This window comes from Thioalkalivibrio sp. ALgr3 (assembly GCF_000377325.1).
Lineage (GTDB): Bacteria > Pseudomonadota > Gammaproteobacteria > Ectothiorhodospirales > Ectothiorhodospiraceae > Thioalkalivibrio.
Window position 1 is genome coordinate 1 of record NZ_KB897986.1, and the last position, 57,671, is coordinate 57,671.

The following is a 57,671-nucleotide window of genomic DNA, read 5'->3' on the forward strand; positions in this document are numbered from 1 at the left end:
TCGCGCTCGAGTCGCTTTTGCGTGCGAACAAGGCGCGGCGACCGCCGTGCAGTCATTCTGCACAAGGGAGCCGCAACGCCGTGCGCGCGCCCGTTTTTGATCAACAACGGGCGGCCGAGCCCCTGCATTCAATAAATTGTGGGGGTTGGCACCCCAGGTTCCCCGATCCTGCGTTGCGGCACTTGCCGGTAGAACCACTACCGGCTGCGCACCGCGCCTTGTCTCGCGGAACCTGGGGTGCCAACGCGAGCGTGTACATTGATCTGTGTTTCCCTGAGCGGCGAGAATTCAGGTCTGCGTCGCGCCCTCCAGTTCCTCGATGACGGCCTGCAGGGCACGCGAGCGGTAGCGAGCGGCGTGGCGTACCCAGCCGAGGGATCGGACAACCGGGGGCCCTGGCCAGTCGAGCACCGCGAGATCGTCGGTGGCCATGTCGCGCGGCAGAAAACCGATGCCGAGACCCGCGGCGATCATCATGCGGATCACCTCCAGATAGGGACTCTCCTGGGCGGCGGCCGGGTGCAGCTCCGCCGTGGCCAGGGCCTGTTCGATCCGCCGACGGGTGGTGGAATCCACCGGGGGAAGGATGGCCGGCCAGTCCCGCAGGCGCGCGAGGGTGTCGCCGGGCGTTCGGATGGCCTGCGTGCGGGCGATCATGGGCACCAGTTCGTCGGTCCACACGGTCCGGGCCTCGATTCCGTCGGGCAGCGACTCGGGCAGCGTGGCGAGGGCCAGATCGGCGTCGCCGTGCAGCACGGCCTGGATACCCGCCTCGGAATCCATGAATGCCAGCTCGAGTTCGAGTTCCGGGTAGCGCCCGCGCAGCGCGGCCAGCGGGTCGGGCAGGCGGTGCAGCGCGATGTGATGGGAAGTGGCCAGGCGGATGCGACCGCGTACCACGGTGTCCAGATCGGCGATCTGCTGCTCGATCGCACGCAGGCGGGCGAGGATCTCGCGGGCCTCGGGCAGCAGGCGTTCGGCGACTTCGGTCGGGCGGACGCGGCGTCCCTGACGTTCGAACAGGGGGCGTTCCAGGGTGGTCTCGAGTGAGTGGATGCGCTTGCTGATCGCTGGTTGCGTCAGGTGCAGACGTTCGGCTGCCGCGGAGAACGCACCCGTGTCGACCACCGCGACGAAGGCCTGCAGGGACTCGACACTCAGTTGCTCCGGGCGCATGGCTGTCTCTCCGGGGGCCGCGTGCGATAATGGCCGATTCGATGGCGGAATCCGGCTCGTCTGCCGCCGATTGATAACTGTATGGAATGATACGGATAAGAAATCGGATTTGAAAGAATAGAAGAGCGGCCGCAGACTCTGCTTAAACGGTTGTCCTGAAATGACGTCATTGCGCCGCGTGGCCAGTGGCACCGTCATTGCGAGGCCCCGCAGGGGCCGTGGCAACCTCCGTCCGGAACCACCGGGACCGGATACTGGCGCTCTGCCAGCTTTCGGAGGTTGCCGCGTCGCCTTCGGCTCCTCGCAATGACGGTGCGTGTTGGGGCGCTGTGCAAGGGCGGGCCTTTATGGCGCCGGTGGATCGCCGGCGGTGGGGCGCAAGAACGACAGAACGCGGCGCGGCCGCGGGAGTGAGAAATGGCAGGCAAGACCCTGTACGACAAGTTGTGGGAGGCGCATGTGGTACGCGAGGAGCCGGATGGCTCCACGCTGCTCTACATTGATCGCCATCTGGTGCACGAGGTGACCAGCCCGCAGGCCTTCGAGGGTCTGCGCCTGGCCGGGCGCAAGCCGTGGCGCGGGGATTCCGTGCTGGCGGTGCCGGACCACAACGTGCCCACCACCAATCGGGATGCCGGGATCGAGGATCCGGTCTCGCGCACCCAGGTGGAGACGCTGGAGAGCAACGTGTCCGGCTTCGGGCTGAAGTTCTTCCCGATGGCCGACGTGCGCCAGGGCATCGTGCACGTGATCGGGCCGGAGCAGGGCGCGACCCTGCCGGGCATGACCGTGGTCTGTGGCGACTCGCATACTTCCACCCACGGTGCGTTGGGCGCGCTGGCCTTCGGTATCGGCACCTCCGAGGTGGAACACGTGCTGGCCACCCAGTGCCTGTGGCAGAAAAAGACGAAGGCCATGCAGATCCGCGTGGAGGGCGAGCTGCGCCCGGGCGTGACCGCCAAGGATATCGTGCTGGCGATCATCGGCCGTATCGGCACCGCGGGCGGCACCGGCTATGCCATCGAGTTTGCCGGATCGGCGATCCGCAGCCTGTCGGTCGAGGGCCGCATGAGCATCTGCAACATGTCCATCGAGGCCGGGGCCCGCGCGGGCATGGTGGCGGTGGACGAGAAGACCATCGAGTACGTGCGCAACAAGCCGCAGGCGCCGACCGGCGAGATGTTCGAGCGGGCCGCCGAGTACTGGCGCACCCTGGTTTCCGACCCGGATGCCGAGTTCGACGCGGTGGTGGAGCTCGATGCCGCGGAGATTGCCCCGCAGGTCAGCTGGGGCACCTCGCCGGAGATGGTCGCGCCGATCGACGGCCGGGTGCCGGACCCGGCGGCCGAGTCCGATGCCGTGCGCGCCGAGGGCATGCAGCGCGCACTGGCGTACATGGACCTGCAGCCGAACACGCCGATGACCGAGATCCGGCCGGACAAGGTGTTCATCGGCTCCTGCACCAACTCGCGGATCGAGGACCTGCGCGCCGCCGCCGAGGTGGTCAAGGGTCGCAGGAAGGCCGACAACATCAAGCTGGCGATGGTGGTGCCGGGCTCCGGGCTGGTGAAGCAGCAGGCGGAGCAGGAAGGGCTGGACCGCATCTTCCTGGACGCCGGCTTCGAGTGGCGCGAGCCGGGCTGTTCGATGTGCCTGGCGATGAACGCCGACCGGCTGGAGCCGGGCGAGCGCTGCGCCTCGACCTCGAACCGCAACTTCGAGGGCCGTCAGGGGCAGGGCGGGCGTACCCATCTGGTCAGCCCCGCGCTGGCGGCCGCGGCGGCCGTCGCCGGGCATTTCATCGAACCGTCGAAGCTGGAGGGCTGAGCGATGCAGGCCTTTACCGTTCACAAGGGGATCGTCGCGCCGCTGGACCGCTCCAATGTCGATACCGACGCGATCATCCCCAAGCAGTACCTGAAGTCGGTGAAGCGCACCGGCTTCGGCCCCAACGCGTTCGACGACTGGCGCTACCTGGACCCGGGCGAGCCGGGCATGGACCACTCGCAACGCCGGCCGAACCCCGACTTCGTGCTCAACCGGCCGCCGTATGATCAGGCGACCATCCTGCTGGCGCGCAAGAACTTCGGCTGTGGCTCCTCGCGCGAGCACGCAGTGTGGGCGCTGACCGATTTCGGCTTTCGCGCGGTGATCGCGCCGTCGTTCGCCGACATCTTCTTCTCCAACAGCTGCAAGAACGGGCTGCTGCCGGTGGTGCTGGCCGAGGACGAGGTGCAGAACCTGTTCGAGCAGGTGGAGGCGAATCCGGGTGCGCAGGTGGAGGTCAACCTGGAAGAGATGACCGTAACGGCGCCGGAAGGTACGGTGTTTCGTTTCACGCTCGACGAGGACCGGCGCCACCGCCTGCTGAACGGGCTGGACGATATCGCCCTGACGTTGCAGTACGCCGATGACATCCGCGCCTATGAAGAACACCTGCGGCAGGAACGCCCGTGGATGGTGGAATAACGGCCTGGCCGACCGGGCGCCGGGGCCGAACCCGTCTTTGCGAGGCCCCGTAAGGGGCCGTGGCAACCTCCGGAAGCTGGCAGAGCGCCGGCACGTGGATCCGGTGGTTCCGGACGGAGATTGCTTCGTCGCCTGCGGCTCCTCGCAATGACGGTGCCATTGGGGGCGTACAAGTAAAAACTAACAGTTGCTTGGGAGAGGTTTGTGAACCGAATTCTGGTATTGCCCGGTGACGGGATCGGGCCCGAGATCGTGGCCGAGGCGCTGAAGGTGCTGGAACGCGTCGCCGAGATCGGCGGCCTCCAACTGGAGATCGAACAGGGTCTGATCGGGGGCGCCGCGCATGATGCGGCGGGCCACCCCTATCCCGAGGCGACGCGGGAGCAGGCGCGCCGCGCCGATGCGATCCTGCTCGGTGCGGTCGGCGGCCCGCAGTACGAATCCCTGGAACGTGACCTGCGCCCCGAGCGCGGCCTGCTGGGGATCCGTTCCGATCTGGAGCTGTTCGCCAATCTGCGCCCGGCGATCCTCTACCCGCAGCTGGCCGCGGCCTCCACCCTCAAGTCCGAGGTGGTGAGCGGGCTGGATCTGCTGATCGTGCGCGAACTGACCGGCGGGATCTATTTCAGCCAGCCGCGCGGCATCGAGCAGCGCGACGGCGAGCGCTACGGCTTCAATACCGCCGGTTATCGTGAATCCGAGATCGAGCGCATCGCGCGGGTCGGCTTCGAGGCCGCGATGAAGCGCAACAAGCGCCTGTGCTCGGTGGACAAGGCCAACGTGCTGGAGGTCTCCGAGCTCTGGCGCGAGGTGGTCGAGCGCGTCGGGCAGGAGTTCCCCGAGGTCGAGCTGTCGCACATGTACGTGGACAACGCGGCCATGCAGCTGGTGCGCGCCCCCAGGCAGTTCGACGTGATGGTGACCAGCAACATGTTCGGGGACATCCTGTCGGATGCGGCCGCGATGCTGACCGGCTCCATCGGCATGCTGCCCTCGGCCTCGCTGAACAGCGAGGGCGTCGGCCTGTACGAACCGATCCATGGCTCCGCGCCGGACATTGCCGGGCAGGGCAAGGCCAATCCGATGGCGACGGTGCTGTCGATTGCCATGATGCTGCGGCACAGCCTGAACCGCAACGATCTTGCGGAACGCCTGGAAGCTGCGGTGGGGCGGGTGCTCGATCAGGGCCTGCGCACCCCGGACATCCATGGCGACGGCATGCAGCTGGTGTCGACCCAGGGCATGGGCGATGCGCTGGTGGCTGCGCTGGATGACGCCTGACACCCCTTCTCAACGTTACAGGACCCCGACATGAGTGATCGCAAGTTCAACGTGGCCGTCGTCGGCGCCACCGGTGCCGTCGGCGAGACCCTGCTCTCCATCCTGGCCGAGCGCGACCTGCCGCTGGACCGGGTGCATGCCCTGGCCAGTGAACGCTCGGCCGGCAGCACCGTCTCCTACGGGAACCGCGAGCTGATCGTGGAAGACCTCGCGCAGTTCGATTTTTCGCAGGTGGATATCGGGCTGTTCTCGCCGGGAGCGTCGGTGTCGAAGGAATACGCGCCGAAGGCGGCCGCGGCCGGATGCGTGGTGATCGACAACACCTCGCAGTTCCGTTATGACCCCGAGATCCCGCTGGTGATTCCGGAGGTGAATCCGGATGCGGTGGGCGACTACGAGCGCCACGGGATCATCGCCAATCCCAACTGCTCCACCATCCAGATGCTGGTCGCGCTCAAGCCGCTGCACGACGCCGTCGGCGTGGAACGCGTGAACGTGGCCACCTATCAGGCGGTTTCCGGTACCGGCAAGGACGCGATCGAGGAGCTGGCGCACCAGACTGCGGCACTGCTGAACGGTCGCCCGGTGGAATGCAGCGTCTACCCCAAGCAGATCGCGTTCAACGCGCTGCCCCACATTGATGTCTTCCAGGACAACGGCTACACCAAGGAAGAGATGAAGATGGTCTGGGAGACCCGCAAGATCATGGGTGACGAGTCCATCCAGATGAATCCCACGGCGGTGCGCATCCCGGTGTTTTACGGGCATTCTGAAGCGCTGCACATCGAAACCCGCGAGAAGATCTCGGCCGAACGCGCGCGCGAATTGCTGGCGGCCGCACCGGGCATCGAGGTGCTGGATCGCCACGAGGACGGAGGGTACCCGACCGCCGTGACCGAAAGCAGTGGCACCGATGCGGTTTACGTCGGCCGTATCCGCGAGGACATCTCGCATCCCCGCGGGCTGGATATGTGGGTGGTCTCCGATAATGTGCGCAAGGGCGCAGCCTTGAACACGATCCAGATCGCCGAGGTTTTGATCCGCGATTACCTGTGATTAAATCCCACAATATGCCGGGGATCTGGTAGCCTCATTGTTCAAGGGGCCGGGCAACAGCCCGTGTCGGCAGAGACACGGGCGGCCCCGGACAGCAACCACGCACACACAGGGGGACGTTCGTGCGCAAGTTACTATTCGGGCTAATCATTCTTTTGCTGGTCGCGCCGGCCTCTTCCAGCTCCGTGGGGCTGGGCGATCCCCAGATCCGGTCCACGTTGAACCAGGCGCTGGATGTCCGGGTGGCGCTGCGCGGAGGCGCGGCGACCGATGAATCGCTGCAGGTGCGTCAGGCCTCCGAAGAGCGGTACCGCCGTGCGGGACTGGACCGGGGCCGCGTGCCGGGGGACCTACGGGTTGAACTGCGTGGCGAAGGGCAGGATCGCGAAGTCGTCCTGCGCACCCGCGAGCCCGTGCGCGAGCCCTACATCGGGGTCCTTCTCGAAGCCCGCTGGGACGGGGGGCGCAGTTACCGTGAAATCAACCTGCTGCTGGATCCTCCGGGCACGCTTCCGGATGATCGTGCGGGGGCACGCACCACCGCGGCCGCGCCCGATGATGACCGCCGGGCCCCGCAGGATACCTATCGCGTACGCTCCGGTGACACGTTGTATGCGATCGTGCAGCGGGCAGGGCTGAGCGGGGTCAGCAACGAGCAGGCCATGCTCGCATTCCTGCGGGAAAATCCCGATGCCTTTATCGATGGCAACGTCAATGCGCTGCGTGCCGACGCGGAACTGCGCACGCCGGACCGTGCGGCGCTGGAGGCGGTCGACGCCGCCGGGGCGCGTGAAGAAATCCAGCGTCAGACCGAAGACTGGCAGGCGCGTACGCGTCCCGAACCGGAGCCCGAGCCCGAGGTCGCCGAAGACGAGGTGACCGAGGAGACGGATCCGGACGTGGCCGAGGAAGCCGTCGAGGAAGAGGCCAGGGACGAGCCCGAGGAAGATCCCGAAGAAGTCCGTGAAGAGGAAGCCGAACGCGAAGATGACGAAGCCGTGGCGGCCGAAGACGATGCGGACGCAGTGGATGACCGTCTCGAGATCGTCACCGACGTGCTGCCGGAAGGTGAGGAAGCGGCGCTGATCGCCGAATCGCCCGAAGTCGTTCAGGAGGCCCTGATCTCGCAGCGTGCCGAAATGGACGAAATGCAGGAAGAAATCGCACGCATGCGCGAATCCCTGCAGGATCGCGAACAGGTGGCCGAGATCGCGAGCGAGGAACTGGCCACGCTGGAAGCCCAGCTCGCGGAGCTGCAGGACGAGCGGGCGGAACTGCGGGCGCGCATGGAAGAGGCCGAGGCCGAACGTGACGCTCCGCTGCACCAGCGGATCATGAACGACCCGCTGCTCATGATGATGGCCATCGCCCTGGTCGTGCTGCTGGTGCTGGTTCTGCTGGCATTTGCCCGCGGCGGTCGTGGTGGCGGCCCGGGTGGCCCGGGTGGCGACCGCAATGCCCGGGTGGACAACTCCGGCGTGAAGGCGACTCCGGATCCGCGCAGCGGTTACGAGGCCCGCGAGGAGGCGTCCGAGCCGTCCGTTTCGGGCGCCGCAGCCGCGGGCGCCACGGGGGTGGCTGCGGGAGGCGCCGTTGCCGCCTCGGCCGGTGACACCGGTGCGGAACCGCAGGACGAGGCCCCGGCTACTCCGGCGCGCCCGGGCGGCGGGGACGATACGGGCATGAGCCAGGCGGAAGAATCGGTGGGCGAGCCGACCCCGGTGGGTGAAAGCGGGGTGTCGGAAACCGCGGGCATGAGCGCCGACGACGTGCTGGCCGAGGTGGATGTCTGCCTCGCCTACGGCATGAACGATCAGGCCGTCGATACCCTGTCCTCGGCCATCGACGATGAGCCCGGTAATCTCCAGTACCGCCTGAAGCTGGTGGAGGCCTTCTCGGCCCAGGGGCGCGACTCCGACATGCGCCAGGCCGCCGCCAGCCTGCGCGAACGCCTGGGTCCGGAAGACGGCGAGATCCGCGAGAAACTCGCGGAACTGGAAGCCGGATCGGGCGACGCTTCTGCGGCCCCGGGTGCGCCGTCTGCGGATACCGCGGCCAGCGACTCGGCCGACGAACCCGGGGAGTTTGACCTGTCGGGTTTTGCCGAGGAACAGGAGGGCTCGGGTGCGGGCGAGCCGGCGGCGCCGGAAAAGGCGGCCGGTGAGCTCGATTCCGGTATGGATTTCGAGGCCGATACCGGGCTCGACGAAGAGCTGGCCGCTGCCAGTCAGGGTTCGGAAGCCGGGGATGCGGCGGGGGATCTCGACGACCTCGACAATCTGTCCTTTGATATCGAGGAATCGGATCTGCCCTCTGCCGATGACAGTCAGCCTGCCGGCGGCGATGCCGGCAGCGATGTCCCGTCCATGGATCTGGACGAACTGCTGGGCGACGAAGCCGGCGGCGACGAGCCACCGGTTGCGTCCGCCGAAGCAGACGAACCGGCGGCGCTGGATTCCGCAGCTCCGGCGGCCGAAGGCGAAGACGATAACGAGACCCGGCTGAACCTCGCCCAGGCCTATGCGGACATGGGTGATCAGGAAGGCGCGCAGGATCTGATCGACGAGATCATGGCCTCCGGGTCGGATGAAGAGAAAGAGCGGGCCCGGGCGATCCAGGACCAACTGAAAGACGCCTGACGGGGTGGCCGGTCGGCGGGTTCGCCCGCGGTCCGGACCGTACCGGCGAGAGGGGCCTGCGGGCCCCTTTTCGCGTTGGGGAGGTGGTCATGCAACCGGCGATCGGGGCCCTGGGGGCCGTTCTGCTCTTGTCGGGGGCCGTGCTGACGGCATCCCCGGTGGCTGTCTCCGTGACGGTGCCGGCTCTGCTGCTGGCCCCGGGGCTGCGGGCGTTCCCGTGGGAGCGTGCGTTGCGCATGTGGTGGCGCATGAAGTGGTTCTACCTGTCGCTGGCCCTGTTCTTCGGGCTGTGGCCCGTGGATGGAGGCACCGCGGCGGGGCTGCTGGAGGCAGCTACGCGGATCGTGGCGCTGATGCTGGTGGTGCTGGCCGTGGTCTGGCTGACGGATCGGTACGCGCGCACGGAACTGGTGCCGGCCCTGGGCAGCGTGCTGGGCGGTCGGCGGGGTTCAGCGCTGGGGGCCGGACACTCTTTCGCCCGCCGGCTGTTCCTGGCGCTGGAGGCGTTCGAACGCGACCGGGCCGGAATCGAAGCTCGGCGGGGCCGGCTGTCGGGGGACCGCAGGGCGAGGGTGGATGCGGTGCGTGAATGGCTGGTGCAGCGGCTGGACGCGGCCCTGGATCCGGCCCTGGATCCGGCCGAACGGGAACAGCCCGCTCCGGGCTCCCCGATGGCGGTGCGCGAGGATCGCTGGCGGGGAGTGGAGACCGGCTGGATGGCGCTGGTGGGGATGGTCGCACTGGGGTTGCAGTGGGGCGGTTGGGTGACGGGATAAACCGGCACCGAGGAAAGAGGGGAGTACGGGCAGCGGATGGGCGAGACAAGGGAACCGGAGGCGGGCTTGCAGCGCTGGGCGGCCGGGGTCGAATACGACGGTACGCCGTGGCTGGGCTGGCAGCGGCAGAAGGACGGGCCCAGCGTGCAGGAGAAGCTGGAGAAGGCGCTGAGCTTCGTCGCGAATCACCCGCTGGAGCTGACCTGCGCCGGAAGAACCGATGCGGGGGTGCATGCCACGGCTCAGGTGGTGCATTTCGACACCGCGAGCCGGCGTGAGGCCCATGCCTGGATCCTGGGGGGCAACACCAACCTGCCGGATTCGATTGCGATTCGCTGGGCGCAGCCAGTCGCACCGGCGTTCCATGCCCGCTTCGCGGCGCGTTCCCGCCGGTATCGCTACGTGATCGCGAACCGAACCGTGCGGCCGGGTCTGGAGGCGGGCCGCGTGGCCTGGTGGCGGCGGCCGCTGGATGTCGCGCGGATGCAGGAGGCGGCGCGGCATTTTGTCGGCGAGCAGGATTTCACCAGTCTGCGCGCGGCGGCCTGTCAGGCGAAGTCGCCGGTGCGTCGCGTGCACGAAGTGACGGTCCGGCGGCGCGGTGAGTACGTGCTGGTGGACGTGCATGCCAATGCGTTTCTGCATCATATGGTGCGCAACATCGCGGGCGTACTGCTGGCGGTGGGCGACGGCCGCGCGGAGCTGGAGTGGCCCCGTGAGGTGCTGGCGGCGCGGGATCGACGCCAGTCGGGGATCACGGCGCCGGCCGGGGGGCTGTACTTCGTGCAGGTGGAATACCCGCCGGAGTTTGCGCTGCCGGATCAGGAGGCACCGGTTCTGGGACCGGTGCCGGCCAGTGTGTAAGGGTGATCCCGGGCAGGGTATCCGCGGGAATCCGGCGCGTTCTGGTAGGCTTGGCCAATGCGTTATCGGATCAAGATCTGCGGGGTCACGACCCCGGAACAGGCGCGCGCGGCGGCCGAGGCCGGGGCCGATGCCGTGGGCCTGGTGTTTCACCCGGCCAGTCGGCGTTGCGTGGGCGCGGAGCAGGCCGCAGGGATTGCCGCGGCGCTGCCGCCGCTGGTGAGTGCCGTGGGTCTGTTCGTGGATCCGGATCCCCGGCGGGTGGAGGAGGTCCTGGACGTCGTGCCGCTGGACTGCCTGCAGTTTCACGGGAACGAGGAGGCGGCGGACTGTGCGCGGTTCGGCCGGCCGTATCTGAAGGCGGTCGCGATGGCCGGCGATGCGGATCCGCGCCGGGCGATGGACGCGCACCCGCAGGCACGCGGGTTCCTGCTTGACAGCCACGGTGGCGGGCGTACCGGCGGAACCGGTCACCGCTTCGACTGGTCGCGGATTCCGGCCGATCTGCCACGGCCGTGGCTGCTGGCCGGCGGTCTGGATCCCGAGTCGGTACAGACGGCATTGAACGTAACGCGGCCCTGGGGGGTCGACGTGAGTTCCGGGGTGGAGTCCGCACCCGGGATCAAGGAACCGGAACGCATGCGCGCCTTCGTGCGCGCGGTGCGACGCAACGAGGTGACACTGAATGAGTGAAGCGATCGACTGGGGGGCGTTCCCGGATGCCCGCGGGCATTTCGGCGTGTATGGCGGGCGGTTCGTGTCGGAGACCCTGATGGGGGCGCTGGACGAACTGCAGGGCGTGTACGAACGTTACATGAAGGACCCGGCATTTCTGGCCGAGCTGGATCGCGATCTGCGGCAGTTCGTGGGGCGGCCGAATCCGCTCTATCACGCGGAGCGGCTGTCGCGCGAGCTGGGCGGCGCGCAGATCTACCTCAAGCGCGAGGATCTCAACCATACCGGCGCGCACAAGGTGAACAACACCATCGGCCAGGCACTGCTGGCGCGGCATCTCGGCAAGAAGCGCATCATCGCCGAGACCGGGGCCGGGCAGCACGGCGTGGCCACCGCCACCGTCGCGGCTCGCCTGGGCCTGGAGTGCGTAATCTACATGGGCGAGGAAGATACCCGCCGCCAGGCCCCCAACGTCTATCGCATGCGCCTGCTGGGCGCGGAGGTTGTGCCGGTGACCTCCGGGACCCGCACCCTGAAGGATGCCCTCAACGAGGCGATGCGCGACTGGGTCACCAACGTCGACGACACCTTCTACATCATCGGCACGGTCGCCGGTCCGCACCCGTATCCGGCGATGGTCCGCGACTTCCAGGCGGTGATCGGACGCGAGGCTCGCGAGCAGCACGTGGAAGCGACCGGTCGCCTGCCCGACACTCTGGTGGCCTGCGTGGGTGGCGGTTCCAATGCCATCGGACTGTTCCATCCGTTTCTTGCGGATGAGTCCGTGGAGATGGTCGGCGTGGAAGCCGGCGGCGAGGGCGTGGATACCGGGCGCCATTCCGCGCCGCTGGGCGCCGGGCGCCCCGGCGTGCTGCACGGCAACCGCACCTACCTGATGGAAGACGACAACGGCCAGATCATCGGCACGCACTCCATCTCGGCCGGGCTGGACTACCCCGGCGTGGGGCCGGAGCATGCGTGGCTGAAGGACATCGGCCGGGCGAGCTACGTGTCGGTGACCGACGATCAGGCCCTGGCCGGCTTCCATCGACTGACCCGCACCGAGGGCATCATCCCGGCGCTGGAAACCAGCCATGCGATCGCGCACGTGCTCGATCTGGCGCCCACCATGCGCCCGGACCAGAGCATCATCGTCAACCTGTCCGGCCGTGGCGACAAGGATCTCGCCACCGTGGCCGACCGCGAGGGGATTACGCTGTGAGCCGCATCCAGCAACGCTTCGAACAATGCCGTGGGGCCGGGCGCGCAGCCCTGGTGCCCTATATCACCGCCGGCGACCCGGAACCGGGCGCCACGGTCGACCTGATGCATGCGCTGGTGGAGGCCGGCGCGGACCTGGTCGAACTCGGGGTCCCGTTTTCCGACCCGATGGCCGACGGGCCGGTGATCCAGCGCGCGCACGAGCGGGCCCTGCAGCATGGCACCGGGCTGCGCGACGTGCTGGAGATGGTGCGTCAGTTCCGCGAACGCGACGCGGATACCCCGGTGGTGCTGATGGGCTATCTGAACCCGGTCGAGCGCATGGGTTTCGAGACCTTCGCCACCGAGGCCGCGGCGGCCGGGCTGGACGGTCTGCTGACGGTGGACCTGCCGCCGGAGGAATGCGACGAGGTGACCGGGCTGCTCGACCGGGCGGGGATCGATCCGATCTTCCTGGTGGCCCCGACAACCTCCAGCGAACGGATCGGTCACCTGGCGCGTGCGGCACGCGGGTTTGTGTACTACGTTTCGCTCAAGGGCGTGACCGGTTCGCAGAGTCTGGACCCCTCGGCACTGAATGAACGTCTCGACGCGATCCGCCAATACACCGATCTGCCCCTGGGCGTAGGCTTCGGGATCCGCGACGCGGAATCCGCGGCGGCCGTGGCGCGGGTGGCCGACGCGGTAGTGGTTGGCAGTGCGCTGGTCAGTCTGGCGGAGGCCCATCCGGGGGATTCGGCGGGCTTCATCCGGGCGGCGGCGGACAAACTCGGTGAGATGCGTCGCGCGATGGATGCGGCACGCTCCACGAGTGCCGCCGGCTCGGTGTAGAATGCGCGTTTTGCGTCCGTGACGGAGTCGGCATGAGCTGGTTCGAAAAGTTGATGCCCTCGCGCATCCGCACCGACAACGCGAACAAGCGCGGGGTCCCGGAAGGTCTGTGGGTGCGTTGCGAAGGTTGTGATGCCACGCTCTACCGTCCCGAGGTGGAGCGCAATCTGGATGTCTGCCCCAAGTGCGGCCATCACCGGCGCATGCATGCGCGGCGGCGTCTGGAGACCTTCCTCGACGAACAGGGACGCGAGGAGATTGCGGAAAACATCGAATCCTCGGATGTCCTCAAGTTCCGCGATTCCAAGAAATACAAGGACCGCCTCGCAGCCGCGCAGAAATCCACCGGTGAGCGCGACGCCCTGGTGGTGATGGAAGGGCAGCTGCTGGGCCGGCCACTGGTGGCCTCGGCCTTCGATTTTCGTTTCATGGGCGGCTCCATGGGCTCGGCGGTCGGCGAGCGCTTCGTGCGCGGTGCGGATCGGGCGCTGGAGAAACAGATCCCGCTGGTCTGCTTCAGCGCTTCGGGCGGAGCGCGCATGCAGGAGGCGCTGTTCTCGCTGCTGCAGATGGCCAAGACCAGCGCGGTACTGGCGCGCCTGCGCGAGGAGCGCATCCCGTTCGTCTCGGTGATGACCGATCCCACCATGGGCGGGGTTTCGGCCAGTCTGGCCATGCTGGGCGATGTCAACGCGGCGGAACCTCAGGCGCTGATCGGTTTTGCCGGCCCGCGGGTGATCGAGCAGACGGTGCGCGAGACCCTGCCGGAGGGCTTTCAGCGCTCGGAATTCCTGCTGGATCACGGCGCTATCGACATGATTGTCGACCGTCGCGAGATGCGCACCCGCCTGGCGTCCATCCTGGGCATGATGATGCACGCGCCGGCCCCGGGCGAGGATCCCGAGCCCGGAAGCCGCGAAGCCCATTCCGGTTCCGTGGACGCGGCCGTGCCGGCCACCGCGGGAGCGGACGAAAGCCGCGGCCGGCCGGCCGACTGAGGCCGTGCGCTTCGAACGTCTCGACGACTGGCTGAGCTGGCAGGAGACCCTGCATCCGGTCGCCATGGATCTGACCCTGGAGCGGGCGACCCTGGTCGCCGATCGCCTGGGGCTGTGCCGGCATGCGCCGCGTACGGTGCTGGTGGCCGGGACCAACGGCAAGGGCAGCGTGGCCACGCGGACCGCGGCCCTGCTGCAGGCAATGGGTCTGCGCACCGGTCTGTTCACCTCCCCCCACCTGGTTCGCTACAACGAACGCATTCGCATCAACGGCGGCGAGGCCGAGGACGATGCACTGTGCCGGGCCTTTGACGCGGTGGATCGGGCGCGGGGCGAGGACTCGCTGACCTATTTCGAATTCGCCGCGCTTGCCGCCGGCTGGCTGTTTCGCGAGGCCGCGGTGGACGTGCAGGTGCTGGAGGTGGGCCTGGGCGGGCGGCTGGACGCGACCAATATCTGGGACGCCGACATTGCGGTCATTACCGCGGTGGATCTGGACCATCAGAAATGGCTGGGCGACACCCGCGATGCGATCGGGGCCGAAAAGGCGGGGATCCTGCGCGAGGCTCGCCCGCTGATGCTGGGCGACCCGGATCCGCCCGACAGCGTGCAGGCCAGGGCTCGCCTGCTCGACGTGCCGGTACGTCGGGTGGGCGAGGACTACGACCTGCAGCCTGCAGTGGGGCGCGCGGATGCGCTGCGGTGGTGCTTCGAAGCCGAGGAGACCCTGCTGGAACTCGCGCCGGAGGTGGTCGCGAGCGTGGATGGTGCGGCACGCGTGAACCTGGCCACGGCCATGGCCGTGGTGGCGGGTCTCGGGCTGGAATACCGCCTGGACGGCGCGGTGGTCGAGGCCGCGTTGCGCAGCCAGGCGCCGGGTCGGCTGCAGCGGGTTCTGTCGGGTGGGTCCGAGCCCGAATGGTTGCTCGACGTAGCCCATAACGGGCATGCGGTCGCGGAACTGGCTCGCTGGCTGCGGGCGCGACCGGTATCGGGTCCGGTGGTGGCCGCCGTGGCGGTGATGGCCGACAAGGAGCGTGCCGCGATGTGGGCGGCCCTGGACGAGGTGGTCGACCACTGGGTGCCGCTGTCCCTGGATCTTCCGCGCGCGTTGCCGGCGGCTGACATCGCCGCGGAGCTGGCTGCAGCCGGTGTCGGCCGGGTTGAAGCCCCTGCGGCGAGCGTGGCGCAGGGGCTGGCTCGGGCGCGGGAACTGGCCGGGGCGTCGGGCCGCGTGGTGGTGTTCGGGTCGTTCCACACCGTGGCTGCCGCCGCGACCGAAGGGCCCGCGTTCCTGGCCGAGGCGGCAGCCACGGCGACGCGCCCGGTGGAGCGGGTATGCACGGCCGAGGTGTCACCGTGAGCGACGAGCCGGTTGTGCGTTATCGCCTGGTCGGCGCGGTGATCCTGATCGCGCTCGCGGTGATTTTCCTGCCATGGTTGTTCGACGGGGCGGGCTACCAGTACATGACGGATGCGGAAGACCCGGTCCCCGAGGCACCGCAGTTCGCCGAGCCGGACGTGCCGTTGCCATCGGAACGTGACACGCGCATGCGCGATGAAGCACCGGAGGACGAGATGGAAACGCCCGGCATGGATACGTCGCGCGTTGCGGAGGCGCGGAGACTGCCATCGGACCATGAAGCGGACGACGACATGGCCCGGGACGACGCTGCGGCCAGTCCCGAAACCGAGGCGGCGCAGGGTCCGGAACCGCTGCGGCGCGAGGGGGAACCGACGCAGGAGGTTACCAGTGGATGGGCGGTCCAGGTCGGCAGTTACCGTGACGGGGATAATGCGCGCGAACAGGAACGGGCCCTGCGGGATGCCGGCCTGGCGGCGTTTGTCGAGGACGTGACGGTGGACGGCGAGACCGTCTACCGGGTGAAGGTCGGGCCTCGGGCCGATCGCGAAGCGGCGATCCGCCTGCGCGAGGACCTGGAAGAAGAACGGGATTTGTCCGGGATCGTGGTGACCTTCCCCTGAAGGTCGCCACGCATCGATGTACGTGTTCCAGCAAGCCTGCGATAGACTGACACCGTGAACTGGATCGACCTTGTCATTGTTGCCCTGATCGCCGTATCAGGAGTCATCAGCCTGTTCCGCGGATTCGTGCGCGAGACCTTCTCGCTGGCGACGTGGATCGTGGGCATATGGGTGGGCATCCGCTTTGCCGCCGACGTGGCCGTGGTGCTGCCGGATGCGATCCCGGACGAGACGATCCGTCTGGCGATCGGCTTCGCCGTGCTGTTCATTGCCGTGCTGATCGTGGGCGGCCTGCTGGGCGTGCTCGCGGGCAAGCTGGTGAAGGGAACCGGGCTCACCGGGACCGACCGTGCCCTGGGCGTCATCTTTGGTGCTCTGCGCGGTGTGGTGCTGGTGGCCATGCTGGTGTTCCTCGCCTCGCTGACCCTGATGCCGGAGGAGGGCTGGTGGGAGCGCAGCATGCTCATCCCGCATTTCGAGCGCGTGGTCGACTGGATGCTGGGACTGCTCCCCGAAGACTGGCAGGAACAGCTGGAGGGTCTGCTGTCCGGCGGCGAGACGGACGCGGGCCCCGGCGGAGAGGCCCCGTTCCCGTTCGAGTCCGGGGCCGAACCGGACGCCGATCCGCCGGATGCGCCGCAATAGGACGTCATCCGTAATCATTACCCGTCGAAACGAATCACCGATCCGGCCCGGTCACGCAAGGGCCATCCCGAACCCCCTGGAGTCAGTATGTGCGGAGTTGTCGGAATCGTTGGCCGTTCCCCGGTCAATCAGCCCATTTATGATGCCCTGCTGGTGCTGCAGCACCGTGGCCAGGACGCCGCGGGCATCGTGACCTGCGACGATGACGGGCGGCTGCATCTGCGCAAGGACAACGGGCTGGTGCGCGATGTGTTCAACAATCATCACATGCAGACGCTGACCGGCAACATGGGGATCGGCCATGTGCGTTATCCCACCGCCGGTTCCTCGTCTTCGGCCGAGGCCCAGCCGTTCTACGTGAATTCGCCGTTCGGCATCACGCTGGGGCACAACGGCAACCTGACCAATGCCGGGGAACTCAAGCACGAGCTGTTCGCGACCGATCGGCGCCACATCAATACCGATTCCGACTCCGAAATCCTGCTCAACGTCTTCGCCCAGGAGCTGCTCCGGTTCATCGACAACGGCCTGACGCCGGACTCTGTCTTCGATGCGGTGGCACGGGTGCACCAGCGGGCGCGCGGGGCTTACGGCGTGGTGGCCATGATCGCCGGCCGCGGGATGCTGGCGTTCCGCGACCCGCAGGGGATCCGGCCGCTGGTCTACGGCTCGCGCGAGGCCGAAGACGGTGAGGGACGGGAGTGGATGGCGGCCTCCGAGAGCGCGGCGCTGGAGTCGCTGGGCTTCGAGCTGGAGCGTGACCTGGCCCCCGGCGAGGCGCTGTTCGTTACGCCCGAGGGGGAGGTGTACACGCGCGCCTGCGCGGAGAATACGCGGCTGACGCCCTGCATGTTCGAGCATGTGTATTTTGCCCGGCCCGATTCGGTGATCGACAACGTGTTCGTCCATCGCGCGCGCATGCGCATGGGCACCGCGCTGGGCGAGAAGATCCGCCGCGAGTGGCCGGATCACGATATCGACGTGATCGTGCCCATCCCCGACACGGGTCGTACCGTCGCGCTGGAGATGGCCCACGAGCTGGATATCAAGTACCGCGAGGGCTTCATCAAGAACCGCTACATCGGCCGAACTTTCATCATGCCGGGGCAGACCAAGCGGCAGAAGTCGGTACGGCAGAAGCTCAATGCCATCTCGCTGGAGTTCCGGGGCAAGAACGTGATGCTGGTGGACGATTCCATCGTGCGCGGGACCACCTCGCGCGAGATCGTCCTGATGGCGCGCGAGGCGGGGGCGAAGAAGGTGTATTTCGCCTCCGCCGCGCCGCCGGTGCGCTATCCCAATGTCTACGGGATCGACATGCCGGCTGCACACGAGCTGATCGCCCACGGGCGCGACGAGGACGAGGTGTGCGAGGCGATCGCGGCCGACCGCCTGATTTATCAGGACCTGGAAGACCTGAAGGCGGCGGTGTGGCGCGGTAACCGCGCGATCGACGAATTCGACTGCTCGGTGTTCACCGGTGAATACGTGACCGAGTTGCCGGATGGCTATCTGGACCAGCTGGCCGCGGCCCGCGCCGACGGCGTGAAAAACACCCCGGTCGCGGGCGAAGTCCTCGACCTGGCCAACAAGAAGTAGGCGACGTGACCTTGCCCTCGCTCGAATGGATCGAACCGGTGGTGGCCGACGCCCGTGAACGGGCGCGGGCCTCCGCCGATCTGCCGGTGGTCGTGGTCCGCGTGGACCAGCAGCGCCTCTACGTGTGGGAGGACGGCCGGGTGACCGACATCTTCGAGGTGTCCACCGCCGAGAACGGCGTGGGTAACGAGGACGGGAGCCTCAAGACCCCGCCGGGTCTGCATCGCATCGCCGAGCGCTTCGGCGAGGGCGCCCCGAAGGGCACCATCTTCCGCGCCCGGGGCAATACCGGGCAGACGGCCGAGATCCTCACCGGCCCCGATGAACGCAGTCCGCGTGACAACATCACCTCGCGGATCCTGTGGCTGGAAGGTCTGGAAGATGGTGTGAACCGTGGCGAGGGCATCGACTCGCTGCAGCGTTACATCTACATCCATGGTACCGACGAAGAGGGTCGCATCGGCCAGCCGGCCTCGCATGGTTGCGTGCGCATGCGCAATGACGAGGTCATCGAGCTGTTCCCCCGTCTCCCGGTCGGCACGCCCGTGATGATCCTGCCGGAGGCCCGGGCGGGGTCGTAGTCCGTCCGGGCCTATAGCCCCGATACCGCCAGGGAAAAAAATCCCCGCGATTGTTGGAACTTTGACCGTTCCCGAATATCCTAATGCGTACAACCGTTAGAAAAGCGTGAAATCTGTCAAAACGCTTGTTAGGATAGCGGAATTATTCCTGACCATGGTTGTCGGGAACTAGGAACGGAATCTGTTGCCATAAGGATTGGGAAAAGGAACAAGGCGACATACCGACCACGATTTCGGAGGCGAAAGACATGAAACTCTCGACCAAGGGCCGCTATGCGGTGACAGCAATGATGGACCTGGCGATTCACGACCGGATCGGTCCGGTGACCCTCGCCGACATTTCCCAGTGCCAGGGGATCTCCCTGTCCTATCTGGAGCAGCTGTTTGCGAAGCTGCGCAAGGCGGGTCTGGTCGAAGGGGTCCGCGGTCCCGGCGGTGGTTACCGTCTGGCCAAGCGTGCTGACCAGATCAGCGTCGCCAACATCATCACCGCGGTGGATGAGTCGGTGGACGTGACCCGCTGCAAGGGCCACAAGGACTGCCAGGAGGGCGATCGCTGCCTGACCCACGAGCTGTGGGACGAGCTGAGCCAGCAGCTGTACGATTTCCTCGACGGCATCACCCTGGCGCAGTTCGCCAACCGTCCGGAAGTGCAGAAGGTGGCGCGGCAGCAGGACGAGCGTCGCGGCGCCCGGCACCACTTCATCTTCCGTAACGACGCCGCCTGATCACGATCAACGGTGTGGCCCGCCCTGGCGGGTCGTGCCGGGTTCGTGGTCCGGTACCCTATCCGCCCCGTCGGTCTTCTCCCCCCGGAAGTCCGTCGGGGCGGTCCTCATTCAGGGGCGTTCCCGCTCGGGATGGCAGGCGGGATCCAGCAGGCCGTCCACGACATCCGCCAGATCGCCCGCCAGTCCCGCGCCGGGGTGACCGCACAGGTTCTCGTCGCCGGGCTGGTACTTGCCCGTCTGCACCAGGCAGGCGGCCATGCCCGCCTCCAGTGCCCCGTCGACATCGGCGGTCACGTCATCCCCCACCATCAGGACCTCTTCCGGTTGCAGTCCCAGATCGGCCACGGCGGCGTGGAACAGGCGCGGGTCCGGCTTGCCGAAGTTTTCCGCGGTGACGTCGGCGGCGAATTCCAGCGCGCGCACGAACGGGCCCAGATCCAGCGACAGACCGTCCCCTTCGCGGAAATACCGGTTCAGTCCCATGACCCACAGGGGTGCCCCGTGCATCAGGACCCGGAACGCGCCGTTGAGATGGGCATAGTCGAAGGCCTCGCCCATGTCGCCCATGACCACGACGTCGGGATCTTCCGTCGGCAGGTCCGCGAACTCCGGCGCGAGATCCGGATTCAGCAGCAGGAGCGGCCGCCGCCCTTCGGCCTGCAGGCGGGCGTGAATGGCCGCGGGCGCGGTGGCCAGGTGCTCCGGCTGGATGCTGAAGCCCAGCGCGTCCATCTCCCGCACGATGCGGGATCGGGAATGCCGCGTGGTATTGGTGACGTAGCGCACCGGGTAGCCGGCGCTGTGCAGGCGCCGGAGGGCATCGGCCGCCCCGGGCAGCGCCTTGTCCCCGACATACAGGACACCGGAGAGATCCAGAAGCACCGCGCGGATGGCGTTGAGGCCGCTGGGGGGCTGCAGGAACATGGTCACCTCCCGGCCGCCGGGCGGCCCGTGTCAGCGCCGGATCAGCCGGCGCAGGATTTCATGCTTGCCGTTGAAGTGCTCCGTGGCCCCGGCGTCGTCGCGCCAGATCCAGTGCTCCTCGGGAAACAGTGCCTGCATGTCGGGCAGCGCGCAATGATAGGGCGGTCCGCCTTCGCGTTCGGTCTGCATGAAGCAGGCGAACAGCTCGCCACCCGGGCGCAGCCAGCGCCGCAGGCGATCGGCGTACGCCTCCCACTGCGCGGGAGGCAGGGCACACAGCGAGGTCTGCTCGTAGATGGCGTCCGCGGGCGCCTCCGGCATCCAGTCGAGCATGTCGGCCTGTACGGCTGCCGCGTGTGCCTGCAGGCCCCGGCGTTCCAGCACCGCCTGCAGATGTTCGACCGGGGTGGGCGCCACGTCCAGGCCGGTGACCCGGAAGCCGCGTTCGGCCAGCGCCGGCACCTCGTGGCCATAGCCGCAGCCCGGCACCAGCACATGGGCGCCGGGCGCGAGATCGGTGAGCGCCAGCCAGCGCTCCAGGGAAGGGCTGGGTTCGCCCCGGTCCCAGCGGGTCGAGCCCGCGTCATAACGGGCCTGCCAGTGCTGTTCGGGGTTTTCGGCTCCGGGCGCGGAACTTTGCATGACGTTTCGGAAATCCACAAGATGTAGGTTTACTCCCTCATGGTAGCCGGCCCGCGTTCCGGGCCGGAATCGCGACAGCATTACCACGGACATCACCACGGAGACAGCCAATGCCCCAGTCCAGTGCGCTTCCCTATCGGATCCACCGCCAGGAACTCGGTCCCATGGAGAACTTCGTCTACCTGATCGAAGATATGGGCAGCCGGCGCGCCGCCGTGGTGGATCCGGCCTGGGACCCCGACGCGATCCTGCGCCAGGCGCGGGAACAGGACGTGGAGATCAGCGACATCCTGCTGACCCACAGCCATCACGACCACATCAATGGCATCGAGGCGATCCTCGAGTACAACCCCTCGGCGCGTCTGCACCTGCTCAAGCCCGAGGCGGAGTTCTGGGGCCGCGACCTGGAACAGCCGCAGCTGCACCACGGTGGCGACCGCTTCATGCTCGGCGACACCGAGATCCGCCTGCTGCACACCCCCGGTCATACCCCGGGCTCGACCTGCTTCCACATGCCGGCCGGCGACGACCTCATCACCGGGGATACCCTGTTCGTGTTCGGCTGCGGGCGCTGTGACCTCCACGGCGGCGACCCCGAGCAGATGTTCCACACCCTGAAGGGCCTGCGCGAGGGCCTGCCGGAGCACACCTGCATCCATCCCGGGCACAACTACGCGGAAAAGCCCGAATCGACGCTGGCCGAGGAAGAAGAGGGCAACCCCTTCATGCACTTCGAGGCGGTGGACGACTTCGTGCATTACCGCATGCACGAACACGACCGCGTTCGCAGCCAGCCGTATCACCCCGTGCCGCGCAAGCGCTGAAAGGATTCGTCCGGGGGGGCTTGCATCACTCGGTCCGGATCCCCATAATTCGCGTTTCAGTCGACGCGCCCGTAGCTCAGCTGGATAGAGTACCTGGCTACGAACCAGGCGGTCGGAGGTTCGAATCCTCCCGGGCGCGCCATTATTTCGAGAAAGGGATCAGCGACTTACAGTCGCTGGTCCCTTTTTCATTTGGGGCCTTCCCGGACTGGGCACCTCGCGGACAGCCATCGTGTCCGTCCGCTTCAATACGACTGTCTGATCGGGCGCTGGGAAATTCTCGGGCACCGTTACGCGAACCATGGTGAGGTGCGGTATGCAAGCCACGTTCAAGGCCCTGCTGCTGGAACAGCAGGATAACGGCCCGGTGGCCTCCATCCGGGAACTGACGAACGAGGAGCTTCCGGCCGGCGACGTACTCGTGCAGGTCGAGTATTCCAGTCTCAATTACAAGGACGGGATGATCCTGAATGGCCGGGGCGGCCTGGTCCGGCACTATCCCCACGTGGCCGGCATCGACCTGGCCGGCACCGTGCTGGAATCCTCCGACCCGCGCCATCGGCCGGGTGATGCGGTGATCCTGACCGGGTACCGGGTCGGCGAGATCCACTGGGGCGGCTACGCGCAGCGCGCGCGGCTGCACGGCGACTGGCTGGTCCCGCGGCCCGCGGGCTACAGCGCGCGTCAGGCGATGGCCGCCGGCACGGCCGGCCTCACCGCAATGCTCGCGGTGCAGGCCCTGGAGGATCAGGGGCTGCATCCGGACGCCGGGGAGGTCCTGGTCACCGGCGCCTCGGGGGGCGTGGGCAGCCTGGCGGTGCGGCTGCTGGCTCGGCTGGGCTATACCGTTGCTGCCGTGACCGGCCGCCGCGAGAACGTGGATTATCTGCGCCAGTTGGGGGCGCAGGAGGTGCTGCCGCGCGAGGAGCTGGCGACCGCGCCGGCGAAGCCGCTGTTGAGCGAGCGCTGGGCCGGCTGCGTCGATACGGTGGGCGGGGACTCGCTGGCCCACGTGCTCGCCGGCATGGCGTATGGCCGGTCCGTGGCGGCCTGCGGTCTCGCCGGCGGAGCGGAACTCCACACCACGGTCCTGCCGTTTCTCCTGCGTGGCATCTCCCTGCTGGGGATCGATTCGGTGCTGTGCTCCGTGGACCGGCGTCTGGCGGCCTGGGAACGTCTCGGCGAGACGCTGCCCGGTACCGAGCTCGACGCCATTACGCACGAGATCGGGCTGGACGAAGTACCCGCCCATGCCGAGCGCATCCTGCAGGGCCAGGTCCGGGGCCGTCTGGTGGTGCGGCTGGATCCTGATGACCACTAAGCGGAGCTGATTCCGCTACCCCATGGCGGAACGGGTTCGAACCCGGGTATCGTGCGGAAACCGAGGCTCAGGAGACCCGCATGACCGAACTTGCAGCCCGTCTGCGCAACGTCCGCGACCAGCTCTCGCGCCTGGAGGCGCTGACCCGCGATGACCCCGCGGCGGCCCGGCAGCTGGTGACGGAACTGACCCGCGAGCTGAATCAGGCGCTCGATGCCGCAGAGGAACAGGACGGCGCCGGGGCCGCGCGCAAGCCCGAGGAGCCGCGGCCCCCGCGTGATCCGATCGAGAAATGTCCCCGCTGCACCCTGCGCGGATTTACGTTTCAGGAGGGCACCATCCGCGAGAGCGCGACCCGGGCGGGCCACTACGAGGCGTTCTACCACTGCATGAGCTGCGGCTACGAGGCGTGGCGGCCGCTCTGAGTCCGGCCCCTCGAGGTCATGTCATGGCTCGCCGGGACCGTCACGCGCGACCGCGTGCCACTCGACGGGATCACCGACCTGCAGGATCCCGCTCTCCAACGGACGCAGGCAGATGCCGCTGTCGTGGCGCAGGGCGGCCGCAAGGTTGTAGCCGACGACCTGATTGAGCCAGCCGCAGGGCGGTCGCGGCCGCTCAATGACGAAGCGCGCTTCGCCGATCCGCAGCTCGCCCTCGCGCGGGCTGCGTCCCAGGCCGGATACCACCAGATTGCGACGGTGTTCGCCGGGTGCAGGCTCGGCGGGCTGGCGCAGGCGCCGGGCGCGGCGTCCGGCCCGTTCGAGTTCCTCGGTGCCGATCAGGGTGACGCGACAGGCTTCGACCGTGTGCCAGTGCCCGCGACCGTGGCGGTAGCGGTCCCCCTGCAGGCCTGTAGGGTCGACTTCGATGCGCTCGCATGCAGTCATCGGTGCGCCGGCGTGTTCCGCGATCCAGATGGCCTCCAGCTTGCCGGTCGCGGTGCGGCGGCGTCGGAAGAACGGGATCATGAGTGGCTTGCCTCACCAAGCGTGACGGACATGGTGCCGGATTCGGGGACAATGCGGAACCTGTTCCGATAAAGTAGAATGCGCTGATAATTTGGGGGGGTATTCAGAATTCCGGGTCACGGCCGATGCTGATGGCGCAAGGCAAGGCCGTTTCATGCGCGGGATAGACGAACGGGGTTGATGACGAAAAGGCCTGCCGGGGGGGGCGGCAGGGTCTGAAAGGGTACCGGAGACGTCGGAGGGTTCTTCCTGCAGGCATGAAGCCGTGAAGAGGGCCGCCCGCGAGAGAGAGGAGAAGGGACATGGGCACAACGGGCCAGTATCGGCGGCGACACCGTATACGCGCGAGTCTGCGCGAGTTTGTACTTCCCCCGATTGACGATGGTCTCGTACTGGGCCGCGAGTCGCCGATCGGATACGTGGCGGTGGGGAGGGCGCTGGAACTGCTGGCGGTCCGGGCATTTCAGCACGTGGAGACCGATGACGAGGTTATCGGTGACATCCTCGTGCGCAGTGCGATCCTGCGGAAGATTTCCGAAGATCAGGTCCGAGATTTCGTGCTCACCGAGATCAAGCCCTTGATGGGGGCGGAAGAAATCATTCAGCTCGACCTTCAGGTCGAGGTGGACCTGGAACGGGAGCAGTAGCGCATGGAGGGGCTGGCACTTTCGGACTGCCTGGATGCGGGTGCACTGCGGGTCGATGCCTTTGCGTGCTACGACGAGATCGCCCGACAGGGTGACCATCCCGTGTTCGTGGTGATCGACGAGACGGGGCAGTACCAGGGGCTGGTGACCCCACGTGCCGCAGCCCTGTTCCCCAAGCGGATCTTCGCCGATCTTCTGGTGCAGCGGCCGGAGCCCGCGCTGGCACATGACCTCTCGTTGAGAGAGGCGCTGCAGGAGATGGATCGGCGTGCGGTCGATTTCCTGCCGGTGGCGGACACAGGGGGCGACTTCCTGGGCGTGGTGTCACGCCTGTCGATCGCCGATGGCCTGCTCCGCCGCGAGGCGCAGCAAAGGGATGAACTCGAGCGCCTGCTCGCGGATTATCGCGAGGAACTGGAACAGCGGCGGATCTCGACGGCCGTGTTCGAGGCAACCAGCGAGGGGATCATGGTGACCGATGCGCAGCAGCGCATCGTCCAGGTCAATCCGGCCTTCGAGCGAACCACGGGCTGGTCTCGTCAGGAAGCCCTTGGCGAGACCCCCGCCTTGTTACATTCCGGTGCTCAGGACGCCGGTTTCTACGCCGGTATGTGGAAGGCGCTGAATAAGACAGATGCCTGGGAAGGCGAGATCTGGAACCGCCGGAAGAACGGCGAGGTGTATCCGGAATGGCTGCACATCAACGTCATCCGCGGTGACGACGGAGAGATCCACTATTACGTCGGGGTGTTTTCGGACGCCACCAAACATGAAGAGATGCGCCAGCGGCTGCATTATTTCGCCTATCACGATGCGCTGACCGGTCTGCCGAACCGTCAGCTTTTCATGGACCGGCTGGAACAGGCGATGCGCGATGCGCGGCGCGAAGGCAAGGGACTGGCAGTGGCCTTCGTTGATCTCAACGGCTTTAAAGAGGTGAACGACACGCGCGGGCACGCGGCCGGAGATGAGCTCCTGAAGCAGGTCGCGGACACGTTGCAGGGGGCGGTACGCGAAGTGGATACGGTGGCGCGCTTTGGCGGGGACGAGTTCGTGCTGCTGCTGCCTGACTGCGGTGACGGAGAATCCGCGAGTGTCGTCATGGAGCGGGTGCTTTCGGCGCTCAACCGGCCCTTTTCCCTGGGGGGCCACGACGAGGTGCGGACCTCGGGCACAGCCGGAATCAGTCGATTTCCCGCCGACGGCGATACGGGCGAGAGCCTGCTGATGGCCGCCGACAACGCCCTTTACGAGGCCAAGGCTGAACAGCGTGCGGGTTACCGCTTCTTTTCGGCCTCGGGCTATGACCAGTTCGTCGAACGTGTGCAGATGCTGGACGATCTGCAAGCGGCCCTGGAGAACGGCGACATCACGCTGGAGTGGCAGCCGCAGGTGGCGCTGGCAACCGGCCGGTTGGTGGGGCTGGAGGCTCTGGCTCGCTGGGTTCGCGGCGACGGCTCCCGGGTGCGTCCGGATCTCTTCGTGCGTCTGGCGGAACAGTCGGGCTTGATCGATGATCTAGGCACGTACATATTCGACCTGGCCATGCGGGAGGTGGCCGGGCTTTCCGGTGAGCTCTTGTTGGCCGACGGCGGGGATCTGCGCTTCGCCGTGAACGTCTCGCCTCTCCAGGTGCACCCACCGGCAAATGGCGACCAGGATCTGGCGAGCGTCCTCCAGCGCATCGCGGCATCGCATCAGGTGGGGCTGGATCGTATCGAGCTGGAAGTGACCGAAACCGCATTGTCCCGCTGTCCGGAGGAAATGTACCGGGTTCTGGAGTGCCTCGGGGCCGAAGGGGCCCGCGTTGCAATCGACGATTTCGGCACCGGCTGTTCGAATCTGGCGGTCATGCGGCGCTTGCCGATCCACAAGGTGAAGCTGGATCGATCCATGGTCACGAATCTGGTCGAGGGGGCGGTGGATCGGGACATCGTGACCGCTGTAGTGGGCATGGCCCGTTCCATGAAGATCACGGTCCTGGCCGAGGGCGTCGAAACGCAGGAGCAGGCCGATATGCTCCGCGATCTGGGCTGTGACTATGCCCAGGGCTATCTGTTTGGACGGCCACAGCCCATGTCCATGCTGCGAGAGACCCTTCGAGGAACGGTCTGAACTCTCAGGCAATGGGCCCGGCGCGGTGGAACCTGCCCCGTGCCGTGGCCCGGCCCTGGCCTAGTCTTCCTCCGCGTCTTCCTCGCCGCTGGGGGTGATGGTGCGCCCCAGGGCGGCGGCGGTGCTGCCGGTCGCCTTGACGGTGCCGGTGGTGACGCTGACGGCGGCACTGGTGGCCGAGCTGGCCACGCTGACGGCCGCGCAGCCGCTGGCCAGCGGCAGGACGATGGCGACGAGGAGCAGCGGGCGCGCGCAGTGATGCATTCGCATGAGAGGGGCCTTGCGGGGTGGACAGGGCCACAGTCTGGCCGGAACACCCGTGCCTTGAAAAGTACGCGGGTGCGGCGCGGGTCTCATCAACGGCGCCGGCAGACCAGGAAGACTTCTTCGACGCCGTCGGTGGCGACCATGCCGGAATGGAGTTTCAGCGGTTTCTGCAGGCGCAGGCCCAGGGGCATGAGGAAGCGGTTGTAGACCTTCATGGCCACGGGCCGGTGGCGCTCGAGGAACCACATGCCCAGGTCGTTCAGCCGCGAAGAGCGGGGTTTCATGCCGAAGATCGCGCTTTGTTCCACCTCGAGCCCGTGGCGGTCGAGCAGGTCCATGAGGTGGTCGGGTTCATAGCGGCGATAATGGCCGACGATGTCGTCGAACGGCGTCCAGTATTCCGGGTGGAGCGGGGTGGAGAGCAGGACCTGTGCGCCGGGTTCGGCCACGCGGCTGATCTCCGCCAGTGCGGCCTCGTCGTCCTCCACGTGCTCGATGATGTCCAGGGCGCTCACCAGACCGAAGCTGTCGTCGGCGTGCGGCAGCTCGGAGACCGGTGCGGTATGGGTGATGCCGCCCTCGGCGGCGAGGGTGTCCAGCGCCGGCGGGCTGATGTCGACGAAGTGGGTGTTCTCGATAGGCAGGCGCGGGCGCATGCCGGGGCCGACCTCGAGTCGCCGGTCGTGGCTTCGGGCCAGGCCGGAAACCAGGCCCCAGGTGTTGAAGCGTTCGGGGCGGACCAGGCGGCTGTCCGCCCATAGCTGGTCGTAGAACCGCTGGTTGACGTCGCTGACTTCCGCTGACGGAGGGGCGGCTGGATCGTGCGTCATGGGGAGGGCCGGTGTTGAGCGTGGGGCCCAGTGTAGTCGCCCGGGCCGGGGGACGCAGGTGGCGGTTCCGGGTGCTACTGGCAAAAAGGGGAATGCGTCACGTTCTCAGTCCTGCGGCGTGTCCGGCCCGGCAAGCACGGCGACCGCTTCCGCGGGCAGCCGGAGCCCGGTGTGATCCAGCCGGATGTCCGGCTCGGAACGCAGGTGCAGGGACAGGTGCGAGGCCTCCGGTGGCAGGGTGAGGGTCTGCGGCCAGGCGGCGAGGTTGCAGGCCACCACCAGATCCGGACGCAGCAGCAGGAGCCAGCGGTGGGATTCGTCGAATTCCACGCGCAGGCGGTCGAGACGGTCCTCGGCGAGGGCGGCTCGGGAATGGCGCAGCCGGATCAGGGCACGGTGCCACTCGAGGAGGTCCGCGTGGGGTGCCTGCAGCGGTTCATCCCAGTCGAGCCGCGAGCGCTCGAAGGTTTCGGCCGCCTGCGGGTCCGGGATGCGGGCGGGATCGTGGCCGAACCCGGCGAATTCCTCGCGGCGACCGTCGCGCACCGCCGCGGCCAGTTCCGCGTCGCGGTGGTCGGTGAAATACAGAAACGGCGTGGACGCGGCCCATTCCTCGCCCTGGAACAGCAGGGGGATGAACGGCGAGGTCAGCACCAGCGCGGCCCCGACCTTCAGCAGACCCGGCGAAAGCAGATGGCTGCTGCGTTCGCCGGTGGCCTGGTTGCCGATCTGGTCGTGGTTCTGCAGGCAGCCGACGAAACGTCGCCCCGGCACGTCACTGGCCGGCCGGCCGTGCGCGCGCCGGCGGTAACGGGAGTAGCGGCCGTCCAGGGCGAAGCCACGGCTGAGCACGCGGGCAAATTCTTCCAGACGCCCGAAATCCGCGAAATAGCCCTGCGATTCGCCGGTCAGCAGGGCGTGCAGGGCATGGTGAAAGTCCTCGTTCCACTGCGCATCCAGGCCGTAGCCGCCGACCTCGACCGGCCGGATCAGGCGCGGATCGTTCGCATCGCTTTCGGCGATCAGCGCCAGCGGTCGGCCGGTCTGCGTCTCCAGACGCCGAACCTCGTCGGCGAGGGCCTCCAGCAGGTGGATAGCGGAGGTGTCGACGATGGCATGGACCGCGTCCAGGCGCAGGCCGTCGAAGTGATAGTCGCGCAGCCACATGCGGGCGTTGTCTAGGAAGAAGCGTCGCACCTCGTCGCTGTCGGGGTCGTCGAGGTTGACGGCATCGCCCCAGGGCGTGCTGTAGGTGTCGGTGAAATAGGGACCGAACTGACCGAGATAATTGCCGTCCGGACCCAGGTGGTTGTAAACGACATCCAGGAGCACGGCGAGGCCGCGCCGGTGGCAGGCGTCCACCAGGCGCTTCAGGCCGTCCGGGCCGCCCAGGGCGTGATGCGGGGCGAACAGGCTGGTCCCGTCGTAGCCCCAGCCGCGGTCGCCGGGGAACTCGGCCACCGGCATCAGCTCGATGTGGGTGATGCCCAGCCGGGCAAGGTGGTCCAGGCGGTCGATCACCGCATCGAAGGTACCGGCCGGGGTGAAGGTCCCCACGTGGATCTCCATGATGACCGCGGAGGCCAGCGGCGGGGCGCGCCAGCCCGCATCGTTCCAGTGGAATCGGGAATGCTCCAGCCAGCGCGACGGCCCGTGGACGCCCTGTGGTTGCCAGGGTGAACGCGGGTCCGGGAAGGGGCCGCGATCGTCGACCCGGAAGGCGTAGTCCACGCCGTGCGTCAGGGCGGGCGCGTCCACCGCCCACCAGCCACCCTCGCGGCGCGCCATCGGGAAGCGTTCGCCGGCGCATTCCAGCGTGACGTGGGCGGCGTGCGGGGCCCAGACCGTCACCCGCGTCACTGTGGCTCCCCCACCCGCTCGAGAAGGGCGACCGGGAACGCGGCCAGCAGACCCGCGAGCGGGATGTCGCCGCCTTCGAGGTCTTCCCCCGTGAGGATGTTCCGCCAGTGTCCCGGTGGCAGGGGAAATACGGTGTCCTGCCAGTCGTCGGCCAGTCCGAGTATCAGCCGGGGCACCAGGGTCAGCACCTGGTCGCCGCGCAAAAAGGCTACGGCGTGGTCGGCCCGGGGGCCCCGGGCGGCGACCGGCTGATAGCCGCCGTCGGCCCCGAAAGCCCCGGGCCGGCGCCGACGCAGGGCCAGCGCCTCGCGCAGCAGCCACAGCTTCGGGAGGCCTTCATCGGCGCGCTCCAGGATCTCGGCGGGCGACAGCACGTCCAGTCGGGCCAGCTGCTCACGGCGCAGCCCGAAGTCCACCGGCCGCCGGTTGTCGGGATCCACCAGACTGAGATCCCACAGCTCCGTCCCCTGGTAGGTGTCCGGCACCCCGGGTGCCGTGCACCGGATCAGGGTCTGCGCCAGGCTGTTGACCCGTCCGGGGCCCACCAGTGGCCGGACGAAGGCCTCGAGCGCCTCGACGAATGCCCGGTCGTCCAGCAGGCCGCGGGCGAAATCCAGCACGGCCCGTTCGTAGTCCGGATCCTGGCGGGTCCAGCGCGTGTGGCGTTTCGCCTCGCGGACGGCCTTCTCCAGGTAGGCGCAGAGGCGTTCGGGATCGATCGGCCAGGCACCCACCAGGGTCTGGTAGATCAGATACTCCGTCGCGGCATCGGGGCCGGTGCTCGAGCGGTGGGGGGTGTTGCGTTCGCTCCATGCCGCCACGGCGCGGCCCCAGGCCTGCGGGATCTCCGACAACAGCAGCAGGCGGGCGCGCACGTCTTCGCTGCGCTTGGTGTCGTGGGTGGATGTGGCGAGCATGGCGTCCGGGTGCCGGTCCAGGGCATCGCGACAGGCGCGATGGAAATCCGCGGGCGATACCCCGAACCGGTCCGGCGCGCCGCCCACCTCGTTGAGCGCCACCAGCCGATGAAACCGGTAAAAGGCGGTGTCCTCCACGCCCTTGGCCATCGCCGGGCCGGTGAGCTGCTGAAAGCGCAGGGCCAGTTCGGCCTCCTGTTCCCCTGCCACCTCCAGTGAGAGCAGAGCGCGCAGGAACTCCAGGAGCTCGGCATCCAGCTCCGGGGCTTCGGCATGCGCCCGTTCGATGGCGCTGCGGATGCGGCGGGCGTCGGCCTCGTCCACCGTGTCGCCGCGCCTCAGGTAGGTGCGGTAGACGGGAAAGCGGGCGGCGACCTCCAGCAGCACGTGATGCAGCTGCTCGCGGGTGTAATCACGGTGGCGGCGATGGCGCTCGCAGATCAGCACGAACAGCGAGGTCAGCCGATGGAGCTCGCTGCCGAGAAGCTCGCGCAGGACCTGGCGCTTGCTCGCGACCACCACGGTGCCGAAATCCGCGGGCTCCCCGGTAAAGTTCTCGTACAGCGAGGTCATCGGGGGCTCCCCGGCGGGGTCCACGAACAGGCCCTGGACCCGGTTCAGAAAGTCGTAGCCGGTGGTCCCCGCGATCGGCCACTGTGCTGGCAGGCGCTCGTCGGGTTCCAGGATCTTCTCCGCCACGATCCAGGCCTCCGGGCAGGCCTCGCGCAGGCGCCGGAAGTATTCTTCGGGGTCCCGCATCCCGTCGGGGTGGTCCACCCGCAGACCGTCCACGGTGCCTTCGGCCGTCCAGCGCAGGGGCAGCTCGTGGATCGCGTCAAAGACCTCGCGCCGCTCCACGCGCAGCCCGGCCAGATCGTTGATGTCGAAGAAGCGGCGGTAGCCCAGATCCTCCGCAGCGGTACGCCACCAGGCAAGCCGGTAGTTCTGTTCACCGATCAGGGCGTCCAGCGCATCGGGGCTGGCGTTGATGGCATCGACCTCGGCCTGCACGGCGGCCCGGGTCCCGGCATTGTCGCGGCAGGTCTCGTCCAGCAGCCGGTGGATCACCTCCTGGTCGCGCCGGCGCCGTTCGGCCGGCTCGCCGCCGGTCACCCGCGGGCGTGGCAGGCGTGCGCAGGACTCGGCAAGAAAGCCGAGCAGTTCCGGGCCGCTGCGCCGGTAGACCCGCTGGAGCAGGTCATGCAGCGAGGAGGGGTCGACGGGGAAACGGTGTTCGTAATAGTGCAGCGTGAACCGGCCTTCGGCGAACCGCAGCTGCAGTTCGCCCGCCTCGAGGATACGGCCGTAATGGTCGCCGAGGACCGGCAGCAACACCTTGTCGGGCCAGCGCTCTTCCGCGGCTGCCCAGTCGACGTCGAACCAGGGGGCGTGGCGGCTGGAGGGCCCGTTTTCGAGGACATCCCACCACCAGGGGTTCTGGTCGCCGGCGATCGCCATGTGATTGGGAACGATGTCCAGTACCTGTCCCATGCCGGCGCGGGCGAGAGCGACGTTCAGCCGCTGCCGCGCCGCCTCGCCGCCCAGTTCGGCATTCACGCGGCCCGGGTCGACGACATCGTAGCCATGGGTGCTGCCGGACACCGCCTGCAGGAACGGCGACAGGTAGACATGGCTGATCCCCAGATCCGCCAGATACGGCACGACCGCGGCCGCGTCATCCAGGGTGAACCCCGGATGCAGCTGGAGACGGTAGGTTGCGACGGGTCGAGCGCTCACCTCTCTCTCATAGCACGAAAGTGCCGCCACCGGAACGCCCGGCCGGGTCGGTTGCGGATCAGGTCCGGCCCAGGTTGATCCCGGTGGAGATCAGCCCGACGTGACTGAAGGCCTGCGGGAAGTTGCCGAGAAAGGCCCCGCTGGCGGGGTCGATCTGTTCCGGCAGCAGGCCCAGCGGGCTGGCCCGGGCGCACAGCGACTCGAAGAGCTCCATCGCCGCGTCCCGTTCGCCCTGGCCCAGGAGGTTGTCGGCCAGCCAGAAGCTGCACAGCAGGAAGGCGCCCTCGTGGCCGGCCAGTCCGTCGGGCGATTCATCGGGAAGGTAGCGGAACAGCAGTCCGTCGCCGGCGCCCAGCCGACGCACTACGGCGCGAGTGGTGGCGATCATGCGCGGATGGTCGGCGGGAATCACCCGCCGCAGGGGCAGGGCAAGCAGGCTGGCGTCGATCCCGCCGCCGCCGAGGTGTTCGGTCAGGGTCTGCTGCTGCGGGTCCCATGCCTGCTCGAGGATGGCCGTGCGGATCCGCTCGCACTCGAGTTCCCAGCGTCGGGCATCGGACTCCATGCCCATGGACCGGGCCATGCGCGCCCCCCGGTCCAGTGCCACCGCGCACAGCGCCGCGGAATAGGTGAACGGGCGCCCCGGCGTACGCACCTCCCAGATCCCGTGGTCGGGCGTCTGCCATTCCCTCGCCGCCGCTTCCACGAGGCGCCGCAGCCGGTCCCATAGCGCGGGTTCGAGTGCGCCGCCGCGACGCACCCATTGCCAGGCGCAGTCCATGATCTCGCCGAACACGTCATGCTGGCGTTGCTCGGCGGCGGCATTGCCCCACCGTACCGGTGCGGACCCGCGGTAGCCCTCGAGTCCGGGGTCATGCCATTCCGGTGGCGGAGCGTGGCCGTCCACGTCATACAGCACGCGTGGCCGCCCGGCGCGGTCCACCGCATCGAGTACCCAGCCAAGAAAACCCTCGGCCTCGTGCCCCATGCCGATCTGGGCAAGCGCATAGACCGAGAACGCCGCGTCGCGGATCCAGGCATAGCGGTAATCCCAGTTGCGTGGTCCCCCGATCGCCTCCGGCAGGGAGGAGGTGGGCGCGGCGATCATCGCGCCGGTCGCGGTGTAATCCATCATCTTCAGGGTGATTGCGGAGCGGCGGACCAGTGCCGTCTGCGGACCCTGGTAGCGGAACGAGCGCATCCAGTCGCGCCAGACCGCGATGGTGTCCGCGAGGAGTTCTTCCGGCGGGCGGGGATGGAAGCGGTGCCCCGCGGATTCCCAGCTGAGGATGAGGTGGTGGCGTTCGCCCGCGGACAGCTCGTGGGTGGTGTCCAGCCCGGCCAGCGGGAGCGAGGAGGTCAGGTGCGGCTCGAGCTCCGGGCGACGCTGCAGGCGCAGCTGCAGGCCCGCGGCATGCGGTCGGCACTCGGTGTCACCGCGCGGTTCCAGCCGGACCCGCAGGCGCACGCGCCCCTCCACCACCTCGATCATCCGCAGGAGTTCGCCGCGCCCGGCGGGGGCATCTTCGGACAGGTCGGCGCCGGCGCGGAAGGTCAGCGCGTCGGTCACGCGGACGCGTCCCTCCGGCCCCGAAAGGTCCGTTACGAGCACCCCGGTGTCCGGCTCGTAGCGCTGCGTGGCAGCGGTCAGGTTTTCCGGGGCCACCGTGAAGGAACCGCCGTTGCGATGGTCCAGCAGGCCGCAGAACAGGGCGTCGGAATCGAACCGCGGGACGCAGAGCCAGGAGATGGAGCCGTCGCGCCCCACCAGGGCCGCGGTGGTGCCGTCGCCGATCAGCCCGTGGTCCTCGATCGGGAGGTAGCCATCGCGCGGGTACGGGGGCAGCTCGGTGGCGTTCAACGGAACCCCCTGCAGTCTTGTCGTTAGCCAGAAGATTGGGGTTTCGTGACGAATCCTGTCAATGCGTATGATGGAAACCGCACTGCCCACCACGTTGCGCGGGCGCCGTCCCGCCGGAGGCCAGCGGATGAGCGTTCAGACCGTCGACGAACTCCTCGCCTCGCGTTCCCCCGAGTCGGGTCGCGAGGCGGTGGTGGCCATGACCCGCGATGGGCACGAGACCACCGAGCGGGCCGAACTGCTCGAAAGGGCCGCGAGACTGGCGGCCGGGCTGCGCGCGGCGGGCCTGGAACGCGGGGACCGCGTGGTACTGCTGGCCCCCAACAGCCCGGACTGGATCGTCTCGGCGCTGGGCGTGATGAATGCCGGCGGTAGCGTGGTGCCCCTGGATACGCAGATGCCGTCCGAGGACCTGTACCACGTCCTTGCGGACTCGGCTCCGCGCTTCGTCTTCACTACCTCGGGGCTGGAAGAGCGGCTGGCGGATGTCCCCGGTGACTGGCAGGTCCGCCTGTTCGACGCCGCAGAGGATGCCCCGAATGCCTGGGCGAGCCTGCTGCAGGCCGAGCCCGCCGGGTCGATCGCGCAGGCCGGGGATGTGGCCGCGGTGTTCTACACCTCCGGCACCACCGGTCCGCCCAAGGGCGTGCCGCTGACCCACCGCAACCTGGCCAGCAACGTGGAGGCCCTGTGCGCCGAAGAGGTCGCGGACCATAAGGATCGAGTGCTGGTGCCGCTGCCGTTCCACCACGTGTATCCGTTCACGGTCGGCATCCTGGTGCCGCTGACCCTGGGGGCCTCCATCATCGTGCCGTTTTCGCTGGTCGGGCCGCAGATCGTGCGCGGCCTGCGCGATGGCGAGGCGACCGTGATGCTGGGCGTGCCCCGCCTCTACGAGGCCGTGTGGAAGGCGCTGCAGGATCGCGTGGCCGGCCGGGGGCGGGTACCGGCGCTGCTGTTCCGCGCGATGCTGGGCCTGTCAAAACAGGCGCGCCAGCGCTTCGGCCTGCGCCTGGGTCGGCGCCTGTTCGGGAGCCTGCACCAGCGACTGGCGCCGCGCCTGCGCATGGTGGTGGCCGGGGGCGCGGCGCTCGACCCCGCGCTGGGCCGCAACCTGCAGGCACTGGGCTGGGAGGTGGCGACGGGCTACGGCCTCAGCGAGACGTCGCCCATCCTCACCTACAACCCGCCGGAGCGGGTGCGTCTGGACGCCGCGGGGGTGGCGCTGCCGGGGGTCGAACTGGCCATCGACGACGGTGGCTCCGGCGACGGCCGTGGCGAGGTGATGGCCCGCGGGCCGAACGTGTTCGCCGGCTATCTCAATCTCCCGGACAAGACCGCGAAGGTCCTGGACGCGGACGGCTGGTACCGTACCGGAGATACCGGCGAGATCGATGCGGATGGCTTCCTTTATCTGCACGGTCGGGAGTCGGCCATGATCGTGCTCTCCGGTGGCGAGAACATCGATCCGGAACGCGTGGAGGGTGCACTGCAGTCGGCCGAAGGGATCCGCGAGGCGGGCGTGCTGGAGCATGACGACCGGCTGGCGGTCGTGGCGGTGCCGGATGCGGGCCTGATGCGTGAGGCCGCCGGCGAGGAGCTCGAACGGCGCACGCGCGAGGCCGTCAATGAAGCGGCGAAGTCGCTGCCTACCCATCACCGCCCGGGAGCGGTGCGCGTCGCGCTCGATCCCCTGCCGCGCACGCGTCTGGGCAAGCTGCGTCGGCACAAGCTGGAAGAACTGTTCGAGGAGCTGGGGCGCGAGGACGCGGTCTCGCGGGCCCGTCCGGAGCCGGTCTCGCCGGAATCCATGGCCCCGGAGGACCAGCAGCTGCTGTCCGACCCGGGCGCCGAGCGCACCTGGAACTACCTCGCCGAGCGTTTCCACGACCGGCGTCTGACCCCGGACACCGGGCTGGCCGACGAACTGGGCATCGATTCGCTGAGCTGGGTCGACCTGACCCTGGCGCTGCAGGATCGCGCCGGGATCGATCTGGACGACTCGGCGATCGAACGGGTCGAAACGGTGCGCGATCTGCTGCAGGAGGCGGCCGCCGCGGGCGTGGCCCGCGAGGGGCAGGCCGATCTGAAGGCACAGCTCGCGGATCCGGAGTCGCTGCTGGAGGCCGACCAGCGAACCGCGCTGGAACCCCCGGGGGCACTGCGCCGCGGCGCCGGGGTGCTGCTGCTGGGCGGGGCGCGTCTGCTCTCCCGGCTGCTGATGCGCGTGGAGGTGCACGGTCAGTTCCCTGCGAACGGACCGTACGTGATCGCCCCGCGCCATCTCAGCTTCGTCGATGCGCTCGCGCTGTTGCCGGCGCTGGACCGGCAGCGTCTCGAGTCGCTGTACTGGGCCGGTTTCCAGGGTTACCTGTTCACCGGCCCGCTGTCGCGGGCCTTCAGCCGCACGGCGCGGATCCTGCCGGTGGACCCGGGGGCCGCGCCGCGTCGCAGCCTGGCCCTTGCGGCGGCCAGTCTGCAGCGCGGTCACGGACTGATCTGGTTCCCCGAGGGCCAGCGCTCGCCGGACGGAAGCCTGCAGCCCCTGCGTCCCGGCATCGGGCTGGTGCTGGCCGCGCAGCCCGTCCCCGTCGTGCCCGTGTGGATCGAGGGCACCCGCGAGGTGATGGCCCCGGGGCAGCGTCTCCCGCGGCCGGGCGGGAAGGTGCGCATCGTGATCGGGGACCCGGTGGATCCGACGACCGCCGGCGGGGATGAACGGGCGATCGTCCGCGACCTCCAGGCGGCACTGGAGGAACTGGGGCAGAAATGACCCGGTTGCCGCATGCCGAATGCCGGAAATGATCGGCAAGGGTGCTCCGGGGACACTGGAACGATCCGGGGATGCGTGAGGATCCGGGGCGCCGCATGGAGCGGCGCGGCCGTGCTCGGGAAGATTCTGGCATGCGTTTCGCTTGGCAAGGTTGCCCCGGCTCCGTTCATTTGGAGCGGGAAAACCTTTCGAGCAGGAGCACGCCATGATCAACAGTATCGGACCCAATCCGGCCACCATGGCCCAGACGGCGGGCATGAACGGACCGAATGGCGCCGGGAACCAGGGCCCCGCGGCCGCGGCCGGGCAGAACCCGGCGGGCCAGGCGACCGGGCAGGCCGCCGGCATGGCCGCGGCGCAGCAGGCCCAACCGGCCCAGGCGGGCGCACAGGGAGGCATGCAGGCGGCGCAGCCGGCTCAGGCCGCAGCCAGCCCGGCCATGGGGCAGGCCCAGCCCGCACAGAACGCCACCCAGGCGGCCGCTACCCAGAGCCCGGCGGCTCCGACCGGTTCCACCGGCAACACCGGGAGTACCTCCGGAATTGGCGGCACCGAAGCGACGCAGTCCGCGGGCGAGATCGATACCGGACTGTCCGTCGATTCGGAGATGCAGGCGGGCGATTCCTCGACGGACACCGGCTCTGGCAACCCGGATAACGGCGCCGCGCAGGACGAACCGGGCGCCGAGGAAGAGATGGGCTCCACCTTCATGGCGGACGGCAGCCTGGCCAGCACGGGCCCGGATACCACCGGCTCCAGCGTCAACATTCAGGCCTGATCGACCCGGAGACCTGTCCGTTCCCGGAGTGGCCGGCGATTTGCTAGTCCCTCCGGCATGGACTGGACGGGGACACAACGAATCCGGATCCGGGCTCGCGGGGGGCGCCGTACGCCCGGGTGCCGCGGGTGTGGCAATGTGCCACATGGGTCGCGCCGACCTGTCGCGTTTCGACACATAACCCCGAACTTCGAGCTCGGGGCCGAAGTTGCTGGCGCGAGCAGGGTGGCCGCATGACCGCCCTCTCGGCATCGCGCCTGGAGGGCCTGGATCTGGCGCGTGCGCTGGCCGTGGCCGGCATGCTGTCGGCGCATGTCGGGCCGGTGGGCCTGGAGACGCTCGGCGGGCAGCTGTACGCGTTGCCTCAGGGTCGGGCGTCGGTGCTGTTCATGCTGCTGGCCGGGGTGGGCGTATCTTTCCTGGCCGCCTCCCGGCGTCCGCGACGTGGCGGGGCCGAGGCCCAGTTGCTGTGGCGGGCCGCGCTGCTCTTCCTGATCGGGCTGGGGCTGCAGGCCCTGGAGCCCGACGCCATCTACGTGATCCTGCCGGCCTACGCGGCACTGTTCGTGCTGGCGATCGCCATGCTGCGCATGCCGTCACCCGGACTGCTGGCCATCGCTGCATTGATGCTGGCCCTCGGTCCGGCGATCTTTCTGCACGGGCAGCTGACCAGCCCCGAGGTGTTCGACCGTTCGCCCGTGATGCCGGGGCTTGCCGCGGGCGAGATGCTGCACCGTCTGGTGCTGTCCGGCCCGTATCCGCTGGTGACCTGGATCGTGCCGTTTGCGGTCGGGATGTGGCTGGGCCGGCTTGATCTGCGCAGTACCGCCGTGCGCCGGCGTCTGGTCGTGGTCGGGGCGGTGGGGACGGCCGGGGTGCTGCTGGCCAGCGTCGGGCTGCAGCGGGCACTGGGAGTGGATGCCGACGACTGGGGCTGGAACCGGTTGCTGGTCACGCAGCCCCACAGTCAGATGCTGTTGTGGCTGGCCGGCTCCGTGCTGACCGCCGGCGCGGTGCTGGGGCTGTGCCTGCTCCTCGCCGATCGGGCGCGCCGCTGGCTGTGGCCCTTGATCGCGTCCGGGCAGCTGGCGCTGACCTTCTACGTGACCCACCTCCTGGTGCTCTGGCTGCTGCGGGAGACACTCGAGAGTTCGGGTCTGGACGACCACGTGATGGACTCCCCCGCGATCGCGACCGCGTTGACCCTGCTGGCGATGGCGGCCTTCGCCGCTTTCGCGGTCCTGTGGCGTTCACGGTTCCACCGCGGTCCACTGGAGAGCCTGCTTTTTCTGCCGTGGATCGCAGGGCGGCAGGGCCGGGACCGGCCCCGCTGAACGGGCTTTGAGCCGTGTCGCCCCCTCCTTTTGGAGGGGGCGTTCTTTTGTGCATTGCGTGATCCTCTCAAGGGGAACATCGGGCCAATCAATGGCACTGAGGGGAGCGGACAATGTACGGAAAACTCTTGCGACGGGCCGTGGCCGGCGGTTTGCTGGCCGGTGCGTTTGGCGTGACGTCGCCGGTGGTGGCCGATGAGCATGTGAGCATCATGGTGTTCGATGCCTCGGGGTCCATGTGGGCGCGGATGGAAGACGACAAGTCGCGCATCGAGGTGGCGCGCGAGGTGGTCGACGAGTTCGCGGCCAGTCGCGACGCCAGCATCCCCTTTGGCGTGGTCGCCTACGGACATACCCGCCGTGGCGACTGTGACGATATCGAGGCCGTCCTGCCGCTGGACACCCACGAGGGTCACGAGATCGCGCGCACGATCCACGATCTCAACCCCCAGGGCATGACGCCGTTGACCGACTCCATGGCCAGGGCCCGCGAGATGATCCCGCGCACCGCGGAGTCTGCGGACATCATCCTGGTGACCGATGGCCTGGAAAACTGCGGCGGCGATCCCTGTGCGCTGGCCGCCGAGATGGCGGAGGAGGGCATCGACCTGCGCGCCCATGTTGTCGGCTTTGCGCTCGAGGAGGAAGAGGTTCAGACCCTTTCCTGTGTGCCGGAGCAGACCGGTGGCCAGCTGTTCACCACGCGATCCGGCGAGGAACTCAGTGCCGCCCTGGACGAGATCGCGGCAGCGGAACCCGAGGCACTGCGCGTGCAGCTGCGCGCGCTCGACGAACGCAACCCCGAAGAGCACGTGCGCCGGGTGGACTGGGAGGTCGCCGACGAGGCGGGCGAGTCGATCTTTTCCGGGGAGTCGCGGGGCATCATCGACCTGGAGCTGATGCCCGGTGATTACACGGTCGAGGCCGAAGCGGAGGTCTTCGCCGGCGGGACCGAGTTCGAGATCACCCCGCAGACCGACGAGCCGGTCGACATCATGATGGCGAAGACGCAGGCCACGCTGGAGCTGAGCGCCGAGGACGCCGCAACCGGCGAAGCCCTGGGCGGGGTCGACTGGGTCGCGCTGAACGTGGAGACCGAGGAAGCGGTCGAGGCCCGCAGCGAGGATGCCGATCCGCTGGAACTCCACCTGGAGCCCGGGGAATACCGCATCATTGCCGAACGCGGCGCGACGAGCGGTGATGCGCGGGAGATGGCGACCCTCGCGGAAGACCGGGAAGTGGTCGTGACGCTCGAACAGGCGCTGCCGGGCGCCGAGCTCCATGCCCCGGACACCGCCGGCGTCGGTTCCATGGTCGATGTCGGCTGGGACGGGCCCGGCGAGGATCGTGACTTCATTGCCGTGGTGGAGCCGGGCGCGCCCGAGGATGATACGGGCCATTCACGCCGCGCCAGCGACCGCGTGCAGGGCGAGGAGCAGGTAACCCTGCAGATGCCGGATGCCCTCGGGCCCCACGAGCTGCGTTACGTGCATCGGGAAACGGGGGCGGTCCTGGCCACTCGCACCATCGAGCTGGAGCCGGTGGAGGCGTCCGTCTCGGCACCCGGTGATGTCCCGGCCGGGGCGCAGTTCGAGGTCGAATGGGAAGGCCCGGTCAACCGCAACGACTACATTGCGATCGTGGCGGCGGGGGCCCCGGACGACGACACCGGGCATGGCCGGCGGGCCACTGCGCGGGTTTCGGAGGACGGCGAGCCGGTGACCCTCCAGGCCCCGGATGCGCTGGACACCTACGAGGTGCGCTATGTCATCCGTGACAGTCGCCGAGTGCTGGCCTCGCAGGAGGTGACGCTGACCCCGGTGGAGGCGTCCGTCTCCGCACCGGAGGAGGTCCCGGCCGGGGCCTATTTCGAGGTCGAGTGGGAAGGCCCGGTCAACCGGAACGACTACATCGCGATCGTGGCGGCGGGCGCGCCGGACGATGAAACCGGGCATTCCCGCCGCGCCACGAGCCGGGTTTCGGAGGACGGCGAGCCGGTGAAGATCCAGGCGCCGGATGCGCTCGGCACCCACGAGGTGCGCTACGTGCTGCGCGACAGTCGCCGGGTGCTGGCCTCGCAGGAGGTGACGCTGACTCCGGTCGAGGCGTCGCTGGAAGCGCCGGACACCGTGCTGCCGGGTGCCGATTTCGAAGTGCGGTGGGAGGGACCGGAGAATCGCAACGACTTCGTGGCCATCGTGGAGCCGGACGCGCCCGAGGGTGACAGCGGCGACAGCCGCAGCGCCAGCAGTCGTGTCTCCGGCGACACCGAGACTCTGACCGCGCCGGACGAGGAGGGCGAGTACGAGATCCGCTACGTGATCCGCGATTCCGGCCGGACCCTGGAGGCCATTCCGATTACCGTCGGCGGTACCGACGTGACCCTTTCGGCCGAAGATACCGTGGCCGCCCGGAGCACGATGGAAGTGGACTTCACCGGACCGGGGCGCTTCGAGGATCTGATCGAGATCGTCGAGGCCGGCGCCGACCCGGACGACAGCGCGGTGCAGGATGCACGTGCCTCGCAGGGCAGTCCGGTGCAGCTGTTCGCGCCTTCCAGTGCGGGCAGCTACGAGATCCGCTACCGCGCTTCCGACAGCGGTGAGGTGCTCGAGAGCATCCCGCTGGAGGTGGAATAGGAGCCGGGGACTCAGGCCTTCACCAGGGGCAGGCGCCCCTGGTCGACCCGGCGCAGGCCGTACACCAGGTCAGCGACGGGCTAGACCGGTGCCATGTTCGGACCGGGGACCCGGACCGGGCGGAAGGATTCGCCCGTATGCCCCCGCCGGGTGCACAATATGGCCTGTTTCAGGCCTGCAGGACGCCCCGGGCGGCACCCCGGACATGGTGGATCATCGGCAATGACGGCTTTATCACCCGAAGCAGAGGTCCGGGCGGCGGTGGAGCAGTACTTCGATCGCTACTTCCGCGAGCGCGACCTCGTTGCTACATGTGAGCTGCTGAGCCCCTCCATGCACGGCATTGGGACCGGTTCCGGCGAGGTCTGCTTTACCCGGGAGGCGTCCGAGCAGCTCTACCGGCACGATATCGAGCAGGCGCCGAATCCGGTGGAATACTCCCTGCGGGACCTGCATGTGTCGTTTCCGGCGCAAGGGGTGGCGATTGCCAGCTGTGTGCTGGATCTGCACACGATCATTGCGCGTCAGGCCGTGCGCTTCAATGGAGTGCGACACAGCCTGGTGTGGAGCCGGGACGATGACGTCTGGCGCCTGGAGCACATCCACGTGTCCTTCCCCGGCGTCGAGCACGGGGACGATGAAGCCTACCCGGTCAAGGAGCTGGAAGACCGCAATGCGGTGCTGGAGCGAAGGGTGGACGAGCGCACGGCCGAGCTCCATGAGGCGCTGGAACGGATCGATCGTTTCGCTCGCACCGATTCGCTGACCGGCCTGGCCAACCGTCGCAGCATCGATGAAACCCTGCAACGGGCCCTTGCGCAGACGGGTGGAGGCGCCTCGACGCTGGCCGTGATTCTGCTGGATCTGGACCGGTTCAAGCGAATCAACGACGTGCACGGTCACCTTGAGGGAGACCGGATCCTGAAGGCGCTGTCCGGCATCCTGGCGCGGGCTGTCGAGGGCGCGGGCCACGTCGGGCGCTGGGGCGGCGAGGAGTTTGTCGTCATCGTGCATGACATGAATCTGACCGTCGCCTCGCAGCTTGCGGAGACCCTCCGTGGCGAGATCCACGGCCTGCGTGATCCCGACGGGGGCTCCGTGACCGGCAGTCTGGGCGTGGTGGAGGCTCGTGCCGGGGATACTCATGAAACCCTGATGGCGCGTGCGGACCTGGCCCTGTATGCCGCCAAGGCCGGCGGACGCGATCGCGTGGAGCGCGGCTGACCCCCACGGCTCTCGCGTTTCGTGTATAGTGCGCAGCTGACCGTGTGGTCATTCCTTTTCGCCGGGCCCGGGGCACGCCAGTGCCGTCGCTGTTTCCGGCCCGTGTGAGTACTGTGTGATGTCTGAATCCCCCTCCTTTGACCAGCTCGGTCTGTCCGAGTCGCTGGTCCGTGCCCTGTCGAATCTGGGCTTTGCCACCCCCACCGCGGTCCAGGCCGCCTGCATCCCCGCCCTGCTGGGTGGTCGCGACGTGCTGGGCGAGGCCCAGACCGGCACCGGCAAGACCGGTGCGTTCGGCCTGCCGCTGGTGGATGGCGTGGACGCGGCCCTGAAGGCGCCGCAGGCCCTGGTGCTGGCCCCCACCCGCGAGCTGGCCGGTCAGGTGGCCGACGCCCTGAGCGGTTTCGCGGCGGGTCTGGACGGCATCGAGATCCTGCCGGTCTACGGCGGCCAGCCGATGGGCCAGCAGCTGCGCGCCCTGCGAGACGGGGCCCAGGTGGTGGTCGGCACGCCCGGCCGCGTGGCCGACCATGTCCGCCGCGGCAGTCTCGATCTGTCCAGCCTGCGCATGGTGGTGCTGGACGAGGCCGACGAGATGCTGCGCATGGGCTTCGTCGAGGAGATCGAGTGGCTGCTGGAGCAGACCCCGGCCGAGCGCCAGACCACGCTGTTCTCCGCGACCATGCCGGCGCCGATCCGGCGCATCGCGCACCGCCACATGCGCGAACCGGAAGAGATCCGCGTGGGTGCGGGCAACGAGGCCGGCGTCGACATCGACCAGAGCTACTGCCTGGTCGATCAGCGCAACAAGCTCGAGGCCCTGACCCGCCTGATGGAGACCGAGCCGGATCTGGACGCCGCGGTGGTCTTTGCCCGTACCAAGGCGGCGACGGTCGAGATCGCCGACCGGCTGGGCGCCGCCGGCGTGGCCGCCTCGGCGCTGAACGGCGACATGGAGCAGGGCGAGCGCGAGCGCGTGGTCGCCAACCTGCGCGACGGTCGTCTGGACGTGATCGTGGCCACCGACGTGGCCGCGCGCGGGATCGACGTCCCGCGCATCAGCCACGTGTTCAATTTCGATGCCCCGGGCGATGCCGAGGTCTACGTGCATCGCATCGGGCGTACCGGCCGCGCCGGGCGCAAGGGTCGCGCGATCCTGTTCCTGGAGCCGCGCAAGCGGCGCATGCTGAAAGACATCGAGCGCCTGACCGGCAAGTCCGTGCGTGAACAGGCGGTGCCCGACCGCGAGGCGGTGCGCGCACGGCGCGAGGATCGGTTCGCCGAACGCGTGCGGGCTGCCGTGGCGGATGACGCCGGGGGCCGTCACGCGGCCCTGGTGGAGCGCCTGCTGGCCGATGGCGAGACCTCGCCGCAGGATCTGGCCGGTGCCCTGGTGGCGCTGGCCACCGAGGGGTCCCCGCTGGATGCCTCCGCCACCGCCGGTGCGGACCCGCTGGCCGGTGCGGCCCGTGCCGGTCGCGACGACCGCTCCGGCGGCCGGGATCGTGGCGAGCGTACCAACAAGCGCCGCGAAGGCGGCCGTCAGGGCGATCGCGACGCGGGTCCCGAATCCGGCATGGTGCGCTACTACATGCCGGTGGGCCGCACCCACGGCGTCGCGCCGGGCGCGATCGTCGGGGCGCTGGCGAACGAGGGCGGGCTCAAGGGCCGCGACATCGGCCGCATCGGCCTGCAGCAGGAACACTCGCACGTGGATCTGCCGGAGAGCCTGGACGAGGGCGCGATCCGCAAGCTGGGCGGCATCCATGTCGCCAACCGTCGCCTCGGCCTGACCCTGGAGATCCCGTCGCCGCAGGGCCCGAGCCACGACGCGCCGGCGCGCAAGTCGAAGCCCGCATCCCGCAAGCCCGCCGGTGGCAAGCCGGCGACCGGCAAGCGCCCCGCGTATCAGGCGACGGGCAAGGGCCCCGGACGGGCTTCGGGCAAGGGCCAGAGCAAGAACAGTACCGGAACCCTGGGCATCCGCCGCAAGGCCGCCAACGGCTGACCGCGGAAGGCGCGGCCGGGAGCCAGCTCAGCTCTCGCAATGCTCGCAGACGGCGCCGGCGGAGGCGTCGTCCGGATATCCGCCCAGCCGCCGGCGGACCTCCTCCTCGTCCATCGCCTGGATGTCCTCGGCCAGGCGATCGAGGTGCGTGAGGATGGTCGCGGAGCACTGCTTGAGATGGGGCAGCAGCTCCCGAGCCCGGTCCAGCCGCCGGGTGTCGTCGAACCCGGTGGAACCGAACAGCCGTGCCAGTGGTGTCGGCTTTTCGGCCTGTTCCTCGAACAGGATGTTGAAGATCCGTCGGTAGGTGGCGTGGAGTTCGTCGTGTGGCGGTTCGATCCGGCAGTAGGAAGCCAGATCCGACAGGCCGCGCCCTTCGCCGTAGTACCACTGGCCGAACTTGCAGTCGGTGGGGGCGACCGGGACCTTGTCCTGGTCCAGCGGGATCCCTTCGATCAGTCCGTGGGCGTAGCTGACCCACATCTTGTGGCTCAGACGGGCGCGGTGGATCCGCTTGATCACGTCCGCTTTGGTCATGCTTGTCTCTCCGAGCGACACGGTGTGTCGCGGCAGAGGAGTCACTACAGGGTGAAGAACCCCAATTCTGGCCTGCCTGCGGGGCGGATGGGACGGCCGGAATGCGGAACCGTTCACGAATCGGCGGATTGCCGGGGGTATCAGTCGCCGGTTTCGTGCTCCAGGTGGTCGATCAGGCGCTGGATGTCGCCCGGGTCGGCATCCGCGGGCGCGCGTTCCAGGACGTACTGCCGGCGCTGCTCCGGCGTGAGCGGGTCACGCTCGTCCAGCAGGCCGTGTTCCTTCAGCCAGGACTCCAGCTGTTCACGCTGGTTGGTCCGCAGGCGCTGCTCGGTGCCGCTGGCCATGGTGATCGGATCCTGACGCAGGCCCTCCAGCAGCTCTACAGGGTCACCCCCCGTTTCTTCCGCACGTCGCACCACGCCCTCGAGGGTGTTGTCGGTCAGCACGCCGTCCGCGTGCGCCTGTTCCAGGATCCCCCGGTTCACCGGTTGGCCATGGCCGATCCGGCAGGCGTCCAGCCAGTGCTCCAGAGCCATGCTGCGATGGGCGAGGGCGGTGCGCCGGCGTGTCTCGGGCAGGGCGCGGGCGGCGATCCGGCTGTCCAGCAGGCTGCGCAGCGGCCCGACCCGGTCCACCCGCCAGTCCTGCATCAGGCTCCGCGCGGTGGCGGGGTCGTCGAACAGTACGTGCAGCAGGTGGACCTCTTCCGCCGGCGCCGTCGGGTCCGGGCGCAGGACGCCCAGCTCGCGGGCCCAGCTGGCGATGTCCCGGTCGCCGGGTTCAGGGATGGTCGGCGCGGCGGGAAGGCGGAAACGGGCCGGAGTCCGCCCCGAGCCTTCCCCGGACTTGTCCATCGCGATGCCGCGTACGGCCTGCAGGTCGACCCGGTGAGGTGACTCGCCGGTGGCCTGCTGCCACAGCTGCACCTCGTAGTCGCTGGCCGCCAGATACAGGATCTGTCGATCCTGCGCGAGTTCGCGCAGGGTGCGGAACATCACGCCGGCGCGTTCGGGGTCGGTAGTGGCCAGGGCTTCGTCGATCAGCAGCGGCCAGCGCCGTGATCCGTCGCCGGCCTCGCGGGTCTCCACGCGGGCCAGACGCAGGGCCAGCAGCAGCTGCATGCGGGTAGCGGTGGAAAGCTCGCCGGGGGTGCGCAGGGCCCCCTGCACGCGGTCCTCGCCGAGGAAGCCGTCGTCCTCGTCGCTCAACCGCAGGGCCCACTGGTGGTGGGTGAAGCGGGCGAAGGCCTCGCGCGCGCGGCGCAGCAGCTCGGGTTCTTCCTCGCGGCGGAACTCGTCCTGGATGTCGTCCAGCAGGAACCGGCCGGCGGTGCTTTCGAGGGCCCTGGCGCGGTGCTGCTCCAGCGCCTCGCGCGCGCCCTGTTCGGCCGCCATGGCCCGTTCGCGTTCCCCCTTGAGCCCGGTCTGGCGGATGCGCTCCCGGATCTGGCTGCGTTCCTCGCGCAGCTCCTCCAGCCGGGCGGCGCGGTCGACCGCCTCGGTGTGGCGCCGGGCCAGGGTGTCGCGCTCGCCGGGGGAATCCTGCGTGCCGGCCAGGGCGAGCAGGTCCGGACGGGCCTCCAGTTCGCGCGCGAGGTCGTCGCGGCGCCGGCGCTGTTCTTCCCGCTGGTCCCGCAGTTCGCGCCACGCCTCGTGCTGCTCCAGACGCTGTTCCAGAATGCCGCGCTGATCCGGCCCCAGGCCGACCTCGGCCAGCTCGCGGGCGGTTTCCTGCTCGATCTCCTCCAGCGTGTCCCGCAGCCGCCGCGCCTCGCGTTCCTTCTCGGCGGCCTCGCGCTCGGCCTCTGCGGCCTCGTCGGCGCGCTCGCGCAGGGCGGCCACGGCAGGCGCCAGATCGACGTGGGCCGGGGATGCGTCGGGCGCGGCGTCGGTTTTGGTGCCGGGCCAACGGGCGAGGGCTTCGCGCAGTTCCGTGGACAGGGCCCGGACGCGGCCGGCGGTGTCCGCCCGCCGGGCTTCGGCTTGCTGCAGGGCCAGCTCGGCCTGCTGCAGCTCGCGGGTGCGCTGGAGGAAATCGTCGAGCCGCCCGGCAAGCGTCGGGTCGAAGCCGGCTTCGCGTGCGAAGGCGGCCTCTTCCTGTTCCAGTTCCTGCAACTGTCGGTCCACGCTGTCGCGCTCGGACCGCAGCGTGCGGGCCTCCTCGAAACGCTGGCGGTCCAGCCGCAGTGTATCGCGGCGGCGTTCGATGGCCTCGAGACAGGCGCGCACGCCGGCCGGGACCCACGGCGCATCGGGGGCCTTGTCCAGGCCCAGCGCCGTGAACTCCCGGGTCAGCTGGTCGCGGCGGGCGTCCGCGGCCAGCGCTTCGGCCGAGCGGCGCAGACGTTCCGGCAGGATCCCGGAGACCATCCCAGGGAACCGCAGCGGCAGCAGCGCCAGCAGCATCACGCCGCCGCCCACGACAGCCAGCCAGCCGGGGCCGACGAGTCCGCCAAAGACCGCGATGATGGCGCCCAGGCCAGCCCCGAGCACGGTCGGGAGGACGGGACGCTCGCGGTGGTCCGGCGACGGCAGGGCCAGCCAGTCATACAGCAGCCGCGCGCCGCGTTCGTGGCGTTCCAGCTCCTCTTCGGGGGAGGACTCCGGCGCACCCTGCACCCGCGTCTCGAGGGCCGTGCGGCGGTCTTCCAGCTCGCGCCGGCGGCGGGCGAGATCGTGCGCCCGGTCGAGGCTGGCGTCATCCAGTTGTGGCAGTTCGCGGGCGGAGTCCTCGCGGCCGTCGAGCCGGGCGAGGGCCCGGTCGCGCGCGGTACGCGCGTCGGTACAGGCGGTGTCGGCGTCAGCCAGTGCCCGTTCCTGCTGGTGCAGGGCCTCCAGACGCCCGCGCAGGCGTTCGAGTTCGGCGGGATCCGGTCGGGCGTTCTCCAGCCCGGTACGTGCCAGCCGCTCGGCGGCCTGCCGGCGGGCCTGTTCCGTGCGGGCGAGTTCTTCGCGGGCGTGCTCGCGGCGGCGGTCCAGTGCGGCGAGGCGTTCCGGTTCGCGGCCGGTCAGGCGCTCCATGTCGGGCGGGAAGTCTTCCAGGCGTGCGGCGGTCCCGCGCAGCGCCTGTTCGGTGTCCAGCAGGCGCAGTGCGGTCTCCAGGGCCTGCTGCTCTTCCTGCGCCTCCATGGCCTGCGCGATCTCGCGGTCCAGCTCCGGCAGGCGCTGTTCCCCGGCGGCAGCCTGGCGCTGTTCTCGCTCGACCTCCTCGCGCTGCTGCCGGGCCCGTTCCAGCGCCTGACGCTCGCGGTGTCCGGCGCGCGGGGCATGCGGGAACAGCTCGTCGCGCAGTGCGGGCAGATCCAGCCCGCCGTTGAGTTCCCGGCGCAGCTGGCGGGCGAGCGCCTGCTCGCCGCTGCCCTGGATCTGCACCAGGTCCTCGACGCCGATCAGGTAGCTGTCGAGCAGATCCGCCGGGGGCGGGGCGGGCGGTTCGGCCGGGCGGCCATCGCACTGCCACGCCACATGTGCCCCGTTGCGGTCCACGGTCCACAGATGGCGCCCGTCGTGGAAGCCGGCGGTCAGCGACAGCTGGTGCGGGTCGCCCGGGCGATGCCCGGCCAGCAGATGGCGCAGGGCGCGGATCAGGCTGCTCTTGCCGGAGGCATTCGGCCCGGTGACGAAGTTGACCGCCGGGTCCAGAGCGTCGATGACGAAGCCCCGATCGATCCCGGGCAGCCGGCGGATCTCGATGGATTGCAGTTTCACGCGCCGGCCTCCGTCTCGGCCAGCAGGCGTTCCAGCAGGCGGCTGCCGGTATCGGTCAGGTGTTCGGCGATGGCTTCTTCATCCAGTGCCGCCGCGGGCAGGCCCTGCCAGCGGGCGTCGTCGGCGACCGGTGCCAGCTCGTCGCGTGCGCGTGCGATCAGCGCGCGGCGGTCGGGGTCGTCGGCCGGGCGGTGCAGGTCGCGCAGCCGGCGGGCCAGCAGCCCGGCGTGGTCCTGCCGGCGGGCCAGTTCATCCAGATCGACCGGCGGCCGGGTATCGGCGAGGATGCGCTCGATGAAGGTGAAGCGCTCGGGGCTGGCGGCGATGCTCTCCTCGCGATGCCCGTCCAGCTGGTGTGCCACCTTGCCGGCGAGGGTGGTGGCCCCGGTCAGGCGCAGGCGCAGGCCCAGCGCGCGCGGCGGGACGGGGCGGGCGTCCAGTCCCGCTTCCAGCTCGCGCAGCTGCTGCAGCAGGCGGGTGCGGGCCTGTTCGGCGGTCTCGAGGCCGGTCAGGTCGAGATCGACGCGGGCCCAGTGCAGCGGGGCGAGGCACTGCTGTTCCAGGGACTGGATGCGGCCCGCCTCCACGGTCAGCAGCCACGGGCCGCGCGCGCCGTGTTCGCCGGGGTGCAGGCCGGTAATGGAGCCGAGGTAACCGCCGGTGTAGCGCCCGGCCGTGCCCGCGGCGTCGAGGGCGTCCGGGCGATGGATATGCCCCAGCAGCCAGGCATCCAGTCCGGCGCCGGCCAGTTCGGCCGAGCGCACCGGGGCGTAGTGCGAGTCGCGCGCGTCGCGGTCGGCGTGCAGCAGGCCCAGCTGAACGCCGGCCGCGGCCCCTTCGTTCGCGTGGAAGTCGTGTCCGGCGAGCGGGCTGGTGGTCACCCGCCGCGACGGGAACGACCAGCCGTGCAGGGTTACGCGGTCTTCGCCGGTCCCCAGGGTGATGCTTTCCCAGGTCCCGCCACGGCCCAGCAGGTGGAAGCCCTCGAGTTCGTCGGCCAGACGCGGCAGCACGGCCACGTCGTGGTTGCCGGCCACGCCCGCCACGCGGATGCCGGCCCCGGTCAGGCGGTCGATGCCCTTACGCAGCTGGCGGTAGGCCTCGAAGAAGTCGTCCTCGCGCTCGACCAGGTCGCCGGCCAGCACCACCGCATTCACCCGCCGTTCGATCGCGAGGCGGACACAGCGCTCCCAGGCCTCGGCCGGGCCCAGTTTGGCGCCGTCGTCGGCCAGCGCGGCTGGCAGGCTGGCCGGCCGGCGCCCCAGGTGCATGTCGCCCACGGCGAAGATTCGAACGGGCATGGAGATCCCTTTCCGGTGTTCGGGGCCCTATGGTCGCACCGCCGGAGGCAGGGGAGAAGTGGGCCCGCCCCCTGTATCCGGAGGGGGACAGGAGTGTCCCCTGTGGGTGATGCTGGTGCATCACAACGGGACCTTTTCGGGGGGCAACGCCATGAAGGACTTCAGCATGCGGGAGACCCTGGGTCTGCTGCGCAGTACCGCACCGTTTCTGGTGTTCCGTTTCGTCATCTACGTGGGGATCACGCTGGCGTACGTGATCGGCACGGGGGTCGGTGCGGGCCTCGGCTACGGGATCGGATATATCGGCGACAACCCCGGGGTATTCGGTCTGTGGGGCGGCTTCATCGGCTTCGGCCTGGTGGGCGCGGTGGTGTACTTCTTCCGCGAATACCTGCTGTACATCGTCAAGGCCGGGCATATCGCCGTGCTGGTGGAGCGCATGGATGGGCAGGAGCTGCCGCAGGGCCGCGGCCAGATCGAGCACGCGCGCGAGGTGGTGCGCGAGCGCTTTGCCCAGGCCTCGGTGCTGTTCGCGGTGGATCAGCTGATCAAGGGGGTGCTCAAGGTCTTCAACCGGGCCTTTTTCAGCATTGCGGCGCTGATCCCGCTGCCCGGTACGAAGGGTCTGGCGAGCTTCATCAACACGGTCATCAACCTGTCGCTCACCTATCTGGACGAGGTGATCCTCGCCTACAACATCCGCACCCGGGCCGAAAACCCGTGGGCGGCCAGCCGCACCGCGCTGATCCTGTACGCGCAGAACTACAAGGCGTTCCTGAAGAACGCGTTCTTCCTTGCCTTCTTCATCTGGGGCATGACCTTCCTCGTGTTTCTCGTCATCCTTGCCCCCGTCGCCGGCCTGGTGGCGCTGATCCCGGCGCTGGCCGGTCCGCTGACGGTCGTCATCGCGCTGGTGCTGGCCTGGGGCGTGAAGCAGGCCGTGATCGAGCCGGTGGGCATGGTCGCTTTGATGCAGGTGTTCAACCGCGTGACCGAGGGCCAGGACCCCGACCCGGAATGGGAGGGGCGGCTGGAAAAACTGACCGGCAAGTTCGGCGAGATGCGGCAGAAGGCCGCGGCCTGGACGGGCGGCGGGTCGGACCGTTCCGATGATGCGGAGGGCATGGCCACCGCCGGGTCGGGTGTCGACGGGGATCCCGCTTCCGGTTCCGCGCCCTCGACCGATACGGGTTCGGATCAGACCTCCGGGCAGGGTCGGGGCGAGTCCGGACCCGGGGCAGGATCCGGGTCAGGACCCGGGCCGGATCGATAGGCTCCACCAGCCGGCTCCCGGAGCCGGGGCAGGGGCGTCCACCACGGAGGGGCGGATGCAGTAGCATGCGTCCCATGAATGCAGACAGCGACACCGGGGGAGGCGCGCGCCGGCTGGCGGAGCGGCTGAAGGCGCGCCATGGTAAGCGGATCACCGGCGAACTGGTGATGCCCGCGCGTCCGGCACGTTACGAGCCGATTCCGGAGGACATTGATCCGGCTCTCGCCGCGGCCCTGCGGGCGCGCGGTCTGCACCAGCTGTACAGCCATCAGCGGGCGGCCTGGGACCGGGTGCGGGCCGGGCATCACACGGTGGTGGTGACCCCCACTGCTTCGGGCAAGACCCTGTGCTACAACCTGCCGGTGCTGCAGGCGGTGCGCGAGCGCAAGGCGCGCGCGCTGTACCTGTTCCCCACCAAGGCCCTGTCACAGGACCAGGTGGCCGAGCTGATGGAGCTCAACGAGGCCGGTGATCTGGGCGTGCGCGCCTATACCTTCGACGGCGATACCCCGGGCGATGCGCGCAAGGCGGTGCGCACGCGCGGCGACATCGTGGTGACCAACCCGGACATGCTGCATCAGGGCGTGCTGCCGCACCACACCAAGTGGGCGCAGTTCTTCGAGAGCCTGGAATATGTGGTCATCGACGAGACCCACAGCTACCGCGGGGTGTTCGGCTCGCACGTGGCGAACGTGATGCGCCGGCTGCGCCGGGTCTGCCGCTTCTACGGCGCGGATCCGGTGTTCATCCTGAGTTCCGCGACCATCGCTAACCCGCAGGAGCTGGCGGAAGGGCTGGTGGGCGCACCGGTGGAGGCGATCACCGAGAGCGGCGCGCCGGCCGGCGAACGCCACCTGCTGCTGTGGAATCCGCCGGTAGTGAACGCCGATCTCGGCATCCGCGCCTCGGCGCGCTCGCAGGTCACGCGGATCGCGCGCACGGCCATGCGGGCCAAGCTGTCCACCATCATCTTCGCGCGCACGCGGCTGATGGTGGAGATCATCACCCGCTACATGAAGGACGTGTTCGACAACGACCCGCGCAAGGCGGCGCGGGTGGCCGCGTATCGTGGCGGCTATCTGCCGAACGAGCGCCGCGAGACCGAGAAGGCCCTGCGCGGCGGCAACGTGGACTGCGTGATCGCCACCTCGGCGCTGGAGCTGGGCGTGGATATCGGCAGCCTGGATGTGTGCCTGCTGACGGGCTACCCCGGCACCATCGCCAGCACCTGGCAGCGCCTCGGTCGCGCCGGACGGCGCAACCGGCCCTCGCTGGGCGTGCTGGTGGCCAGCTCCGAGCCGCTGGATCAGTACATCATCCGCAACCCGGAGTTCTTCCTCGGGCAGTCGCCGGAGCAGGCGCGCATCGCCCCGGACCAGCTGCTGATCCTGCTGGACCACGTGCGCTGCGCGGCGTTCGAGCTGCCGTTTCGGCGCGGCGAGACCTTCGGCGGCGAGGACCTGGAGGCCCTGCTCGACTACCTGGAAGAGGAGGGCGTGCTGCACCGCGAGTCCGATACCTGGCACTGGACCGAGGACAGCTACCCGGCGCAGAGCGTCAGCCTGCGCTCGGTGGCCGAGGGCAACTTCGTGGTGGTGGATACCAGCGACGGGCAGCAGAAGATCATCGCGGAGGTGGATTTCTCCAGTGCCGCCGAGACCCTGTACGAGGGCGCGATCTACCTGGTGCAGGCGGTGCCCTACCAGGTCGAGCGCCTCGACTGGGACGGGCGCAAGGCCTTCGTCACCCGCACCCGCGCCGACTACTACACCGACGCCATCGACTACACCCGGCTGAAGATCCTCGACGACTTCGAACGCAGCGCGGCCGGGCACGGCGAGGCCGCGCGCGGCGAGGTGCACATCGTCCGCCGCATCCCGGGCTACAAGAAGATCCGCTACTACACCCACGAGAACATCGGCTACGGCAATATCCATCTGCCGGACCAGGAGATGCACACCACCTCGGTGTGGTGGCAGATGGCGCCCGAGGCGCTGGACGAGCGCTTCGCCTCGCGTCACGAGGCGCTGGACGGCTTTCTCGGCGCGGCCTACGCCATGCATCACGTCGCCGCGCTGGTGGTGATGGCCGAACCTCAGGACCTCGGCCGCGCGGTGGGCGATGGCGACGCCCGCTGGTTTGCCACCGTGGGGGCCGGCGGCCGCGGCCAGCTGCGCACCCTGGACGGTGGCGAGCGCGACCCCGAGCAGGAGGCGCGCTTCCGCCCGGCGGTGTTCCTGTACGACAACTACCCCGGGGGCGTCGGGCTGTCGTCGCCGCTGTTCGATGCCCGGGTGCGGGTGGTCCGCGACGCCCTGGCCTTGATCCGCAACTGCGGCTGTGCCCATGGCTGTCCCGCCTGCATCGGCCCGATCCTCGCCAGCGACGAGGTGCGCGGGTTCTCGCCCAAACAGGCGGCGCTCACCGTGCTGGAGGCCCTGGACGTGGAGGTGGCGGCATGAGCCTGTCCGACCGGCTGAACACCCTGCGACGGCAGGCCGGCGTGACCCTGGAACGGCGCACCGCGGACGAGGTGGTCCGGGACGGGGCCGGGCCCTCCGGTACGGCCCCCGGGGCCGAATCCGGGGAAAAATCCGGTTCGATGACGGACGCCTCCGCAGATCCGGGGGGTACGTCGGGCAACGACGGGTCCGTGCGCGAAGGCCGGGCGCCGGTCACCGGGCAGGGTGAAAGCCCGCAGCGTGCCCGCGCGCTGGCCGAGCTGCGCGAACGGATCCGGCGTATGGGGGCCGCGCCGAAACCGCCCAGCCCGCAGGACGCCAGGCACTCCGCCGTATCCCCCGCAGAGGGAAAGGCAGTCGGGAAGGCAAACAGCGCGACGGCGCCCGCCATGAGCCCCAATGGCCCGGCCGTATCCGTCGACGAACTCGCCGAACGTCTCGGCGGCAGTCGCATTGGCGAACACGTGATCCTGCTGGATCGCGAGCTGCCACCGGGGCACGAACATGGCCGGCTGGCTCTGGGGGAGGCCCTGGGGGCGGTGTGGCCGTTCTGGGAGGCCGGCGAACGGGTGGGCTTCATCGACACCGAGACCACGGGGCTGGCCGGCGGTGCCGGGACCGTTGCGTTTCTGGTGGGCCTGGCGACCCCGAGCGGCGAGGGCCTGCGCCTGCGCCAGTGGCTGATGACCGCGTTCGCCGGCGAGGCCACCATGCTGGAGTCGGTGGACGCCGCGCTGGCCGGCTGCGAGCGCCTGGTCAGCTACAACGGCAAGACCTTCGACCTGCCGCTGTTGCGCGACCGCCGGCGCATGCAGCGTCGAAACGATCCGGCGGACAGCGCCCACACCGACTTTCTCCATCCGGTACGCGCGCTGTATGGCCATGCCTGGCCCGACTGCCGCCTGCGCACCGCGGAAGAACGGCTTCTGGGCCTGCAGCGCCCCGATGACCTCCCCGGTTCTGACGCGCCGTGGGCGTGGCAGGCGTACCTGCGCTTCGGTCGGGCGGATTTGCTGCAGCGTGTGGTGCGGCACAATGCCGACGATATCTTCAGTCTGGCCGTTCTGGGTCCCGCGCTCGCCGGTGTGCTGGCCGACCCGCCGGCGCAGCTGGCTTCGCCCGAGGGCGCCGCGCGTTTGTTGCACCGGCTTCGGGGGCCGGTGGAAGCCCGCCGGCTGCTGCAGCAATGCGAACAACGGCTGAACCCCGCCGGGCGGTTGTGGCTCGCCCGGGAATGGCGTCGCGCGGGTGTCCGGGAACGCGCGGTCGCCCTGTGGCAGCCTCTGGCCGAACAGGGACACCCGGAAGCCATCGAGGCCCTGGCCAAATACCACGAGCATCAGCGCCGTGACCCCGCGACCGCCCTGGAATGGGCGCGTCGCCTGCCGGACGCACCGGATGCGCATGCCCGGTGCGCCCGCCTGCAGCGCCGGCTGGCCGGTTCCTGACGGGCCGAGGCGGATCGGCGAACGGGCACGGGGTTTTGTTAGCATCGCCCCTGTCCCGCCTGCCTGAGTCGCTTGTCATGCGCCGGTCGTTGTCCCTTCGAACCTCCTGCGGTATCACCATCAGCCGTGCCCGGTGCGGCAGGGCACCCGTGGATGTCCCCGGACCGTGTTCCGGTGTGGTTCGCGCAACCGCAATGATCGGGGCGGCCTCCACATGTCGCTGATCCGGCGCTATCCGCCCAAGGCGCCGGCGCCCCGCCGGGAGATCTTCGGCTGGGCGATGTTCGATTTCGCCAATCAGGCCTACACCCTGCTGATCATCACCGTGATCTTCGGCGATCTGTTCACCCGCGTGATCGTGGGGGACGGGCCGGATTACCGCCTGGGCAACCTGCTGTGGAGCGTGGCGCTGGCGGTGAGTTACGGGATGGTGGTGGTGCTGGCGCCGCTGGCGGGGTCGATCATGGATGCCACGGCCACGCGCAAGCGGTTCCTGCTGGGCTCATGGCTGCTGACGGTGGTGACCACAGGACTGCTGTATTTCGTCGAGCCGGGGCTGATCTGGTTCGGCATGGCGCTGATCATCGCGTCCAACTTCGGTTACGCCATCGGCGAGTCGTTCATCGCCAGTTTCCTGCCGGACCTGGGCCCGCCGGAGCGGCTGGGCTGGATCTCGGGGCTGGGCTGGGGGCTGGGGTATCTGGGCGGGCTGGTGGCCACGGCGTTTGCGCTGGGGCTGCTGGGCGAGGTGACCGAGGAGAACTACGACCGCATTCGCTGGGTAGGGCCGTTCGCGGCAGCATTCTTCCTGGTCTCGGCACTGCCGACCTTTCTGTTCCTCAAGGAGCGTGGCACGCGTCGCCAGCTCGCGCGCCGGGTGCAGCTGGGGCTGGGCTGGCGGCGCGTGCTGCTGGCGCTGCAGCGCCTGAGCGAGGATCGCGCGCTGCGCAGCCTGTTCGTGTCGATCTTCTTCCTGATGGCGGGGATCTACATCATCATCGCCTTCACCTTCATCTATGGCTCGCAGGTGATCGAGTGGGATGAGTCCACGCGGGTGACGATGTTCGTCATTACCCAGATCACGGCGATCGTCGGGGCGATCGGGTTCGGCTGGCTGCAGGATCGCGCGGGGCCGGTACGGATCTACCGCCTGACGCTGATCATGTGGTGCCTGGCGGTGCTGGCGATCTACGCCACGCCGACGGTGGCGGACGCGCTGGCCGCGCTGCTGGGCCGCCCGGTGGAGGCGCAGGAGGTGTTCCTGGTGGTGGGAGCGGTCGCCGGTCTGAGCCTGGGGGCGGCACAGTCGGCCGGCCGCGCGCTGGTGGCGGTCATGTCCCCGCCGCGCGAGGCCGGGCGCTGGTTCGGATTCTGGGGCCTGGCGGCCAAGGCAGCGGCGATCTTCGGCCTGCTGGGGCTGGGCCTGCTGCAGACCTGGCTGGGGCTGGCCAACGCCATCCTGTTCTGTCTGGCGCTGTTCGTGATCGCCCTGATCGCGTCGGCTCCGGTACGCACGCCCGACCACATCGCCGGCGTGTGAAGCGTTGAGCCGGCCGGAGCCGGCTCGCGGTTTGTCGCTCAGTGCGCGTGGTGGCCCTGGTGCAGGTATTCCACGCCGTCGAGGCTCTGCAGCTGGATCTCGCGCACCGGGATGAAACGGGCGCTGCCGGGGGTCACGATCTCTTCGGTCACGCGCACGCGGTAGGGCGGCTCGTGGTTGAGCAGCTGGCCCACGTAGCG

At 69.0% G+C, this 57,671-nt stretch carries 45 protein-coding genes and 1 tRNA gene (1 of these 46 running past the window's edge); 33 read left to right on the plus strand and 13 right to left on the minus strand.

Annotation, left to right across the window (positions count from 1 at the left end; all coding sequences use genetic code 11):
- Positions 1 to 288 precede the first annotated feature (288 nt).
- Complete coding sequence (locus tag C998_RS0110500) at positions 289 to 1,176, minus strand: LysR family transcriptional regulator (RefSeq protein WP_018870822.1); 888 nt, start codon at positions 1,174 to 1,176, stop codon at positions 289 to 291.
- A gap of 417 nt (positions 1,177 to 1,593) precedes the next feature.
- Between C998_RS0110500 and leuC the strand changes: the two genes are divergently transcribed.
- The 17 genes from leuC (at position 1,594) to iscR (ending at position 19,525) form a co-directional block, all read left to right on the plus strand.
- Positions 1,594 to 3,003: a 3-isopropylmalate dehydratase large subunit gene (gene leuC, locus C998_RS0110505; protein ID WP_018870823.1), complete on the plus strand. Its 1,410-nt coding sequence runs from the start codon at positions 1,594 to 1,596 to the stop codon at positions 3,001 to 3,003.
- Positions 3,004 to 3,006: 3 nt separating this feature from the next.
- A complete protein-coding gene (gene leuD, locus C998_RS0110510) occupies positions 3,007 to 3,645 on the plus strand; it encodes a 3-isopropylmalate dehydratase small subunit (RefSeq protein WP_018870824.1) in 639 nt (212 codons plus the stop codon).
- Positions 3,646 to 3,849: 204 nt separating this feature from the next.
- Positions 3,850 to 4,926 (plus strand): 3-isopropylmalate dehydrogenase, encoded by a 1,077-nt coding sequence (gene leuB / locus C998_RS0110515; RefSeq protein WP_196799383.1) that lies wholly within the window; start codon positions 3,850 to 3,852, stop codon positions 4,924 to 4,926.
- A 30-nt stretch (positions 4,927 to 4,956) separates the two neighbouring features.
- On the plus strand, positions 4,957 to 5,982 hold the full coding sequence (locus tag C998_RS0110520; protein WP_018870826.1) for an aspartate-semialdehyde dehydrogenase: 1,026 nt from the start codon (positions 4,957 to 4,959) through the stop codon (positions 5,980 to 5,982).
- 155 nt (positions 5,983 to 6,137) lie between these two features.
- Positions 6,138 to 8,621 (plus strand): FimV/HubP family polar landmark protein, encoded by a 2,484-nt coding sequence (locus C998_RS0110525; protein ID WP_018870827.1) that lies wholly within the window; start codon positions 6,138 to 6,140, stop codon positions 8,619 to 8,621.
- Between the two features lie 89 nt (positions 8,622 to 8,710).
- Complete coding sequence (locus tag C998_RS0110530) at positions 8,711 to 9,397, plus strand: hypothetical protein (RefSeq protein ID WP_018870828.1); 687 nt, start codon at positions 8,711 to 8,713, stop codon at positions 9,395 to 9,397.
- A gap of 36 nt (positions 9,398 to 9,433) precedes the next feature.
- Positions 9,434 to 10,261, plus strand: coding sequence for a tRNA pseudouridine(38-40) synthase TruA (truA, locus tag C998_RS0110535; RefSeq protein ID WP_026279574.1), 828 nt, complete (start codon positions 9,434 to 9,436; stop codon positions 10,259 to 10,261).
- A 57-nt stretch (positions 10,262 to 10,318) separates the two neighbouring features.
- Entirely contained in the window at positions 10,319 to 10,954 is a 636-nt protein-coding gene (locus C998_RS0110540) for a phosphoribosylanthranilate isomerase (RefSeq protein WP_018870830.1), read from the plus strand.
- Entirely contained in the window at positions 10,947 to 12,158 is a 1,212-nt protein-coding gene (trpB, locus tag C998_RS0110545) for a tryptophan synthase subunit beta (protein WP_018870831.1), read from the plus strand. Before C998_RS0110540 ends, trpB begins: the two co-directional genes overlap by 8 nt.
- On the plus strand, positions 12,155 to 12,988 hold the full coding sequence (gene trpA, locus C998_RS0110550; protein ID WP_018870832.1) for a tryptophan synthase subunit alpha: 834 nt from the start codon (positions 12,155 to 12,157) through the stop codon (positions 12,986 to 12,988). The genes trpB and trpA overlap by 4 nt, the downstream gene beginning before the upstream one ends.
- 32 nt (positions 12,989 to 13,020) lie before the next feature.
- Positions 13,021 to 13,986: an acetyl-CoA carboxylase, carboxyltransferase subunit beta gene (accD, locus tag C998_RS0110555; protein WP_018870833.1), complete on the plus strand. Its 966-nt coding sequence runs from the start codon at positions 13,021 to 13,023 to the stop codon at positions 13,984 to 13,986.
- A 4-nt stretch (positions 13,987 to 13,990) separates the two neighbouring features.
- A complete protein-coding gene (locus C998_RS0110560; RefSeq protein WP_018870834.1) occupies positions 13,991 to 15,349 on the plus strand; it encodes a folylpolyglutamate synthase/dihydrofolate synthase family protein in 1,359 nt (452 codons plus the stop codon).
- Complete coding sequence (locus tag C998_RS0110565; RefSeq protein ID WP_018870835.1) at positions 15,325 to 15,972, plus strand: SPOR domain-containing protein; 648 nt, start codon at positions 15,325 to 15,327, stop codon at positions 15,970 to 15,972. Before C998_RS0110560 ends, C998_RS0110565 begins: the two co-directional genes overlap by 25 nt.
- Before the next feature lie 54 nt (positions 15,973 to 16,026).
- Complete coding sequence (locus C998_RS0110570) at positions 16,027 to 16,617, plus strand: CvpA family protein (RefSeq protein ID WP_018870836.1); 591 nt, start codon at positions 16,027 to 16,029, stop codon at positions 16,615 to 16,617.
- A gap of 87 nt (positions 16,618 to 16,704) precedes the next feature.
- Positions 16,705 to 18,216 (plus strand): amidophosphoribosyltransferase, encoded by a 1,512-nt coding sequence (purF, locus tag C998_RS0110575; RefSeq protein WP_018870837.1) that lies wholly within the window; start codon positions 16,705 to 16,707, stop codon positions 18,214 to 18,216.
- A gap of 5 nt (positions 18,217 to 18,221) precedes the next feature.
- A complete protein-coding gene (locus C998_RS0110580) occupies positions 18,222 to 18,797 on the plus strand; it encodes a L,D-transpeptidase (RefSeq protein ID WP_018870838.1) in 576 nt (191 codons plus the stop codon).
- Between the two features lie 248 nt (positions 18,798 to 19,045).
- Entirely contained in the window at positions 19,046 to 19,525 is a 480-nt protein-coding gene (gene iscR, locus C998_RS0110585; RefSeq protein WP_018936055.1) for a Fe-S cluster assembly transcriptional regulator IscR, read from the plus strand.
- 111 nt (positions 19,526 to 19,636) lie between these two features.
- Here the strand turns inward: iscR and C998_RS0110590 are convergent, their stop codons facing one another.
- On the minus strand, positions 19,637 to 20,452 hold the full coding sequence (locus C998_RS0110590; protein ID WP_018870840.1) for a TIGR01458 family HAD-type hydrolase: 816 nt from the start codon (positions 20,450 to 20,452) through the stop codon (positions 19,637 to 19,639).
- A gap of 30 nt (positions 20,453 to 20,482) precedes the next feature.
- Positions 20,483 to 21,094: a methyltransferase domain-containing protein gene (locus C998_RS0110595; protein WP_018870841.1), complete on the minus strand. Its 612-nt coding sequence runs from the start codon at positions 21,092 to 21,094 to the stop codon at positions 20,483 to 20,485.
- A 110-nt stretch (positions 21,095 to 21,204) separates the two neighbouring features.
- On the opposite strand from C998_RS0110595, the gene C998_RS0110600 reads away from it, so the two are divergent.
- The 4 genes from C998_RS0110600 to C998_RS0110615 all read left to right on the plus strand — a co-directional run bounded on the left by C998_RS0110600 (position 21,205) and on the right by C998_RS0110615 (position 23,664).
- A complete protein-coding gene (locus tag C998_RS0110600) occupies positions 21,205 to 21,918 on the plus strand; it encodes an MBL fold metallo-hydrolase (RefSeq protein WP_018870842.1) in 714 nt (237 codons plus the stop codon).
- A 65-nt stretch (positions 21,919 to 21,983) separates the two neighbouring features.
- Positions 21,984 to 22,060 (plus strand) — tRNA-Arg (locus C998_RS0110605).
- A gap of 174 nt (positions 22,061 to 22,234) precedes the next feature.
- A complete protein-coding gene (locus C998_RS0110610; protein WP_018870843.1) occupies positions 22,235 to 23,239 on the plus strand; it encodes an MDR family oxidoreductase in 1,005 nt (334 codons plus the stop codon).
- A gap of 80 nt (positions 23,240 to 23,319) precedes the next feature.
- Complete coding sequence (locus C998_RS0110615; protein WP_018870844.1) at positions 23,320 to 23,664, plus strand: hypothetical protein; 345 nt, start codon at positions 23,320 to 23,322, stop codon at positions 23,662 to 23,664.
- A gap of 21 nt (positions 23,665 to 23,685) precedes the next feature.
- On the opposite strand, the gene C998_RS0110620 is transcribed toward C998_RS0110615, so the two are convergent.
- On the minus strand, positions 23,686 to 24,210 hold the full coding sequence (locus C998_RS0110620; protein WP_018870845.1) for an MOSC domain-containing protein: 525 nt from the start codon (positions 24,208 to 24,210) through the stop codon (positions 23,686 to 23,688).
- Between the two features lie 302 nt (positions 24,211 to 24,512).
- Here C998_RS0110620 and C998_RS0110625 point away from each other — a divergent pair, with 302 nt between their 5' ends.
- Both C998_RS0110625 and C998_RS0110630 read left to right on the plus strand, forming a co-directional pair.
- Complete coding sequence (locus C998_RS0110625) at positions 24,513 to 24,857, plus strand: hypothetical protein (RefSeq protein ID WP_018870846.1); 345 nt, start codon at positions 24,513 to 24,515, stop codon at positions 24,855 to 24,857.
- Between the two features lie 3 nt (positions 24,858 to 24,860).
- Positions 24,861 to 26,972: a bifunctional diguanylate cyclase/phosphodiesterase gene (locus C998_RS0110630; protein WP_018870847.1), complete on the plus strand. Its 2,112-nt coding sequence runs from the start codon at positions 24,861 to 24,863 to the stop codon at positions 26,970 to 26,972.
- Between the two features lie 60 nt (positions 26,973 to 27,032).
- Here the strand turns inward: C998_RS0110630 and C998_RS0110635 are convergent, their stop codons facing one another.
- The 5 genes from C998_RS0110635 to C998_RS0110655 form a co-directional block, all read right to left on the minus strand.
- A complete protein-coding gene (locus C998_RS0110635) occupies positions 27,033 to 27,236 on the minus strand; it encodes a hypothetical protein (RefSeq protein WP_018870848.1) in 204 nt (67 codons plus the stop codon).
- A gap of 92 nt (positions 27,237 to 27,328) precedes the next feature.
- Positions 27,329 to 28,069, minus strand: coding sequence for a bifunctional 2-polyprenyl-6-hydroxyphenol methylase/3-demethylubiquinol 3-O-methyltransferase UbiG (locus C998_RS0110640; RefSeq protein WP_018870849.1), 741 nt, complete (start codon positions 28,067 to 28,069; stop codon positions 27,329 to 27,331).
- A gap of 105 nt (positions 28,070 to 28,174) precedes the next feature.
- Entirely contained in the window at positions 28,175 to 29,929 is a 1,755-nt protein-coding gene (gene treZ / locus C998_RS0110645) for a malto-oligosyltrehalose trehalohydrolase (protein ID WP_018870850.1), read from the minus strand.
- A complete protein-coding gene (treY, locus tag C998_RS0110650) occupies positions 29,926 to 32,583 on the minus strand; it encodes a malto-oligosyltrehalose synthase (protein WP_018870851.1) in 2,658 nt (885 codons plus the stop codon). The genes treZ and treY overlap by 4 nt, the downstream gene beginning before the upstream one ends.
- A gap of 58 nt (positions 32,584 to 32,641) precedes the next feature.
- The gene (locus C998_RS0110655; RefSeq protein ID WP_018870852.1) at positions 32,642 to 34,444 is read right to left on the minus strand and encodes a glycoside hydrolase family 15 protein; all 1,803 of its coding nucleotides are present in this window, start codon (positions 34,442 to 34,444) and stop codon (positions 32,642 to 32,644) included.
- 127 nt (positions 34,445 to 34,571) lie between these two features.
- Between C998_RS0110655 and C998_RS0110660 the strand changes: the two genes are divergently transcribed.
- From C998_RS0110660 to C998_RS0110685, 6 genes are all read left to right on the plus strand, one after another.
- Positions 34,572 to 37,217, plus strand: coding sequence for an AMP-binding protein (locus tag C998_RS0110660; RefSeq protein WP_018870853.1), 2,646 nt, complete (start codon positions 34,572 to 34,574; stop codon positions 37,215 to 37,217).
- Between the two features lie 205 nt (positions 37,218 to 37,422).
- Positions 37,423 to 37,995, plus strand: a complete 573-nt coding sequence (locus C998_RS0110665; RefSeq protein ID WP_018870854.1) for a hypothetical protein — start codon at positions 37,423 to 37,425, stop codon at positions 37,993 to 37,995.
- Positions 37,996 to 38,228: 233 nt separating this feature from the next.
- Positions 38,229 to 39,329 carry an acyltransferase family protein gene (locus C998_RS0110670; protein WP_018870855.1) on the plus strand — a complete coding sequence of 367 codons (1,101 nt, stop codon included), beginning with the start codon at positions 38,229 to 38,231 and terminating at the stop codon, positions 39,327 to 39,329.
- Between the two features lie 113 nt (positions 39,330 to 39,442).
- Positions 39,443 to 41,968 (plus strand): VWA domain-containing protein, encoded by a 2,526-nt coding sequence (locus C998_RS15330; protein WP_026279575.1) that lies wholly within the window; start codon positions 39,443 to 39,445, stop codon positions 41,966 to 41,968.
- Between the two features lie 222 nt (positions 41,969 to 42,190).
- A complete protein-coding gene (locus tag C998_RS0110680; protein WP_026279576.1) occupies positions 42,191 to 43,192 on the plus strand; it encodes a diguanylate cyclase domain-containing protein in 1,002 nt (333 codons plus the stop codon).
- A 118-nt stretch (positions 43,193 to 43,310) separates the two neighbouring features.
- Entirely contained in the window at positions 43,311 to 45,200 is a 1,890-nt protein-coding gene (locus C998_RS0110685; protein ID WP_018870858.1) for a DEAD/DEAH box helicase, read from the plus strand.
- A gap of 27 nt (positions 45,201 to 45,227) precedes the next feature.
- Here the strand turns inward: C998_RS0110685 and C998_RS0110690 are convergent, their stop codons facing one another.
- The 3 genes from C998_RS0110690 to C998_RS0110700 all read right to left on the minus strand — a co-directional run bounded on the left by C998_RS0110690 (position 45,228) and on the right by C998_RS0110700 (position 50,748).
- Positions 45,228 to 45,737 carry a CZB domain-containing protein gene (locus tag C998_RS0110690; RefSeq protein WP_018870859.1) on the minus strand — a complete coding sequence of 170 codons (510 nt, stop codon included), beginning with the start codon at positions 45,735 to 45,737 and terminating at the stop codon, positions 45,228 to 45,230.
- 140 nt (positions 45,738 to 45,877) lie between these two features.
- Complete coding sequence (locus C998_RS0110695) at positions 45,878 to 49,447, minus strand: hypothetical protein (RefSeq protein WP_018870860.1); 3,570 nt, start codon at positions 49,445 to 49,447, stop codon at positions 45,878 to 45,880.
- Positions 49,444 to 50,748, minus strand: coding sequence for a DNA repair exonuclease (locus C998_RS0110700; protein ID WP_018870861.1), 1,305 nt, complete (start codon positions 50,746 to 50,748; stop codon positions 49,444 to 49,446). The genes C998_RS0110695 and C998_RS0110700 overlap by 4 nt, the downstream gene beginning before the upstream one ends.
- Before the next feature lie 151 nt (positions 50,749 to 50,899).
- Between C998_RS0110700 and C998_RS0110705 the strand changes: the two genes are divergently transcribed.
- From C998_RS0110705 to C998_RS0110720, 4 genes are all read left to right on the plus strand, one after another.
- The gene (locus C998_RS0110705) at positions 50,900 to 52,021 is read left to right on the plus strand and encodes a hypothetical protein (protein ID WP_026279577.1); all 1,122 of its coding nucleotides are present in this window, start codon (positions 50,900 to 50,902) and stop codon (positions 52,019 to 52,021) included.
- A gap of 65 nt (positions 52,022 to 52,086) precedes the next feature.
- The gene (locus C998_RS0110710; RefSeq protein ID WP_026279578.1) at positions 52,087 to 54,483 is read left to right on the plus strand and encodes a DEAD/DEAH box helicase; all 2,397 of its coding nucleotides are present in this window, start codon (positions 52,087 to 52,089) and stop codon (positions 54,481 to 54,483) included.
- Positions 54,480 to 55,931, plus strand: a complete 1,452-nt coding sequence (locus tag C998_RS0110715; protein ID WP_018870864.1) for a ribonuclease H-like domain-containing protein — start codon at positions 54,480 to 54,482, stop codon at positions 55,929 to 55,931. Before C998_RS0110710 ends, C998_RS0110715 begins: the two co-directional genes overlap by 4 nt.
- A 214-nt stretch (positions 55,932 to 56,145) precedes the next feature.
- Positions 56,146 to 57,471 carry an MFS transporter gene (locus C998_RS0110720; RefSeq protein WP_018870865.1) on the plus strand — a complete coding sequence of 442 codons (1,326 nt, stop codon included), beginning with the start codon at positions 56,146 to 56,148 and terminating at the stop codon, positions 57,469 to 57,471.
- Positions 57,472 to 57,509: 38 nt separating this feature from the next.
- Here the strand turns inward: C998_RS0110720 and C998_RS0110725 are convergent, their stop codons facing one another.
- Positions 57,510 to 57,671, minus strand: partial view of a hypothetical protein gene (locus C998_RS0110725; protein WP_018870866.1) — the 3' portion only. 105 nt of this gene lie beyond the right edge of the window; the window shows 162 of its 267 coding nt (coding positions 106–267); its start codon lies off the right edge, out of view — the gene reads right to left on this strand; it ends in the stop codon at positions 57,510 to 57,512.

Coding starts and splice junctions, on each gene's coding strand:
- C998_RS0110500 (WP_018870822.1), bottom strand. CDS start 1,176: ATGCGCCCGGAGCAACTGAGTGTCGAGTCCCTGCAGGCCTTCGTCGCG.
- leuC (WP_018870823.1), top strand. CDS start 1,594: ATGGCAGGCAAGACCCTGTACGACAAGTTGTGGGAGGCGCATGTGGTA.
- leuD (WP_018870824.1), top strand. CDS start 3,007: ATGCAGGCCTTTACCGTTCACAAGGGGATCGTCGCGCCGCTGGACCGC.
- C998_RS0110520 (WP_018870826.1), top strand. CDS start 4,957: ATGAGTGATCGCAAGTTCAACGTGGCCGTCGTCGGCGCCACCGGTGCC.
- C998_RS0110530 (WP_018870828.1), top strand. CDS start 8,711: ATGCAACCGGCGATCGGGGCCCTGGGGGCCGTTCTGCTCTTGTCGGGG.
- truA (WP_026279574.1), top strand. CDS start 9,434: ATGGGCGAGACAAGGGAACCGGAGGCGGGCTTGCAGCGCTGGGCGGCC.
- C998_RS0110540 (WP_018870830.1), top strand. CDS start 10,319: ATGCGTTATCGGATCAAGATCTGCGGGGTCACGACCCCGGAACAGGCG.
- trpB (WP_018870831.1), top strand. CDS start 10,947: ATGAGTGAAGCGATCGACTGGGGGGCGTTCCCGGATGCCCGCGGGCAT.
- accD (WP_018870833.1), top strand. CDS start 13,021: ATGAGCTGGTTCGAAAAGTTGATGCCCTCGCGCATCCGCACCGACAAC.
- C998_RS0110565 (WP_018870835.1), top strand. CDS start 15,325: ATGCACGGCCGAGGTGTCACCGTGAGCGACGAGCCGGTTGTGCGTTAT.
- purF (WP_018870837.1), top strand. CDS start 16,705: ATGTGCGGAGTTGTCGGAATCGTTGGCCGTTCCCCGGTCAATCAGCCC.
- iscR (WP_018936055.1), top strand. CDS start 19,046: ATGAAACTCTCGACCAAGGGCCGCTATGCGGTGACAGCAATGATGGAC.
- C998_RS0110590 (WP_018870840.1), bottom strand. CDS start 20,452: ATGTTCCTGCAGCCCCCCAGCGGCCTCAACGCCATCCGCGCGGTGCTT.
- C998_RS0110595 (WP_018870841.1), bottom strand. CDS start 21,094: ATGCAAAGTTCCGCGCCCGGAGCCGAAAACCCCGAACAGCACTGGCAG.
- C998_RS0110600 (WP_018870842.1), top strand. CDS start 21,205: ATGCCCCAGTCCAGTGCGCTTCCCTATCGGATCCACCGCCAGGAACTC.
- C998_RS0110610 (WP_018870843.1), top strand. CDS start 22,235: ATGCAAGCCACGTTCAAGGCCCTGCTGCTGGAACAGCAGGATAACGGC.
- C998_RS0110615 (WP_018870844.1), top strand. CDS start 23,320: ATGACCGAACTTGCAGCCCGTCTGCGCAACGTCCGCGACCAGCTCTCG.
- C998_RS0110620 (WP_018870845.1), bottom strand. CDS start 24,210: ATGATCCCGTTCTTCCGACGCCGCCGCACCGCGACCGGCAAGCTGGAG.
- C998_RS0110625 (WP_018870846.1), top strand. CDS start 24,513: ATGGGCACAACGGGCCAGTATCGGCGGCGACACCGTATACGCGCGAGT.
- C998_RS0110630 (WP_018870847.1), top strand. CDS start 24,861: ATGGAGGGGCTGGCACTTTCGGACTGCCTGGATGCGGGTGCACTGCGG.
- C998_RS0110635 (WP_018870848.1), bottom strand. CDS start 27,236: ATGCATCACTGCGCGCGCCCGCTGCTCCTCGTCGCCATCGTCCTGCCG.
- C998_RS0110640 (WP_018870849.1), bottom strand. CDS start 28,069: ATGACGCACGATCCAGCCGCCCCTCCGTCAGCGGAAGTCAGCGACGTC.
- C998_RS0110660 (WP_018870853.1), top strand. CDS start 34,572: ATGAGCGTTCAGACCGTCGACGAACTCCTCGCCTCGCGTTCCCCCGAG.
- C998_RS0110665 (WP_018870854.1), top strand. CDS start 37,423: ATGATCAACAGTATCGGACCCAATCCGGCCACCATGGCCCAGACGGCG.
- C998_RS0110670 (WP_018870855.1), top strand. CDS start 38,229: ATGACCGCCCTCTCGGCATCGCGCCTGGAGGGCCTGGATCTGGCGCGT.
- C998_RS15330 (WP_026279575.1), top strand. CDS start 39,443: ATGTACGGAAAACTCTTGCGACGGGCCGTGGCCGGCGGTTTGCTGGCC.
- C998_RS0110680 (WP_026279576.1), top strand. CDS start 42,191: ATGACGGCTTTATCACCCGAAGCAGAGGTCCGGGCGGCGGTGGAGCAG.
- C998_RS0110685 (WP_018870858.1), top strand. CDS start 43,311: ATGTCTGAATCCCCCTCCTTTGACCAGCTCGGTCTGTCCGAGTCGCTG.
- C998_RS0110690 (WP_018870859.1), bottom strand. CDS start 45,737: ATGACCAAAGCGGACGTGATCAAGCGGATCCACCGCGCCCGTCTGAGC.
- C998_RS0110700 (WP_018870861.1), bottom strand. CDS start 50,748: ATGCCCGTTCGAATCTTCGCCGTGGGCGACATGCACCTGGGGCGCCGG.
- C998_RS0110705 (WP_026279577.1), top strand. CDS start 50,900: ATGAAGGACTTCAGCATGCGGGAGACCCTGGGTCTGCTGCGCAGTACC.
- C998_RS0110710 (WP_026279578.1), top strand. CDS start 52,087: ATGCGTCCCATGAATGCAGACAGCGACACCGGGGGAGGCGCGCGCCGG.
- C998_RS0110715 (WP_018870864.1), top strand. CDS start 54,480: ATGAGCCTGTCCGACCGGCTGAACACCCTGCGACGGCAGGCCGGCGTG.
- C998_RS0110720 (WP_018870865.1), top strand. CDS start 56,146: ATGTCGCTGATCCGGCGCTATCCGCCCAAGGCGCCGGCGCCCCGCCGG.